This window comes from Pseudomonas sp. Leaf129 (genome assembly GCF_001423465.1).
Lineage (GTDB): Bacteria > Pseudomonadota > Gammaproteobacteria > Pseudomonadales > Pseudomonadaceae > Aquipseudomonas > Aquipseudomonas coleopterorum.
Map to the genome: position 1 here is coordinate 1,368,601 of NZ_LMOC01000001.1, position 57,028 is coordinate 1,425,628.

Consider the following 57,028-nt stretch of genomic DNA (forward strand, 5'->3'; position numbering starts at 1 on the left):
AACGCTGGCCATGGCCTCTTCCAGTGGCAGGCCCTGTGCGCAGACCTTGGCGGACAGGCCGAAGGTTCGGGCGAAGCGGTCGTCGGCACTGAAGTGGTCGGCTGCGACATCCCACACCCAGGTGCCCACGATCGCCCCGGTGTCGAGGGCCAGCTGCAAGCGCTCGGCCGTATCGGGAGCATTCGGCTCGTCAGGCGCGCAGGGATTGCGAGGGTGTTCGGGAGGCTGGGTCGGCATATCGGCTCACAGCGGAACGCAGGGTGCGCTGATGGTGACCTTGCCGTAGGGGTAATACAAGCCTGAGCAACGCAAAATCCCCGTAGCAGCGGCGCGAGCCGCGTCCGGCTGCGCCGCGGAGTTGTCAGGTACGCCGCCTGAGCAGATAACTGTCCATGATCCACCCATGCCGATGCCGCGCCTCCTGCCGCGCCTGAACGATGGTGTCGGCCATGTCATCGAGCCGTCCGCTCAGCAGCACTTCATCCTCGGTTCCCACATAAGCGCCCCAATAGATGTCCAGATCCTGCCCGAGCAAGGCCAGGAAGCCGTCCTTCGCATCGAGCATCACCACCACCGTATCGATCCCATCGGGCATCCCCCCCGCCAGACGCCGCCCTGTGGTGATCTGCACCGCGCCGGCAATGCTGTTGAGAGTGATCCGGTGCGCCGCCGTCAGCGCCTGAACGCTGGTCACGCCTGGAAACACTTCATAGTCCAGCGCCCGCGCCCCGTCGGCAGCAATCGCATCGACGATGCGCAATGTACTGTCGTACAGCGACGGATCGCCCCACACCAGCACCCCGGCGCACTCGCCATCGGCCACTTCGTCGTCCAGCAGTTGCTCGAAGACCGCGCGCTTGCGCGTGTTCAGAACATCCACCGACGCCCGATAATCCGAGCCGGCCGGACGCTTGGGCTGAAGCACCTCGACCACTCGATACGCGCCAGGCGCTGTGTGACGTTCCAGAATGTCGCGACGCAGGGCATTGAGCTTGCCCTTGTGCTCGCCCTTGTCCAACAGGAAGAACACATTGACTCGCGCCAGCGCACGGGCGGCCTGGACGGTGATGTGTTCGGGATGACCGGCACCGATGCCGATGATGAGGAGTGTTTTCACAGCAGCTCCATAAAGGACAAAGCCCTGAAGCGCCAGGGCAGTGACGACGCCGCACGCACCGCCACTACCCAAGTGAGTCGCGCCTTACAGCGTCCACTTCACGGTGAAGACCGCATTGCGCGGATCGCCGTAATTCAAACTGCCAAAGCCCACACCGCTGTAATAGCTGCGGTCAAAGACATTGTTGAAGTTTATGCGGGTATCCACATTTTCGCTGACCTTGTAGCCCACCATCAGGTCGACCAGCGCATAGCTGTCCTGCTCGAAGTTCGAATAGCCCTCGGGATGGGTTTCGGTCTGCGCCGTCAACGTACCGCCCACTCGCCACTTCTCGAACTGCGGCAGGCGATAGGTGGTGTTGAGCTTGAGCAGGTGCCGAGGCATTTCCGGCGAGAAGCGGTTGCCTTGGTTGACGTCGTCCTTCTTGTAGATCACGTGGGTGTAGGTGTAACCGGCACTGGCATTCCAGTTGTCGGTGATCGCACCACTGACGTCCAGGTCGATACCCTTGCTTTGCACTTCACCCGAGGCACGTGAACAGTAGATGGACGTCGGCGCGCTGGGGCAAGGGCTGGGGCCGCTCAGATCGTTGGTCGCGCGGTTTTCCTGATTGACCAGGAACAGCGCCGCACCGGCATTGAGTCGGCCGTCCAGGTACGCGCCCTTCACACCGATCTCGTAGTTCTTGCCAACGATGGGCGCGATGACCGATCCGCCTGCATCCAGTGCACTCTGCGGTTTGAAGATGTCGGTGAAACTGGTGTACACCGAGTAGGTATCGTCGATGTCGTAGACCAGCCCCGCGTAGCGGGTCACATGACGGGTAACCTTGTAGTCGCTCTTGGCGCCGCCGGTGCTTTCGATGTCGGCGTCGTACCAGTCCAGACGTCCACCCAGGATCAGCTTGAGATCGTCCGCCAGGTTCCAGCGAGTGGTCACGTAAGTGCCCACTTGAGAGTTGTCGGTCTTGAGCGTCCAGCCTTGCAGATCATAGTTGGGCTTCTGCTCGGTGACATCGCCATAGCCGCCGTGACCGTCGAACAACTCTTCACGGTAACCGGTGCCCACCACCAGTTCATGCTCGCGCCCGAACAGCTGGAAAGGTCCTGAGGCGTAGAGGTCATAGGAGCTGTGGTCGTCGGTATAGATATAATTGCCGCCACCGAACGAGAGTTCATCACCGCTGTAATAGCTGTAGGCGCCGAGCATGTGGATGCGCGCCCACATCTTGTTCATCGCCAGGTTGATCTTCCAGCCGTTATCGAAGGCGTGCTGCAGGTTGGCGAACGCCTGGGTGTTGTCGGTATCCCAATAGGCCCACTTGGGGCCGACGTAGGTCGAGCGCGACAGGTGCAGATCGGTGCCGGCGGCGCTGAGCGGCAGGCCCGTCCAGTTGTTGGCCTTGTTGTCATCCTGATGAGAGGCGCCCAGTGTCAGCATGGTCGCATCGGTCACGTCAGCTTCGAGCACTCCGTAGAAAACACCGCGTTCGCGCTCGACGTAATCCTGGAAGCTATTGCCATCCTGGTAGGCGCTGACCAGACGTCCTCGCACACTGCCCTGCTGGTTCAGCGGGCCGGACACATCGACTTCGGTCCGGTAGCGGTCCCAGGTACCGGCGCTCGCGGTGACGCTGGCCTGCAGATCTGCGGTGGGCTTCTTGCGCACCATGTTGATGGCCGCCGCCGGGTTGCCCGCGCCTTGCATCAAGCCGGTCGCGCCACGGACCACTTCCACGCGATCGAACATCGCCGAATCGGCGCCGGTCACCACGTCCTGGGTGTAGGTGGACACATCGGTCGGCAGACCGTCATACATCAGATTGTCGACGCTGAAACCCCGCGCCACGTAGCTGACTCGTTCCGGACCATAGGACTGCACGATCACACCTGTGGTGTTCTTCACCACGTCGTTGAGGTCGGTCATGTTCTGATCGTCCATGCGTTGACGCGTGACGACCGTGACCGACTGCGGTGTTTCGCGAATCGACAGCGGCAGCTTGGTCGCAGTGTTCATGCTGCCGGTGGTGTAGGAACCGGTACCCTCGGTCGTCGCGATCCCTTCCAGAGCATTGCCCTGCGCCGAGACTGCGGTTGCGCCGAGCTCCACGGCACCGGCCGAAGCGGCCGTTGGAGCAGTCACGCTGACCACATTGCCCTGCACACTGCCCACCAACCCACTGCCCGCCAGCAAGCGCTGCAGCGCCACGCCTGGCTCCATCTGGCCCGCCACCTGCGGAGCCGTCTTGCCCGTTACGGCAGCCGGCTCGTAGACCACCTGCAGGCCACTGGCTCGGCCAAGGGTTTGCAGGGAGTCGCCCAGCGGCTGCGCAGGTAGATTGATGGCAACCGGCGCCGCCTGTGCCAGGCCGACGATGAACAGCGAAACGCATAGCGCAAGTGAGCGCTGAGGGAAATGAGTCATGGATATCGATGCCCTAGGAATGGATCGCAAGGCGGCCCGCCCATCCTGGGCAGCGACTCGCCGCGGCATGGCACGGCGGCGAACTTGCGGACATGACCGCTCGGCTGCGGTCGCGGCACACGGTAATTAAATGTGAAATTTTTGTAAATGATTATTTATGTCGTTTGGGAACCGAATGCAGCCGTGAATGTCTGCACGGCTTGAACAAAGCAGGCGCATTGCACGCCTGCCCGATTGATCACCGTCTCAGAGCGACCATTTCAATGAGAGCATGACGTTGCGCGGGTCGCCATAAGTGCCACTGCCCGTGGCCGTGGGGATGCCCTGCCAATACCTTTCATCCAGCACGTTGTTGAAGTTCACCCGAGCGTCCCAGTGTTCGTCGAAGCGGTAACCGGCCATCAGACCCAAGACCGCATAGGCGTCCTGTTCGGCATGCCCGGTACCCACACGGCCATAGGTAGCGCTTTGCGCGAGCACATCGGCGCCGATACGGAGCTTGTCCAGTGCGCCTTCGAACTCATAGGTCGTCGCAGCCTTGAACAGATGCTTGGGCTGGTTCGGGGCAAACAGATTGCCTTTCTCATACGTGCGGTCTTTCACGTACTGGCTGAGTACGAGGGTGTAGGCCGCCGAAAATTGCCAGTTGGGCAAGAAGGCGCCACTGATCTCGGTGTCAAGCCCGCGACTGCGTACCTCTCCAGCCGCCTCGTAACAGGTGCGGTTGGTCGCCCGACAGCTGGCCGGCTGATCGGCAATCGCGTAGGCACGGTTCTGCTGAGTCATGTCGAACGCGGCCACCGACGCATTCAGGCCGCCGTCGAAGTACTCACCCTTGATACCGATTTCGTAGCTTTCACCGGTCATCGGGTCCAACACCGAGCCACCGACATCCTGTTGCGTCTGCGGCTTGAAGATCTCGGTATAGCTGGCGTAGACCGAGTAGGTGTCGTTCAGGTCATAGATCACACCGGCGTAGGGGGTGACTTCCTGAGTGACCTTGTAGTCGCCAATCGCCGAGCGGTTATCGTAGTCGTACCAACTGACCCGGCTACCGACGATGATATGCAGCGGGTCCAGAGGGTTGAAGCGCGCCGCGGCGTAGATGCCCTTTTCCGTCGCCGTGTTCTTGCTTTCATAGAGGCGATAGTCGCTGCGAGTGCGCGACGGCTTGGCAATGACGCCGGGATCGAAATTGTAGATGTCGATGGGCGTGGAGTTGTTCCAGTAGCCACCGGTCTGGTCGAACTTCTCCTGACGGCGGCTCGCACCGACGGTCAATTGATGCTCCCGGCCGAAGAGTTGGAAGGGGCCAGCCAGGGAAGCATCCACATTGGTCTGCACGTCGGTGGTGTCGTAGGCACCCGTAGCCTGCCCGTAGACGCCATTGCGTGGTGCCGTCAGGTAGCTGGAAAAGGTGTTGGACTCCGCCCAGATCTTCGCAGCGGCAGCCTTGGCCGTCCAACCGTTGTCGAAGCGATGGGTGACGTCGGTGAATACGCTGACGTTGTCCCGATCCCAATACGCCCAGTCGTTGCTCAGGAACGTGGAGCGAGACAGGTGCAGGTCTTCGCCATTCGGACCGGACGGCAGACTGCCCCAGTCCGAAGTCGCATCGTCACGCTGCTTGGAAGCGCCCAGGGTCCAGGTCGTGGCATCGCTCAGGTCGGCCTCGAAGACCCCATAGAACGTCTGACGCTGCTTCTCGCGCTCATCGATGTAGCTGTTGCCGTCTTCGTAGGCAGCCACAACGCGGCCACGCAGGGTGCCGGATGCGTTGAGCCGGTTCGACGCATCCACCTGAGTTCGGTAGCGATCCCATGTACCAGCGCTGGTGGTGATGCTGACCTGAGGCGTAGCAGTGGGACGCTTGCGCACCAGGTTCAGGGTCGCCGAAGGGCTACCAGCCCCGGTCATCAGGCCGGTGGCGCCGCGCACCACTTCGACCCGGTCATACAGGGCCAGGTCTGCCCCCGCGATGGTATCCAGAGTGAACTGGCCAATGCTGGTTGGCAGACCGTCGTACATGATGTTGTCGATGGAGAAACCGCGCGCCTGGAACGCCTGACGATCGCCGCCGAACTTGCGCAACGTGATACCCGGCGCGTACTTGACCACATCATTGAGGTCATTCATGCCCTGGTCATCCATGCGTTGGCGCGTGATGACGCTGACCGACTGGGGCGTTTCACGGATCGACAGCGGCAGCTTGGTCGCGGTGCTCATGCTGCCCGTGGTGTAGGAACCGGAGTGCTCAGTGGTGCTCATGCCGGCAATGGAACTGGTGGTGGCAGACACGGCTGTCGCGCCCAGCTCGATCGCTGCGCCACTGGACACTGTGTCTGTCGACGCCCCGCCCACAGGTTGTGCCGATGAACCTTCAGGCATCGGAGCAGCGTGGGCCAGGCCGGCGATGGACAAAGAAATGCAGAGCGCAATCGGGCGCAACGGAAATTGATTCATGGCATGACCTCAGGAATCCACACAAGGCGGTCCGCCCCCCCCGGGCGAAAACTCGAATGCGGGCTGCAGGAAACCTCGCAAACTTGTGTGCGAAACCGCGTTGAATGCGGAAGCGCGGCAAGGCTATGCAAATGTAAAAAATATGTAAACGATAATTAATCACGCCTGACAGGTATTCGCGCTTGACATACGCGATCGTTTGAAGCCTTTGACTCGCGCTTGCAGTGGACGCAGGTGTGGGAATCGGTAGAGCGATCGCAGACACATAGCCTGAAAGGCACAGCGGGGGCGGGTTGTGGTGGGAGGAGAGAAAATCAAGGGGACTTGCGACAGCAAACGCCCCGCCCTGGCACGCACCAAGGTCGGGGAATTATGTCTGGATGTTTCTAACTTCTGAGGTGTAGCGCTCAGCCGCGCGCAGGAAGCTTCCAGTTCGGCCGTATGAAATGACAGGTGTAGCCGTTGGGAATACGCTCCAGGTAGTCCTGATGCTCGGGCTCGGCTTCCCAGAACTCACCCGCCGGCGCCAGTTCGGTCACGACCTTGCCGGGCCACAGATCCGAGGCGTCGACATCGGCGATGGTCTCCAGCGCCACACGCTGCTGTTCTTCACTGGTGTAGAAGATTGCCGAACGGTAGCTCAGGCCCACATCGTTGCCTTGGCGGTTGGCAGTGGACGGGTCATGGATCTGGAAGAAAAACTCGAGGATCTGGCGGTAGCTGATCACGCTGGGATCGAAAACGATCTCGATGGCTTCAGCGTGAGTGCCATGGTTGCGGTAGGTGGCGTTGGGCACATCGCCCCCGCTGTACCCGACCCGCGTCTTCAGGACGCCTGGATAACGACGAATCAGGTCCTGCATGCCCCAGAAGCAGCCACCCGCCAGCAGAGCGGTTTCGGTCTGGACTGTCATATCGATTACCTTCGCTGAATGAACGTCGCCCATTCTAATACAACCGTTGCGAAGGCGCCGTACAGGCCGTCAGAGGTTAGTGAAACGAGCGACCGCCTCCACCACCTTTTTTGCCCCATCCTGGATTTCGACGATCACATCACCGGCCTGTCCGGCCAGTTGTACGCCCTGCTCGGCCTGCAGCCTGCTGTTGGCCATGTCGCGTACCGTGCCATCGACCAGCGCCTGATTCTGTTGCACCACTGCGGCGATCTCGTCGGTGGCGGTGCTGGTGCGCCCCGCCAACTGCCGGACCTCATCGGCCACCACGGCAAACCCACGTCCCTGCTCGCCGGCACGGGCCGCTTCGATGGCAGCGTTCAAGGCCAGCAGGTTGGTCTGCTGCGCGATGCTGCTGATGGTCTGGATGATCGAGCTGATCAGCAGCGACTGCTTGCCCAGCGCCTCCACACCGCTTGCCGCCGACTGCATGTCGTCGGCGATCTTGCGCATGGTCTGCACCGTATCGGTCACCACCACCGCGCCCCGCTGTGCGCTGGTGTCGGTACTGCGCGAGATATCGTAGGCGGTCTGCGCCGCCTGGTTGACTTCGGCCTCGCGCTCGACCTGATCGGTGACCACGGTGGCAAATTTGACCACCTTGTAGAGCTTGCCCTCGGTGTCGTAGACCGGGTTGTAGGTCGCTTCCAGCCAGATGGTGCGACCCATGCTGTCCAGGCGCTTGAAGCGTCCGGCCATGAACTCGCCGCGGTTTAGGCTCGCCCAGAACTCGCCGTAGCTCGGGGAGTTGGTATCCTCGCTGTGACAGAACATGCGATGGTGTTTGCCTTGCACCTGCGCCAGGTTATAGCCCATGCCGCGCATGAACTGATCGTTGGCCGACAGCACGTTGCCTTTCAGATCGAATTCGATCACCGCCGTGGAGCGCAGCAAGGCGTCGATGAACGAGGCGTTTTCCGCGGCCTTCTCCATGCTCTGGGTGACATCGGTTGCAAAGCACTTGATGTGCATGAGCACACCCGCCGCGTTTCTGATCGGTTTCCAGTGGGCGTTGATCCAGACCAGGCTGCCATCGGCCTTGAGGTAGCGATAGTTGTCGGACACCGACGTACCCGCTGCTACCGCCGAGCGGAAGTTGCTGTAGCAAGGCAGCTTGGTCACGTAGCTGGGAACCAGCTCGGTCATCAACCGGCCCACCAGCTGCGCCTCGGTATAGCCCAGGGTGGTGGCGAACAATTCATTGCAGGCGATGATGCGCAGCGACGTATCGATGTCGAGGCTGAGCATTTCATTCGTCATGCCGGCGACCAGTTGGCGCAGCTCCACCAATTCGTCGGCCTGGGCGCTGAGTTGCTGTTTGAGTTTATTGTTGAACATAGGGCACCGGCATCAGGGTCATGTGCACGTTATCGGCGGTATCTCGCCAGGGTTTAGGCGTTCACGGCAAATGTTGTTGCTTCAGGGCGAGCTGATCCCGAGCTAGAGCGGGCCGTCGGGACAATCCACAGAAGCTGTGGATAAGTCAGTGGACAACACCCCCCCGCCCCTCGCAAACCCGTATGGAATGGGGCCTGAAGTCAAACTGTCGATTTTTTCACCAACTCGAAAAGACGTTTTTTTTCATTGACTTAAGCGACTGATAACGAGTAGCCATGATCCATGAGCGATTGGCAGGCCCTGTAGACACATCTTCGTACACAGGCGGCCCTCAACGCTTCGTTTGCATCTGCATCGGTGCCATAGTGCATTTTTTTGCAAAAGAGCTTGCGTACTCTGCGCCGGCTGCGATAGTCTTCGACCCGTTAGTACCAAGCTGAAAGTCAATTCAGGTCGACCACCCTGTTCACACGGGATCGACCAACATGATGGTCTCCAGGTAACGCCCCCCGACTTGCGAACAAGTCCGGCATCAAGCGAATTACTCTGCCCCGACCAACCTACGATTGATCAGGATCTGCTTCCAGGGCCATGAACCTCAGCCCGGAATGTTGCCTGCCCTCCTAAGTACCTACCAGTCAGTCCAACAGCCATATCAAAGCGGCGCTGTTCACTGGCTGTCTTGTTCCAGACAGGTTCTTCGCCCGGCCAAAAGGCCCGCGTCACTGGAACGTTTTTATCGATCACGGCTCCAAGTCGTGACCATTGCAGGAACACACAACAACATGACTCATATCCAGACCCAGGATGCTATCCGCACCCTCACCCACGCCTTCGCTCCGATGAACTGCCTGATCATGGCTGCGCGCAAAGGCTGCTTCAGCTTCACCATCGTCAACGAGCACGGCATTGCCCGTCACAGCGAGCGTCTGTACCCGGAACAGTATTCCAGTGCAGAACCGCTGCAGGCCGTGATCGAACGCACGCGTCAGGCACTGGTTGCCTGATCGCTGCGGCGACGCACGAAAAGCCCCGACATCCGGGGCTTTTTCTTGCCTGCGATTTGACCTTCGACGCATGGCATTGCGGCCATTTGTGACGACCAACTGTAAACGCAAGTTACCGCACAGCTGTCTTGTATTGAACCCTTTCTGGAATTTAAGGTCGGGTACGGCGTAATTCTGACGTCAGTTCTTTTTCCCTCAGTACAACCCCAAGTGACCGGTCTAGACGGCTCGACCTGACCTGCCAGAAGCCCGTTCGTGCCCGCAGCACGGGCACCATGGGTACAGACGGCATCCAGAATGTATTTGAACACTTACGAAATCTGGTCGGATTGTCCTACAAAACCGCTCTAGCCGGAGTGTTTCAGGCTATAGCGTTGCGATCAAAATGTTGGTAGCTTGCGCCTCAGTGCCCCCCTAGAGTTAAAACAATGAAAAGACTAATGCTCAAGACCACTCTCGGCCTCGCTGTCACTCTGGCATCCGGCCAACTCTTCGCTGCCGGCTTTGCCCTCAACGAACAAAGCATCAGCGGCATGGGCACCGGCTTCGCCGGGCGCTCGTCGTCCGCCGAAGACGCCAGCACCGTCTATGGCAACCCGGCCGGCATGTCGCGTATCAAACGTGAACAGGTCAGCGTCGGCGCCGCAGCCATCGTCGCCAAGACCGACCTCAGCGGGCGCGGGACCTTCGGCGGCAGCAACGACGGCGACATGGTGCCGTTCGTTGGCGTTCCGATGGGCTACTACGTCAAGCCGCTGGATGACAACTGGACGGTCGGTTTGGGCCTCTACGCCCCGTTCGGCCTGGTCACCGACTATGAAAGCGGGTTCGCTGGCCGGTACTGGGCTGACAAGAGCCATGTGGCCGTCGTCACCCTGCAGCCCACCATCAGCTATGCCTTCAACGACCGCGTTTCGATCGGCTTCGGCCCGACCATCAACCGCCTCGAAGGCGAGCTGACATCGGCCACGCTGAACCGTGCCACACCCGGCCGCAACGACGGTGAAGTCAAGATCAAGGGCGACGACACCGCCGTGGGCTTCAACGTCGGCGTGCTCGTGCAGGCCACTGACGACACCCGCCTGGGCCTGACCTACCACTCCAAGGTCAAGTACAAGCTCGATGGCCATACCAAGGTCGAGGGTTCGGGTTTCGGGCCGTTCAACGGCAGCAAGTACGACGCCTCGCTGGACATCGACACGCCTGAGTCGGTGGACTTCTCGGTCACCCACGAGCTCAACCAGGACTGGACCCTGTACGCAGGCAGCACCTGGACCCGCTGGAGCCGCTTGAAGGAAATTTCGGTCGAGAACGACGGCGTGCCTGCGCTGCTGCGTCCCTCGATCGGCACCATCACCGAGGAGCAGAACTGGCATGACACCTGGTCCCATGCCGTGGGCGCCGCCTACAAGCTGAACAAGCAGTGGACGTTGCGCACAGGATTCTCGGTCGACCAGTCGCCGACCAACAACACCAACCGCTCGCCACGCATCCCGACGGGTGACCGCGCCATTCTCAGCTTTGGTGCTGGATGGAGCCCGACCGACGACCTGACCTTCGACTTCGCCTATTCCTACCTGAAGGAAGAAGACACGAAGATCAATCTGGTCAGCGCCACCAAGGGTGCCTACCAGGCCAAGTACGAGAACAGCGCACATGGCTTCGGCACTTCCGTGACCTATCGCTTCTGACCGATCGGTTCACAGCAAAAGCCCCGACACGTTCGGGGCTTTTTCATGTTCAGGCTCAGCACAGGCTCATGTTCAACTGCAGCAAGGCCAGGCCGCCCTGCTGCCATCCCCACCACGCCAGCCCCAACAGCCCCAGCAGCACAGCCGCCAAAGCCAGTGGCAGACTTCGCCACCTGTTCATGCTGTCGCACCCTGCGCTTGCAGCCGTGCAACAGGCCGCTCGCGCACCGGCCAATTGAGCGCTCCTGCAAGCAGGCTCAGGGCAATCGACAATTGCCAGACCAGGTCATAGCTGCCGGTCTGGTCGTACACCAGACCGCCCAGCCAGCCGCCGAGAAACGCCCCCAACTGGTGAAAGAGAAACACGATCCCACCGAGCATCGACAGGTTGCGCACGCCGAACAGGGTCGCCACCGTGCCATTGGTCAAGGGAACCGTGGACAGCCAGAGCAAGCCCATCGCCATGCCGAACAGGCAGGCGCTGAAGGTGGTCACCGGGAACCACAGAAACAGCACGATCACCACGGCACGCAGCAGATACAACGCGGTGAGCAAGCGCGGTTTGGACATGCGACCGCCCAGCCAGCCGGCGGTGTAGGTGCCGACAATGTTGAACAGGCCGATGAGCGCGAGCACGGTGGTGCCCACGCTCGCGGGAAGGTGCTGATCGACCAGATAGGAAGGCAGGTGCACGCCGATGAACACCACCTGAAAACCACAGACGAAAAAGCCCAGCGCCAACAGCCAGAAGCCCGAGTGACTGCAGGCTTCGCGCAGCGCCTGGCCCAGGGTCTGCTCAGGACCCTGGCTCGGCAGTGGTCGGTCCTTGAGCAAGCGTACCAGCGGCACGATGAACGCTACCAGCACGCCCATCACCAGCAAGGCTGCGGACCAGCCCAGCCAACTGATGAGGCCGAGGGTGCCTGGCAGCATCGCGAACTGGCCAAACGAGCCGGCCGCGCTGGCGATGCCCATGCCCATGCTGCGGTGCTCGGCTGGCAGGGCTCGCCCGACCACCCCCAGGATCACCGAGAAGGACGTGCCGGAAAGCCCCAGACCGATCAGCAGACCTGCGCTGAGGGTCAGGCTCAGCTCGGAATTGGCCAGGCCCATGCAGCCCAGGCCGACCGCATAGAGCACACCACCCAGCGCCACCACTCGCCCGGCGCCGAAGCGGTCAGCCAAGGCGCCGGCGAAGGGCTGGGCCAGTCCCCAGATCAGGTTCTGCAGGGCAATGGCGAGGGCGAACACGCCTCGCCCCCAACCGAATTCTGCGCTCATGGGCGCCAGAAACAAGCCGAAGCCGTGACGAATGCCCAAGGACAGGGCGAGGATCAACGCTGCGCCGAGCAGCACCCAGCCGCTGGTACGCCATACCGATGTCATTATTGTGTGCTCCGGGCAGGAAGGGACAGGCTGCCCGATTGTATGCCTGTTCAGCGCTGACAGGCAGCATCCCGTGCACGGCCATGGAGGGTGATGTCTACAGCGCGGCGACGAGCAGCACCAGCAGTTCAAGCAATTCGAGCATGGCACCGGCGGTGTCACCCGTGGTGCCACCCAGGCGCCGGATCATCTGGCGCCGCAATGCCCAAAAGCCCACCAGCACCAACAGACTGATCCAGCCCCCACAGAACCCTAGACTGGCGAGCGCGACAGCGCCCAATACCCAACGCCCGGCACGGCGTGGCAAGTGGTCGGCCAACGCCTGGCCCAGCCCACCGGCACGCACGTACGATGTGCTCATGAACAGGCCGAGCATGGCGGCTCGCGCCAGCACCGGAGCCAGGACCAGAGCGGCCTGCTGGCCCTGTTCGAGCAAGGCCAGCAGCGCGCAGAACTTGAGCAGCAGCACCAGCACCAGGGTGACCACGGCCATGGGTCCGCTGCGCGGGTCCTTCATGATCAGCAAGGTGCGTTCGCGGTCGCCGAATCCACCCAGCCAGGCATCGGCGCTGTCCGCCAGCCCGTCCAGATGCAACCCGCCGCTGAGCACCACCCACAGCGTCAGCAGCAACGCCGCATGCAGAAGTATCGGCGTTCCAGCGAGCAGAGCGTTGGCAACCCACAAGAGTGCGCCAAACAGCAACCCCACGGCCGGATAGAACAACAGCGAACGGCCCGACGCCTGGGCACTGGGCATGCCAGGCAAGCGCACTGGCAGACTGCTTAGAAACTGCAGGGCGATCCAGAAGGGCAGCATGCTCAGGACCGCTCGCTCAAGCGGCCGTCGGCCGCCATCGTCACGCTGAACAAGGCACCGTGGCCGACCTCGACCTGAAGCAGCTGTTCGCGTGGCAGGCCGCGCGCTTCGGCCAGCAGCAGGCGCATGACCCCACCGTGCACCACCAGCAGCAACCGCTCGCCCGGATACTGCAGGTGCAGCCTGCTCAACGCGGCATGGATGCGCGCGGAGAAATCCAGCATGGGCTCGCCGTCGGGCGGCGTGAACGCATAGGGATCGTTCCAGAACAGGCCCAGACCGGCTTCATCGGTCTGCATCAACTGCGCGGCGCTCAGCCCTTCCCAGGCACCGAAGTGCAGCTCTTGCAAACCGGCGTCGACGCTCAGCGGCAGCCCGCGTTGTTCGGCCAGCACCTGGGCAAAGCGTGCACAGCGCTGCAGTGGCGAGCTGACGATCCGGTCCCAGCCGGAGCGCTCGGCGACTGCCGCATGCAACTGCGACCAGCCGCGTTCGGTCAGGGCATCGTCGAGGCTGCCGCGAAAGCCGCCGATCTCGGTTTCGCCATGGCGCAGCAGGTCCAGGTGCAGGGTCATGCCGGGCGGTCCGCCACGGCGGCTTCGGCGAAGGTCGCCATCTGCCCGTGCAGGTCGCACGCCAGGCGCAACAGCGGCACCGCCAGTGCCGCACCGCTGCCCTCACCCAGACGCAAGCCAAGCTGCAACAACGGTTGCCCGTCGAGCGCCGCAAGTACGTGACGATGGCCCGGCTCGGCGCCGTTGTGCGCGAACAGCAGCCAAGGCCGAATGGACGGATTCAACTGCACCGCCACCAGCGCAGCGACGCTGCAGATGAAGCCGTCGACCAGCACCGCAATGCCCTCCTGAGCACAGGCCAGGTAGGCGCCGACCAGCGCGGCGACTTCGAAGCCGCCGAAGCAGAACAAGCGTTGCAAAGGCTCATCGGGCAGGTCGGCGTGAACCTGCAAGGCCCGCTCGATGACCCGTACCTTGTGCGCCACACCGGCAGCGTCCAGGCCCGTGCCCGGCCCTGCCAGATCGGCCACCTCGCACGCCAGGGACGCACAGGCCAGGGCGGTGGCGGACGTCGTGTTGCCGATGCCCATTTCACCGCCGATGAACAGTTCGCTGCCGCCGGCCTTGGCTCGCAACACGCTGTCGCGACCGGCCTGCAGTGCCTGCAGGCCTTGCTCGAAGCTCATCGCTGGAGCCTCGATGAAATTGCGCGTACCGGCGGCGATGCGTACATGCTGCACGCCGGGCAAGTCGTTGAGTGGCGTGGCGGTTCCCAGGTCCACGACCTCCAGGCGCGCCGCCAGGCGACGGGCCAATACGCTGATGGCCGCCCCGCCGTTGACGAAGTTGTGCACCATCTGCGCGGTGACTTCCTGCGGATAGGGTGAGACACCCTCGGCGACGATGCCGTGATCTGCAGCGAACACCGTGATCCAGACCTGTTCGACCGAAGGTTTGAGTCGACCTTGCAGCGCCGCCAGTTGCACGGCGGTCTGCTCGAGCGCGCCCAGCGAGCCGGCTGGCTTGGTCAACTGCTGCTGACGCTCCAGCGCCTGACGATGAACGTTCGCATCGGGTGCACGGGCAGTTTGCAGCCACCAGGCTGAGTTCATAACGCAGGTCCTTTCAGTATCATGGGGAGGCCGGCCACGGTGAACACCACCCGCTCGCAACGTTCGGCCAATGCCTGGTGCAGCAGGCCGGCCTCGTCGACGAAGCGCCGGGTCAGCTCGCCCAAAGGCACCACGCCCAAGCCGGTTTCGTTGCTCACGAAGAGGATCTCACCTGGCAGGCTGGATAAGGTTTCAAGCAGCGCCTCGCGCTCTGCGCTCAGACGCTGTGCATCGTCGAGCATGAGCAGGTTGGTCAACCACAGGGTCAGGCAATCGACCAGCAGACAGCGATCCGCCCGCGCCTGGCTGCGCAGCACCTGCGCCAGGGCCAAGGGCTCTTCCACCAGCCCCCAGTGGTCGGGACGACGCGCACGGTGCAAAGCCACACGCTGGTCGAACTCGCCGTCCAGCGGTTGGCTGGTCGCAATGTAGATCACCTCGAGCTGGCTGTCGGCGGCCAGTCGTTCGGCCAGGCGGCTCTTGCCCGAGCGGGCGCCACCCAGAATCAGTTGCAGCATGTCAAACACTCCCGCCAGGCAGGCTACACAGTTCACGCAGGCGAGCGGTGTCCAGATGCCGCTCGACCAGATCGGCCAGGCGTTCGATGTCCGCTTCACGCAGGGCGTGGTAGTCCACCGATTGCACGTCGGCGAGCCCCGCCCAGCGCAGCAGTGCCACGGACGACTGCGGCGCTTCGAACAGCCCATGCAGGTACGTGCCCAGGATCTGCCCGTCCGCGCTGATCGCGCCGTCGCGCCGACCATCACTGAGCTGCACGGCCGGACTCTCGAGCGCCGCGCCGACGGTGACGCCGGCGTGAATCTCGTAGCCGCTGACAGCGGCCTGTTCGAGGCTCAATTGGCCAGTGACGTTGCGCAACTGTTTTTCCGCATGCAATTGGGTGGTGAACTCCAGCAGGCCCAGGCCTGCACTGGAACCGGCGGCGCCTTCGAGTCCCAAGGGGTCATCGATGCGCGTGCCGAGCATTTGCAGGCCGCCGCAGATCCCCAGCACCTTGCCGCCGTAACGCAGGTGGCGGTTGATCGCCTCTTCCCAACCCTGGGCCCTCAGGTGGGCCAGATCGGCGCGCACGCTCTTGGAGCCGGGCAGGATGATCAGGTCAGCCGGGGGGATATCGTCACCTGCGCCGATGAACTGCAGGTCGACCTGCGGGTGCAGGCGCAGCGGATCGAAATCGGTGTGGTTGCTGATGCGTGGCAGCACCGGCACGATCACCTTGAGCACGGTGTCGGCCTTGCCCGACTGACGCCGATCCAGGCCGTCTTCGGCTTCCAGGTGCAAGTCCATGACGTAGGGCAGCACACCGATCACCGGCTTGCCGGTGCGGGCTTCCAGCCAATCCAGGCCAGGTTGGAGCAAGGCGATGTCGCCGCGAAAGCGATTGATGATGAAGCCCTGCACTCGCGCCTGCTCAGTGGGCGAGAGCAATTCCAGGGTGCCGACCAGATGGGCGAAGACGCCGCCACGGTTGATGTCGGCGATCAGCAGCACCGGGCAGTCGACCGTTTCGGCGAAGCCCATGTTGGCGATGTCGCCGGCGCGCAGGTTGATCTCGGCCGGCGACCCGGCGCCTTCGACCATCACCACATCGTACGTGTCGTTCAAACGCTGGTGCGACGCCAGTACCGCCTGCATGGCGATGGCCTTGTAGTCGTGATAGGCGACCGCGTTCATGGTGGTCACGGCACGGCCGTGAATGATCACCTGGGCACCGGTGTCGCTGTTGGGCTTGAGCAACACCGGGTTCATGTCGGTGTGCGGCTCAAGGTACGCGGCCTGGGCCTGCACGGCCTGGGCGCGACCGATCTCGCCGCCGTCGGCGGTCACCGCGCTGTTGAGGGCCATGTTCTGCGGCTTGAACGGCACCACGGCGACACCCTGGCGGGTCAGCCAGCGGCACAGCGCGGTGACCAGCGTGCTTTTGCCGGCATCGGACGTCGTGCCCTGGACCATCAATGTGCTCATGCCAAGTGCTCCCGATAGTCGCTCAGGGCAGCGTCGAGTCGCGCCCAGTCACCCTCGTCGGCCGGCAGGCCGAAGCGCAGGCGGCTGTCCTGTTTGAACAGCCTCACCAGGATGCCATGCCGGGCCAGAAACCCCTGCAGGTGCTCGGCCTGCGCGCACGATACCGACTGGAAGAGCGCGCAGCCGCCCTGAGGCGCCAGACCGTGATGCTGCAGGCACCGCAGCAGGCGCTCACTGGCCTGCGCGCAGCGGGCAATCTGGGCACGCTGTGCAGCCTCGTCGAGCAGGCACGCCTGGCCCAATCGTCGTGTCGGACCGCTGACGGCCCAGGGCCCGATCAGCTCGGCCAGCGACCGCAGCAGGCGCGGCTCGCCCAGGACGAAGCCCAGGCGCACGCCTGCCAGGCCGAAGAACTTGCCGAACGAGCGCAGCACGATCAGTCCGGGCTGAACACCGTGCCTTGCCAGACTGCCCTGCGGCGTGTTGTCCATGAAGGCCTCGTCGACCACCAGCCACCCGCCGCGACCGTTCAACCGGGCGTTCCAGGCCAACAGCCGCTCGGTGGACAGCAACCGCCCGGTCGGGTTGTTCGGGTTGACCACAACCAGCACGTCGAGGCTGTCGATGAAGTGCTCGACTTCCTCTTCGTTGAGTTCCCGCACCACATGCCCGGCCTGGCGCCAGCCTTCGGCGTGTTCGGCGTAACACGGCGACAGCACCCCTACCCGACCGCTGCGACGCAGGCGTGGCAGTGTCTGGATCGCCGCCTGCGAACCCGGCACCGGCAGTACATGCTGGAAACCGTAATAGCCGCGTGCAGCGTCTTCCAGGCCGTCGTCGTTTTCCGGCAGCCGGGCCCAGGCACGGGGCGCGATGTCGGGAATGGGGAACGCCCAAGGGGCGATACCGGTGGACAGGTCGACCCAGTCCGCTTCGGCAATGCCGTAATCGAGCACTGCCTGGCGCAAGCGCCCTCCGTGTTCAAGCATCGATCAAGCCTCCCAGGCACAGTACCAGCAGCCATAGCCAGACGCCGTGCCGGACCAGGTTCCAACCGCGCTCGATGGCGTCGGCATCGGCCGGCACGCCTTCGCCCAGCACGGCGCGCTCATGCAGTTCGCCGTGGTAGATCGCCGGGCCACCGAGTTGCACACCGAGCGCGCCGGCGCCCGCCGCCATCACCGGGCCGGCGTTGGGGCTGTCCCACTGCGGTGCCTGTTGGCGCCAGCAACGCAGGGCCGGGCGGGTCTTGCCCAGGACCGCGTAGGTGAGCGCGACCAGGCGCGCCGGAATGTAGTTGAGCACGTCGTCGATTCGCGCCGCGGCCCAGCCAAAGCGTTCGAAACGTTCGTTGCGATAGCCCCACATGGCGTCCAGCGTATTGCTCAGCCGGTAGAGAACGACCCCAGGGGCGCCGGCCACGACGAACCAGAAGATGGCCGCGAACACGGCGTCACTGCCGTTTTCCAGCACCGATTCGGTACCGGCGCGGGCCACCGCTTCGGCGTCGAGCGCTTCGGTCTGTCGGCTGACCAGGTAGCCGACCCGCTGACGCGCAGCGTCCAGGTCGTCGCTGCGCAGCGCCTGGGCCACGGGCATCACGTGCTCACCCAGGCTACGCATGCCCAGCGCCAGGTACAGCGCGAAAATCTCGACCAGCCAGCCCACCAGCGGCAGCCAGGACAGCACCGTGGCCAGCAGGGTCAAGGGCACCACAGCCAGGAACCAGGCGGTGACGCCGTGGCTGCGCCAGCCACGCCCGGCGCGGTTGAAGCGTGTTTCGATGCGATTGGCCAGACGGCCGAAAGCCACCAGCGGATGGTGCTTGCGCGGCTCGCCCAAAAGGGCATCGAGCGCCACCCCGGCGACCGTCATCAACGCAATACTCACAACGATGTTCCCCACTGGTTTTCGTACAGCATCTGTTCGAGTGGCTGGCCTGCTGCCCAGCCCTGCAGTTCCAGCATGGGCGCTTCGTAGAATTGCTCGACCGGCCCCAGGCACAGCACCGCCACCGGCTTGGCCCCGGCGGGCATGCCCAGCACCTGGGCCAGGGCCTGGGGATCGAACAGCGATACCCAACCCATGCCCAGGCCTTCGGCGCGTGCGGCCAGCCACAGGTTCTGGATGGCGCAGGAGACCGAGGCCAGGTCCATTTCCGGCAAGGTCCGGCGGCCGAACACATGGCGCTCGCGATCGTCCATCAGCGCGGCCACCAGCACCTCGGCGCAGTCATTGATGCCCTCGACCTTGAGTTGCATGAACTGGTCGGAGCGCTCGCCCATGGCCTGCGCGGTGCGAAGCCGCTCCTCCTCGACCAGGGCCTGGATGCGGCCGCGCAAGGCCCGGTCGCTGATACGGACAAAGCGCCACGGTTGCATCAGCCCGACACTGGGCCCTTGATGGGCAGCCGCCAGTAAGCGGGCGAGCAGCGCGGGAGGCACGCTGCCGCCGATGAAGTGGCGCATGTCGCGGCGTTCGGCAATGACACGGTAGATGGCGGCGCGCTCGCTGTCGCTGTACGGCTCACTCATGAGTCGGCCCGTTCGCCTGTGCGTCGAGGTGAAGATCGGGCGCGAACAGCGCCGCCACTGCCGCAGGATTTGAAGGGAAATAGAAATGCACGTAGGAGGCCGTCATCCGCCCCTGGCGGTAAACCGCCTCGGCGCCACGACCGCCATTGGGGCTCACGCCACGCGCGATCGGCTGCAGTTCGGTACTGGTCAGCGAATGGTGGTAGGTGTGCCCGCGCAGGACGCCCTCAGGCAGCTCGACCGCCTGCAAAGCGAGGGCGGCCAGGCGTTTCTGCATGACCGCCTCGCCCGGCAGCAACCCCAGCAGCTCGGCGCGGGCGCCGTCGACATCGGTCAGCGCGTCGAGCAGGTAGAGCATGCCGCCGCATTCGGCCAACAGCGGTTTGTCCGCTGCGTGATGGGCACGAATGTCGGCGAGCATCGAAGTATTGGCGGCGAGCGCCAGGTGATGCAGCTCCGGGTAGCCGCCGGGCAGGTAAAGGCTGTCGCACGCGGGCAGGTGCGCATCGTGCAGCGGCGAGAAGAACACCAGCTCGGCGCCCATGCCGCGTAGTACATCGAGGCTGGCGTCATAGACGAAGGCGAAAGCGGCATCGCGGGCCACGGCGATGCGCACGCCGTCGAGGAGGCGCGCAACTGGGTGTTCGACCGGGACGGCGAACGTGACCGCGGGCGGCAAGGCCACCTCGCACGTCTGCGCAAGGGCCGCAGCCGCGGCATCCAGACGGGTGTCCAGATCGTTGAGCTCGCTGGCCTGCACCAACCCCAGATGGCGGCTGGGCAATTCGATCCCGGTTTCCCGGGACAAGGCCCCGTACCAGCGCAGCCCCTGGGTCAGGCTGCCTTCGAGCAACTGCGCATGGCGCACGGTGCCGACACGGTTGGCCAGGACGCCGGCAAACGGCAGGTCGGGCTGGTAACAGGCCAGACCCAGCGCCAGGGCGCCGAAAGTCTGCGCCATGGCCGTGCCGTCGATCACCGCCAGCACGGGAACACCGAAATGGCGCGCCAGGTCAGCGCTCGAGGGTGTACCGTCGAACAGCCCCATGACGCCCTCGATGAGGATGATGTCGGCTTCCTCGGCCGCTTCCCACAGCAGCCGCCGGCTGTCCTGCTCGCCGACCATCCACATGTCCAATTGATAGACCGGAGCGCCGCTGGCCCTGGCCAGGATCATCGGATCGAGAAAATCCGGGCCGCACTTGAACACCCGCACGCGGCGGCCCTGATTGCGATGCAGGCGCGCCAGAGCGGCGGTGACGGTGGTCTTGCCCTGCCCGGAGGCCGGCGCGGCGATCAGCACCGCCGGGCACTGGCGCGGTTCGGTCATAGCTCGATGCCCTTCTGGGCACGGATGCCGGCCTGGAAAGCGTGCTTGATCATGCCCATTTCGGTCACCGTGTCGGCCAGCTCGATCAGCTCGGGCTTGGCGCCACGGCCGGTGACGATCACATGCTGCATGGGGGGACGCGCCTGCAGATCGCTCAGCACCGTGTCCAGATCGAGATACCCGTGCTTGAGCGCGATATTGAGTTCGTCGAGCACTACCAGGCCAATGCCGGGATCGCGCAGCAGTTGCCTGGAGACTTCCCAGGCCGCTTCGGCGGCCGCGATGTCACGCTGGCGATCCTGGGTTTCCCAGGTGAAACCTTCGCCCATCACGTGGTAGCGCACCTGCTCGGGAAAGCGCCGGAAGAACAGCTCCTCGCCGGTGCTGTTGCGCCCCTTGATGAACTGCACCACGCCGCACTGCAAGTCGTGGCCCATGGCCCGCGCGAGCATGCCGAAGGCCGAGCTGCTCTTGCCCTTGCCGTTACCGCTGAGCACCAGCAGCAAGCCACATTGGTTGGGGGAGTTGGCGATGCGTTCGTCGATCACGGCTTTCTTGCGCAGCATACGCGCCAGGTGACGGGCGTCGCGCTCGGCTGTTTCGTTCATGGTGGCTCTCCGCTACACCTGCGCGCAGGCGGCATCGACGCGACACCGTGGCCGACTGGCCGGACAGTGAACGTCAATGCCGCTCTCCCCGCGCGACAGAAGATGGATCAGGGCACGCCCCAGGCCCACGCCATCGTGGGATGAACGCAGGTTCTGCAACGAGCCGTAAAAAGTGCACCAGGCCGGTCTCCGGGCTCACGAGCGGGGTCTGTACACCCAGGCGACACGCCTTCCCGAATCGCTTCAGTGGCATCGTGTGCAGCCTTGACTCGTCTACCGTTGCGGGGGCAGCGCCGGCATTGCGCGTAAACGCTGCGCACCGGCTTCCCTGTTTCACCCGGGTCGATCGCCTGATCGCCGAGCACCTGGAACAGCCGCGCAGGTTAGAGGGTTGCGCCCGGAGCGTCAATTGATCCACCACCGCTGCTGACGGACAACGCGGTTGAACCTTGCTCAGGCCCGGTGCCTCTACCCTGTGTGAACAAAACCTCAGAGAGCCCGACCATGCACAAGACCCGCCTCGCAACATTGATCCTGCTGGCCGCCGGCCTCGCCGCCTGTGGTGAAACGTCATCGTTGCAGGTCAGCGACGGGACCGGGCCCTCGCCCAAACTGCCCGAGCCCAACAAGACCCTGATCCCCACCGTCAACATCGCACCGGCCGTAGGCTGGGCCGAAGGGGGCAAGCCCACGGCGGCGCCCGGTACTCAAGTGGCCGCCTTCGCCGCGGACCTGGACCACCCACGCTGGCTGTACGTGCTGCCCAACGGGGACGTGTTGGTGGCTGAAACCAACTCCCCGGCCAAGCCGGACGACAGCAAAGGCATACGTGGCTTCGTCATGGAGAAGGTGATGAGCCGCGCCGGCGCGGGCGTGCCCAGCGCCAACCGGATTTCGCTGTTGCGCGACAAGGACGGTGACGGTGTGGCCGAAACCCGCACGGTCTTCATCGCCAACCTCAACTCGCCCTTCGGCATGACCCTGGTCGGCAACGATTTCTATGTGGCGGACACCGACAAGCTGCTGCGCTTCAAGTACACCGACGGCGCCACCTCGATCAGCAGCGCGGGCGAGAAAGTCGTCGACCTGCCGGGCGGCACGCTCAACCACCACTGGACCAAGAACGTCATCGCCAGCCCCGACGGCAAGAAGCTCTACGTCACCGTCGGCTCGAACAGCAACGTTGGCGAAAACGGCATGGACCAGGAACAGGGTCGTGCAGCGATCTGGGAAGTGGACGCTGCCACCGGCCAGCACCGCATCTTCGCCTCGGGTTTGCGCAACCCCAACGGCATGGCCTGGGAACCGAAGACCGGCAAGCTGTGGACAGCCGTGAACGAACGTGACGAAATCGGCAGCGACCTGGTGCCCGACTACATCACTTCGGTCAAGGACGGTGGCTTCTATGGCTGGCCCTACAGTTACTACGGTCAGCACGTAGACGTGCGTGTCGAACCGCAGAATCCTGAGCTGGTGGCCAAGGCCATTGCTCCCGATTACGCAGTCGGCCCGCACACCGCTTCGCTGGGCCTGAGTTTCGCCGACGGCAGTGGCTTGCCCGCACCTTTCACCACCGGCGCCCTGATCGGCCAGCATGGTTCCTGGAACCGCAAGCCGCACAGTGGTTACAAGGTGGTGTTCGTACCGTTTGTGGACGGCAAGCCGAGCGGTCAGCCGATCGATCTGCTGAGCGGTTTTCTCAATTCAGACGAGAAGGCCATGGGTCGCCCGGTCGCGGTATTGCCCGATCACAAGGGTGGAGTGCTGGTTGCGGACGATGTGGGCAACAAGATCTGGCGAGTCACTGCCGCCAAGTGATATGGCTTGAACAGGGCGAGGACACTCGCCCTGTTGCCGTCACGGGTTGCGGGCCAACTGGCCGGGTTGCAGCACCCGCTTGGCGTTGAGGTAGGCTTTCTGCCAATAGGGCTTGTTCAGGTAATCGAGCTTGACCGTACCGCCACTCGACGGTGCGTGCACGAAACGTCCCTCACCCACATAGATCCCCGCGTGGCTGACCTGCGAGCCGCCGCTGGTGGCGAAGAACACCAAGTCACCGGACTGCAGGTGGGACTGGTCGACATCGGGGGAGCGCATGACGATCATTTCCCGAGTCGAGCGCGGCAACGCGATACCGGCGGCGTCGCGGTAGACGAAGCTGATCAGGCCGCTGCAGTCGAAGCCCGAGTCGGGTGTATTACCTCCCCAGCGGTACGGTGTACCTACCAATCCCAATGCCCGAAACAGCACGTCGTCGGCAGCGCCGACCATGTCGTTGTTCGGGTTCTTGACGATCGGGTTGATGACCTTGGGCCTCACCACCTTGGCCGGAGGCGCGCTGGCGCACCCGGCGAGGATGGCGGCCATTGCGATTGAAGCGAACACGCGTGCCTGGGTAGACATGTACCGAACCATCCTGAGCCAACTGCCGTAATAGACTAGATTCATTACCCGAAAACACAAACGGCGCTGAGGTTTTCACCTCACCGCCGCTTTGTTGCGCTGCGTCTGTTATTTGCTGGAGATCATCGTGGCAGGCGCCATGGCCAAGGCCCGCTTGGCCTCGATGAAGGTCTTGCTCCAGTAGCTGTCGCCCAGGCTGTCGACTCGTACACCACCGCTGCGGCGGCTGCTGGAGTGAATGAACTGGTCATCGCCCAGGTAGATGCCGGCATGGCTGACACGACCGCGGCCGTTGGTGCTGAAGAACAGCAGATCACCCGGCTTGAGCTTGTTGCGTGCGACCAGAGGCGCCTTGACGTTGATCATTTCGCGAGTCGATCGCGGCAGGTTCATGCCCGCCTCTTCGCGAAACAGATAACCGATGAAACCGCTGCAATCGAAACCCGACGCCTTGTCGGTGCCACCGAAACGGTAGCGGGTGCCGATCAGGGATTTGCCACGTTCCAGAATGCTGTCGGCCAGGATCGGCAGGCTGTAGGCCTTGCTGCCGTCGAACTGGGCCAGTTCGTCTTCGGTGGCGATTTCGTCTTCGAAAACCAGCGAGGCCTTCGAGGGGGATTGATGCGGCTGGACGGCGGTGACCGGGTCCAGGACCTGCTGCTGGGAGACCGGGGCTTGCGCCGCGCAACCGACCAGAAGGGTCAACAGTGCGATGGGCACGAGGGGTGCTAAGCGATTGAGCATGGGCACGACCGTGACAAGGAATAGTTGAGAAGTGGCGACTATACCCGTCTGGCGATTATTTGCAAATTCAATCGAACGAAATGTGACTCCGGAGAATTATGCTGACATCTAACGCCCCGTTTTGCAGCCCTGCGGATGGGCTTTTGCACGGTAATAGCCCAAAATCCCCGGAATCATTGGGCGATAAATGGTCGCACATAGCCATCACCGGGACTGGACAGGTATACAGATAAACCGGGTGTGCAAGTTCCGTTAGAACCGAATGGAACATCCATGAAACAGGTCATAGAGCGGTTGAATCGAGTCGCTCGACTACCAGCCCAGCGTTTCCTTGAGGAAGGGGATGGTCAGCTTGCGCTGCGCCTGCAGCGAGGCCTGGTCGAGACGCTCCAGGAGGTCAAACAGCGCGCTCATGCTGCGCGTGCCACGGGTGAGAATGAAATGCCCGACCTCGTCGGTCAGGTGCAGACCGCGACGCGACGCACGCAATTGCAGGGCGCGCAGTTTGTCCTCGTCGGACAGCGGACGCATCTGGAAGATCAGGGCCAGGGTCAGGCGAGATTTGAGGTCGGCGAGCTTCACGGGCAGTTCGCGAGGCGAGTGGGAGGCGGCGATCAGCAAGCGGCGGCCGCTGTCGCGCAGGCGGTTGAACAGGTGGAACAGGGCCTCTTCCCATTCCGGCTTGCCGGCCACCACTTGCAGGTCATCCAGGCAAACCAGCTCGTACTGGGCCAGGTCATCGAGAATGCCCACGCCGCGATCGAGCAGCTCGGCCAGGGGCAGGTAGACCGCTGGTTCGCCCAACTGCTCGAACCGAAGGCAGGCAGCGTGCAACAAATGGGTGCGCCCTACCCCATGCTTGCCCCACAGGTAGATCAGGCTTTCGGTCCACCCGGCCTCGGCTTCGCACAGGCGCTCGACGTAGCCGAGTGCCGCGGCATTGGCGCCTGGGTAGTAATTGATGAAGGTCGCGTCATCCCGCAGACGCACACCTAGGGGCAGCTGAATCGGTTTCATGCTGGCTGAACAGCTCTGGGATCGAGCTGCAACGGGCCTCAATGTGAAGTGTGCAAAGTCTATACCTGCCCGAGCAGCCGCACAATGCGCAACACTGCTTGATAAATCAACGGTTTACCGGGGCCTCTGAAGGCCCCGGCGGCCGGTCGCGTTCAGAGGTCTGGATCCTCGGAACCGGCATAGATGTCCGAGTCCTTGTACAGGTCGTGCATATGCCGTACCAGCACCATGATCACTGCCGCCACTGGCAAAGCCAGCAGTACACCGGTGAAACCGAACAGCTCGCCGCCGGCCAGGATGGCGAAGATCACCGCCACCGGATGCAGGCCGATGCGATCACCCACCAGCAGGGGCGTCAGCACCATGCCTTCGAGCGCCTGGCCGATCATGAACACGGCGACGATGGCAATCATGTGGAAGGGATCCAGACCGAACTGGAACAGCCCGGCGATGATCGCAGAACCGATGCCGATGACGAAGCCCATGTACGGCACGATGGCCGCGAGTCCCGCCACGACGCCGATCAACAGGCCCAGTTGCAGACCTACCAGCATCAACCCGGTGGCATAGATCACGCCCAAGGCCAACATCACCAGCAACTGCCCGCGCACGAACGCCCCGAGCACCTCGTGACACTCGCCAGCCAGGCGTACGATCTGCCCTTCGCGCTGGCGCGGGAGCAGGCTGCGGATCTTCGCCATCATCAGGTCCCAGTCGCGCAGCAGGTAGAACGCCACCACCGGAATCAACACGAAGTTGGCCAGCCAGGCCATCAGCGCCAGCCCCGAGGCGGTGGCCTGGGACAGGATCACTCCGACCATGTCGGTGGTCTGCCCCATGTGGCTGCTGATGGCAGCCTTGATCTGGTCGAACTTCCAGAAGCCTTCGGCCAGACCCAGTCGAGTTTGCACCCACGGCAGCGCTGTGTGCTGCAGCCAGTCGAGCATCTGCGGAGCCATCTGGTACAGGCTGACGAGCTGTTTGGCGAGCATGGGGATCAGCACCAGCAGCGCAAGGACCAACAGCAGCGTGAACAGGGCGAACACCACCACCACGCCCCAGGTGCGCGACAACTTCCATTTCTCCAGCTTGTCGACCAGTGGATCTGCCAGATAGGCCAGCAGGATACCCACCAGGAACGGCGAGAGAATCGGGTGCAGCACATAAAGAAAGACGCAGAGCAGCAGCACTGCCCCCAGCCAGAACCAACGGCGCATATCAGTCATCAGGCAGCTCAGCTATATATAGAAGAGATTGAAAGCGGATTCAGTCAGCGAGAAACGAATGCGCCACGTGAGCGGCGGCGCATTTTCTCGACCACTTACCAGCGGAAATTCAGGTCCGGGGCGGGTTGCACCGCCGGTGCCGGTGCGCCGGGAGCGGCCTGGGCATCGACCGGCACGACCGGCGCCTGGTACGGCACTTCCTGCAATTTGGCCAGACCCAGCTGGGCGCGCAGTTGTTCGGCGCTGCCGGTCACGCGATAGACCACCTTGTCGCCGTCCACGGTACGCACTCGCGCACCGTAGGATTCAAGCAGGCGACCCATCTGCGCGTAACGCTCCAGATTCATGCCTTCAACCGCCAGGGTCATTTCGGTGCTGGCGCCAGGTTTGGCGACGAAGCGCGTGGCCAACCGCTGGCTGACGGCCAGGAGCACGGCATCGGCAAGGGCCGCTTGATCCGCGCCCTCGGCCTTGCCCTGCTCACGCTGGTTGCCCAGCCACAGGCGCCAGGTGCCCGACCATTTGCCCTCTTCTTCACGGGCATGTACGGCCAGCAGAGCATCGGCGCCGTAGCGCTCGGAAGCGCTGCGCAATGCGGCTGGATCGCTGGCCTCGATGTTCTGCGCGGTGCCGACGCCCTGCTCGCCGAGATCGGCCAGGGGCAGGCGCAACGGCAGGCCACGGTGCTGAGCCGCACGGCGCAGCGGCTCGGCGGCCGATTGCCCGTCGCCGACCAGGCTGCTGCCCTCGACGCTGTCGCTCAACCACCAGCCCAGGATCGAAGGGCGGTTGCTGCCCCATGTCGGCAGGCCGGCCGAGCGCAGGGCATTATCGGTACTGGCAATGTCGAAATCGACCTGCAGCGACTCCGGTGGGCCGGCATCGTAGCCGTACTGGCTGATGATCTGCTGCGGATCCTGGCGCACGCTGGCCAGGCCGGGGTTGGCAATCGCCTTGGCATCGCCGGTCAGGCGCAGCACCAGGGTCTCCAACGCTCGCTGGGTAGCCTGGGTACGTTCCTCGGGCGTCTGGCTGGCCACGGGCTCGCGTACCTGATACAGGTTGCTGATGGTTTCGGCGTGAAGCGGCACGCTCGACAAGGTGATGCAGGTGGCTAGCAGGTAGTGGCGCAGACGCATGGACGTTTCCCGACGGTGATAGCGGATTGAGGCTGTGACCGTACAATCGGCAAAAAGCTCAGTGGTCAATCTCGGCGTCCAATGTAGCATGACCACGCAACCCTTGGCTGCGGCCGACCTGGCGCTGGTATGCGGACAACCATCGAACCGCGCTGGTGACGTTCGGGCAAGCCTGATAAAATCGCGCGCCTTCGTGGATCGACGACGGTCGACTCCCCCGACTCCCTCCTTTAAAGGCCTGGATCATGAGCAATAAACCCTCCGTGAGCTACAAGGACGCCGGTGTAGACATCGACGCCGGTGAAGCATTGGTCGAACGCATCAAAGGCGTCGCCAAGCGCACCGCGCGCCCGGAGGTCATGGGCGGCCTGGGCGGTTTTGGTGCCTTGTGCGAAATCCCGGCCGGCTACAAGCAGCCCGTCCTGGTGTCGGGCACCGACGGCGTGGGCACCAAGCTGCGTCTGGCGCTGAACCTCGACCGCCATGAAAGCATCGGCATCGACCTGGTCGCCATGTGCGTCAACGACCTGGTGGTGTGCGGCGCCGAGCCGTTGTTCTTCCTCGACTACTACGCCACCGGCAAGCTCAACGTCGACACCGCTGCCACCGTGGTCACCGGTATCGGCGCCGGTTGCGAACTGGCCGGCTGCTCCCTGGTGGGCGGCGAGACGGCCGAAATGCCGGGCATGTACGAAGGCGAAGACTACGACCTGGCCGGCTTCTGCGTAGGCGTGGTCGAGAAGGCCGACATCATCGACGGCAGCAAGGTCGCCAACGGCGACGCGCTGATCGCCCTGCCCTCCTCGGGCCCGCACTCCAACGGCTATTCGCTGATCCGCAAGATCATCGAAGTCGCCGGTGCCGACATCGAGAACGTCCAGCTCGACGGCAAACCGCTGACCGACCTGCTGATGGCACCCACCCGCATCTACGTCAAGCCGCTGCTGCAACTGATCAAGGACACCGGCGCCGTCAAGGCCATGGCCCACATCACCGGTGGCGGCCTGCTCGACAACATCCCGCGCGTTCTGCCAAAAGGTGCCCAGGCCGTGGTCGACGTCGCCAGCTGGCAGCGTCCCGCCGTGTTCGACTGGCTGCAGCAGCAGGGCAATGTCGATGAGCACGAAATGCACCGCGTGCTGAACTGCGGTGTCGGCATGGTCATCTGCGTGGCTCAGGCCGACGTCGAGAAGACCTTGTCTTCCCTGCGCAGTGCCGGTGAGCAGCCGTGGGTCATCGGTGAAATCGCCCAGGCCGCCGAAGGCGCCGCTCAGGTCGAACTGAAGAACCTCAAGGCTCACTGATGCCTTCGACCTGTAACGTAGTGGTGCTGCTGTCGGGCACCGGCAGTAATCTGCAGGCGTTGCTGGACAGTATGCAGGCGGACCACCCCGCCCGCATCGCCGCGGTGATTTCCAATCGCGCCGATGCGCTCGGCCTGCAGCGCGCCCGCGATGCAGGCATCGAGGCACGGGTGCTGGAGCATCAGGGTTTCGCTGATCGCGAAGCCTTCGATGCGGCGCTGATCGATCTCATCGATCAGTACCAGCCGCACCTGGTGGTCCTGGCCGGCTTCATGCGCATCCTCAGCCCGTCCTTCGTGCGCCACTACCATGGCCGCCTGCTCAACATCCATCCCTCCCTGCTGCCGCGCTACAAAGGCCTGCATACCCACCGTCGCGCCCTCGAGGCAGGTGATGCCGAGCACGGCTGCAGTGTGCACTTCGTCACCGAGGAACTCGATGGCGGACCACTGGTCGTACAGGCAGTGATTCCGGTACAGTCGACCGACACGCCAGAGACCCTGGCGCACCGGGTGCATGCCCAGGAACACCAGATCTACCCGCTAGCAGTGCGTTGGTTCGCCGAAGGCCGTGTGCGCCTCGACGAACACGGTGCACTGCTCGATGGCCAGCCCCTGCCGGCTTGTGGCCATTTGATTCGACCCTAGGAGTTTATATGCGTCGCGCCCTGCTCTTCGCCGCTGCCCTGCTGGCCCTTCCGGTCCATGCCGCAGAGCTCAAGCCTTTTTCCGCCAGCTACACCGCCGACTGGAAGCAGTTGCCCATGAGCGGCACTGCCGAGCGCAGCCTGAGCAAGAACGCCAATGGCGACTGGACCCTGGCGTTCAAGGCCTCGATGATGATCGCCAGCCTGACCGAAGTCAGCACCCTGCGTGTCGATAAAGAGGCCATGCTGCCGGAAACCTACACCTTCGAACGTGGCGGCCTGGGCAAGGCCCGCAAGGTCGACCTGGACTTCGACTGGGCAGCCAAGAAAGTCACCGGTACCGACCGCGGCGATCCGATCAACCTGCCGCTCAACAACGGCGTACTGGACAAGTCCACTTACCAGCTGGCCCTGCAACACGACGTGGCCGCCGGCAAGAAGAGCATGAGCTATCAGGTGGTCGATGGGGACGAGATCGACACCTACGATTTCCGCGTGCTGGGCACCGAAAAGGTCGAGACCAAGGCTGGTCAGGTCGACGCGATCAAGGTCGAGCGGGTGCGTGACCCCACGCAGAGCAAGCGCATCACCGTGCTCTGGTTCGCCAAGGACTGGGACTACCTGCTGGTGCGCCTGCAACAGGTGGAAACCGATGGCAAGGAATACAACATCATGCTGCTGGACGGCACGGTGGACGGAAAATCAGTGAAAGGCAGCTGACCAGCTGCATAGCACTGAAACGAAAAGGGCCCTGTGGGGCCCTTTTTTGTGGGCGGATATCCGCCATGCACAGGCCTTTCAGGGGCGACTGGGGCGGATTCCCGCCACTTGTACAGCTATGTGACGACAACCATACCCCTGCCTAGGCCGCAGCCACTCGCGCTATGGCCATCAGTACGCAACTATGGCACGGCACCTGCAATACAGTCGGCAGAGGCCTGCCAATGCGCAACTCGCCCACAACAAATCCCTCCAGACAGGAGGGTTCGTGCTTTAGGTGTCGCGACCACTCCGGAACGGGTGCCAGGCGATACACTTGAGGAACTTGCAAATGACGACTCGTCAGCCACTGTACAAATCGCTGTATTTCCAGGTGATCGTCGCGATCATCATCGGTATCCTGATCGGCCACTTCTACCCTCAGTTCGCGGTCAAGCTCAAGCCTTTCGGCGACGGCTTCATCAAGCTGATCAAGATGGTCATCGCCCCTATCATCTTCTGCACCGTGGTCAGTGGTATCGCCGGTATGCAGAGCATGAAATCGGTCGGCAAGACCGGTGGCTACGCCCTTCTGTACTTCGAAATCGTCTCGACCCTGGCACTGATCATCGGCCTGGTCGTGGTCAACGTGGTCAAGCCGGGTGCCGGCATGCACGTCGACGTATCGACCCTGGATGCCAGCAAGATCGCCAGCTATGTCTCGGCAGGCGCTGACCAGAGCATCGTCGGCTTCATCCTCAACGTGATCCCGAACACCATCGTCGGCGCCTTCGCCAACGGCGATATCCTTCAGGTGCTGATGTTCTCGGTGATCTTCGGCTTCGCCCTGCATCGCCTGGGTGCCTACGGCAAGCCGCTGCTGGACCTGATCGATCGCTTCGCGCACGCCATGTTCAACATCATCAACATGATCATGAAGCTGGCCCCGCTCGGTGCGTTCGGTGCCATGGCCTTCACCATCGGTGCCTACGGCGTGGGTTCGCTGGTGCAGTTGGGCCAGTTGATGATCTGCTTCTATGTCACCTGCGTACTGTTCGTGCTGCTGGTGCTGGGCGCCATCTGCCGCGCCCACGGCTTCAGCGTGATCAAGGTGATCCGCTACATCCGTGAAGAGCTGATGATCGTTCTGGGCACTTCCTCCTCGGAATCGGCACTGCCACGCATGCTGATCAAGATGGAACGCCTGGGTGCACAGAAATCCGTGGTAGGCCTGGTGATCCCGACCGGCTATTCGTTCAACCTGGACGGTACCTCGATCTACCTGACCATGGCCGCCGTGTTCATCGCTCAGGCGACCGACACCACCATGGACATCACCCATCAGATCACCCTGCTGCTGGTACTGCTGCTGTCCTCCAAAGGCGCCGCCGGCGTCACCGGTTCGGGCTTCATCGTGCTGGCCGCCACCCTGTCGGCCGTAGGCCAACTGCCGGTGGCCGGCCTGGCGCTGATCCTGGGTATCGACCGCTTCATGTCCGAAGCACGTGCACTGACCAACCTGGTCGGTAACGCTGTCGCCACCCTGGTGGTTGCCAAGTGGGTAGGCGAGCTGGACGAGAAAGTCCTGCAGACCGAACTGGCTTCCGGTGGCCGTGGCATCGTCGATGGTCGTCCGGAAGATGATCTGGGCGTGGCCGAAGGCCGCGATCCGGTTCAGGACACCACGACTCAGGGCACTACCCTGCGCTGATCGGCTGTCGAACTGAAAAAACCCATCTTCGGATGGGTTTTTTATTGGATGAAATTTGTTTCACCGCCGTGAACTCGCTGCGACAATCCGCCGCAGGGCACGTCGTGCGGGCGTTTGCGGATTGTCTCTAGTTCGGTAAAAAACTGTTGCAGAAATCGTCTGTTTACTTAGCAAGCTACTCAAATCTATAACAAAGACCTGCACACGCCACGTGCAGATATTCGAGGCAGCTATTCGAGACAGGAGCTTTCCCATGACAGTAAAAGTGACCGAACGCGACGAAGCCCACATGTCCCACGAAGGCGTGGCGGCAGGCATCCAGATCTGGGATGTCTATCAACAGGACTTGTTGGTGGGGATGTTCCACAACGAGAATGACGCTCAGAGCTACAAGAACGAACTGGAAACACTCGAAAGCCAACGCGCTTCGAATTGACCGTTCGCCGCGCAAGAAAAACCCCGCTCAGGCGGGGTTTGTCGTTTCAGTGGGTTACCACATCAAGTCGTCCGGAATCTTGTAGGCAGCGTACGGATCTTCTGCCGAGTCGACTTCTTCGGTCGCCACGTTGAGCATGACGATGCGCTGCGGCGCGCGTTCCTGCACCTTGAGCGCAGCCTCGCGCGGGATCACCTCATAGCCACCCCCGTGCTGGACGATGGCCAGCGAACCGTTGCTCAGCTTGCTGCGCATCAGGTTGTTGACCGACAGGCGCTTGACCTTCTTGTCGTCGACGAAGTTGTAGTAGTCCTCGGTGGTCAGCTTGGGCAGGCGAGTCGCTTCGATCAGTTGCTTGACTTGGGCGGCGCGTGCCTTCTCCTCAACCTTCTCCTGCTGCTGGCGATTGAGCTCCTGGTCGCGGCGCGCCTTCTCGGCCATGGCTTCCTGGGCGATGCGCTTCTGCGTGTCGTCGATTTCGACCTGGCCCTTGTTCTCCAGGCGCTTCTGTTTCTGCTTGTCCTTACTGACTTGCTTGACCTGCTTCTGGTTGACCAGTCCAGCTTTCAACAATTGGTCGCGGAGGGAAAGGCTCATGGTGTTCTGCTCACTTATAAAACGGCTCAGCCACAGCTGGGCAGATTCTGTTCCTGACGTTTGGCCTCGCCCCACAGGGCGTCCATGTCTTCCAGGGTGCAATCTTCGATGTTGCGGTGGGTGTCGCGCAATGCCTGCTCGATGAAACGGAAGCGCCGGTCGAACTTGACGTTGGCGCCGCGCAGGGCGTTCTCCGGATCCACCTTGAGGTGGCGAGCCAGATTGACCACGCTGAACAGCAGGTCACCGATTTCCTCGGCCACTGCCGGTGCATCGTCTGCGGCCATGGCCTGAAGCACTTCGTCCAATTCTTCGCGGACCTTGTCCAGCACCGGCAGCGGCCCTGGCCAGTCGAAGCCGACCATCGCTGCGCGCTTCTGCAGCTTGGCTGCGCGCGCGAGAGCGGGCAGCGCGGCAGGTACGTCATCGAGCAGGGACAACTGCTCACCTACCCCGCCTTTTTCCGCGCGTTCCTGGGCCTTGATCTCTTCCCAGCGCTGCTTGACCTGGTGTTCGTCCAGGCGCGGAGTGTCCAGCGCGGCGTACAGATCGCCGGTGGGAAACACGTGGGGGTGGCGTCGAATCAGCTTACGGGTGATACCGTCAACCACGCCGTCGAATTCGAAGCGCCCCTCCTCGCGCGCCAGTTGGCTGTAATAGACCACCTGGAACAATAGATCGCCGAGCTCACCCTTGAGGTGCTCGAAGTCTTCGCGCTCGATGGCATCGGCCACTTCGTAGGCTTCTTCCAGGGTGAACGGGACAATGCTGGCGTAGGTTTGCTTCACATCCCACGGGCAACCGTGCTGCGGGTCACGCAGCCGGGCCATGAGGTTGAGCAGGTCTTGCAGTGTGTACATGCTCGGACTCGTTGCAGAGGTGTCGGGATCCACGATTTCACGGCGTGCGGTTACGCCGTGTCTCGATGATGTTCGGCAGCTGCGAGATCCTGCCGAGCAGGCGCCCGAGGGCGTCCAGGCCGGGGATCTCGATGGTCAGCGACATCAGCGCGGTGTTGTCTTCCTTGTTCGAGCGGGTGTTGACCGCCAGCACGTTGATCCGCTCGTTGAGCAGGATCTGCGAGACGTCGCGCAGCAGGCCCGAGCGGTCGTAGGCGCGAATGATGATGTCGACCGGATAGGTCAGCACCGGCACCGGCCCCCAGCTGACCTGGATGATGCGCTCCGGCTCGCGACCGCCAAGCTGCAGGACCGAGGCGCAATCCTGGCGGTGGATGCTCACACCGCGCCCCTGAGTGATGTAGCCGACGATGGCATCGCCGGGCAGCGGCTGGCAGCAGCCGGCCATCTGCGTCATCAGGTTGCCCACGCCCTGGATCTGGATATCGCCGCGCTTGCCCGGCTTGTAGCCGGTGGCCTTGCGCGTGACCAGTTCCACCGGCTCGTTGCCGCGCTCGGGCTCGACCAGTTGCTGTGCCGAATTGACCAGATGGGCCAGGCGCAGATCGCCTGCACCCAGGGCGGCGAACATGTCTTCGGCGCCTTTGTGGTTGGCTTTTTCGGCAAGCTGGTCGAAGTCCACTTGGGGCAGGCCCAGGCGGCTGAGTTCGCGCTCCAGCAGCGACTTGCCGGCGGCGACGTTCTGGTCGCGTGCCTGCAGCTTGAACCAGTGGACGATCTTGGCCCGCGCCCGGGACGTGGTGACGTAGCCGAGGTTGGAGTTGAGCCAGTCGCGGCTGGGCGTGCCGTGCTTGCTGGTGATGATCTCGACCTGCTCGCCGGTGTTCAGGCTGTAGTTGAGCGGGACGATGCGGCCGTTGATCTTGGCGCCACGGCAGTTGTGGCCGATCTCGGTGTGCACGCGGTAGGCGAAGTCCAGCGGGGTCGCGCCCTTGGGCAGGTCGATGGCGTGGCCGTCGGGGGTGAACACGTAGACCCGGTCAGGCTCGATGTCGACCCGCAACTGGTCGGCCAGGCCGCCGATATCGCCCAGCTCCTCGTGCCATTCCAGGACCTGGCGCAACCAGGAGATCTTTTCTTCGTACTGGTTGGAGGTGGACTTGACGTCGGTGCCCTTGTAGCGCCAGTGAGCGCAAACGCCCAGCTCGGCCTCCTCGTGCATGGCGTGGGTGCGGATCTGCACTTCCAGCACCTTGCCCTCGGGACCGATCACCGCCGTGTGCAGCGAGCGATAGCCGTTTTCCTTGGGGTTGGCGATGTAGTCGTCGAACTCCTTGGGAATGTGCCGCCACAGGGTGTGGACGATCCCCAGCGCGGTATAGCAGTCGCGCATTTCCGGGACCAGCACGCGCACTGCGCGCACATCGTAGATCTGGCTGAATTCCAGGCCCTTACGCTGCATCTTGCGCCAGATGGAATAGATGTGTTTCGCCCGCCCGCTGATGTCGGCCTTGACCCCGGTCTCGAGCAGCTCGTTGTGCAACTGGCTCATCACCTCGGTGATGAAACGCTCGCGATCCAGCCTGCGTTCGTGCAGCAGCTTGGCGATCTGCTTGTACTGATCGGGCTCCAGGTAGCGAAACGAGAGGTCTTCGAGCTCCCACTTGATGTGGCCGATGCCCAAGCGATGCGCCAGTGGCGCGTAGATGTCGAACACCTCGCGCGCGACCCGGTTGCGTTTTTCATCGTCGGCGCCTTTCACCGCGCGGATCGCGCAGGTGCGCTCGGCGAGCTTGATCAATGCGACGCGAACATCGTCGACCATGGCCACGAGCATCTTGCGCAGGTTTTCGACCTGCACCTGCGAGCCCAGCACCATGGATTGGCGCGGGCTGAGGCTGGCGCTGATGGCGGCCATGCGCAGCACGCCGTCGATGAGCTTGGACACGGTGCTGCCGAAGCGTCGGCCGACGTCTTCAAGGCTGGCCTTGCCCTCGCGGACGGCCCGGTAGATCACCGCGGCCATCAATGAATCCTGGTCGAGCTTGAGATCGGCGAGGATCTCGGCGATCTCCAGACCCGCCTGGAAACAGGAGGTGCCGTCGGCCCAGGAGTGCTGGGCCGGGTTGCCCTGCAGCTCGGCGGCCTGGGCGAATTCACAGGCCTGCTTCAGGGCTTCGCGATCCAGCACCAGATCGACGCTGACGATATGATCCAGCCATGCATCGAGATTGATACTGCCGTCCGTATTGATCGGCTGGTGTGCTCTCACCTGTACCATGTTGCTTACCTTTCCCTACAACACGCCGAAGCGCATCAACAGTCGCTGGCTATGACCGATGCTGGGCCGGCATCGATCAGGCGTTTCGCGCGCCAGTCGGATTGGACGGGCCGTCCTGGCCCGCTTCAAATAACGCCATGGCCTCGACATGCGCGGTCTGCGGAAACATGTCGAGGATCCCGGCTCGTTTTAGCCTGTAGCCCTGCCTCAACAATTCGACCGTGTCGCGGGCCAAAGTTGCCGGGTTACAGGAGACATACACCAAGCGTTGCGCACCCAGTGCACGGATCGTGCGCACCACCTCGAACGCGCCATCTCGGGGTGGATCCAAGAGTACCGCAGAAAAACCCTCGCGGGCCCACTCGGCGGCGTCCAGAGGCTGCGACAGGTCGCTCTGGTAAAAGTCAGTGTTATGCAAATTGTTGCTGGCGGCGTTGTCGGCAGCCCGCTGCACCATGGCCGCGACCCCTTCGACAGCCACCACCTCACGCGAGCGCTGGGCCAGCGGCAAGGCGAAGTTGCCCAGCCCGCAGAACAGGTCAAGGACCCGCTCCTGGGGGGTGGGCGSGAGCCAGTCCAGGGCCTGCGCGATCATCGCATCGTTGACCGCCGCATTGACCTGGACGAAGTCGCCCGGCCGGTAGGCCAGCTCAAGGTTCCAGGGCGCCAGGGCGAAACCCAGCGAGGCGTCCGCCTGCACGGGCGCTGGCTTGCCTTCGCCCTGCAGCCACAGTTGCAGGTTCGCGGCGGCGCAGAAAGCCTGCAGCGCTTGCAAGTCAGTATCAGCCAGTGCCGCAGTGTGGCGAAGCAGCAGCGCCAGTGAAGTACCTGCGTACAGCTCGACGTGGCCGAGCACCTGGGGCTTGGCAAAACTGCGCAGCAGCGTCGGCAGCTGTTCGACGACCGGTTGCAGGGCAGGCACCAGCACCTGGCATTGGGTGATGTCGACGATGTCCTGGCTCGCCGCCGCGCGGAATCCCACCGCCAGGTGACGGGCCTTGGGGTCCCAGCGCACGGCCAGCCGAGCACGACGGCGATAGCCCAGCTCGGGCCCGCTCAGCGGCGCAGCCCACTCCTGCGGCTCGATGCCGGCCACGCGCGACAGCTGCTCGGCGAGCAGGCGCTGCTTGAGGGCCAACTGCTGATCATGGGGCAGGTGCTGAAGGCTGCAGCCACCACAGGTGCCGAAATGCGGACACGGCGCCGGGCGGCGCAGCTCGCTGGCGACCAGCACGCGCTCGCAACGCGCTTCGACGATCTTGCCGTGGGCATTGAGCACCCGGGCCTCGACCTGCTCACCGGCCAGGGCGCCGCTGACGAACCAGGTGCGCCCTTCGAAAAAGGCGATCCCGCGTCCGTCGCTGGCCAGGCGCTCGATCGGCAGGCGCTGTTTCTTGCCGGTCGGCACTTGCGGCGCACGGGTTCCGCCTGTCGGCTGGAAGCGCAGGCCCGGTTTGGTTCTGGCCATCAGTTGGGTGCGTCGAAGATGCCGCTGGACAGGTAGCGATCACCGCGATCGCAGATGATCGCGACGATGACCGCATTGCTCACTTCCCGCGACAGGCGCAGCATGCCCGCCACCGCGCCGCCGGACGACACGCCGCAGAAGATGCCTTCTTCACGGGCCAGGCGGCGGGTCATGTCTTCGGCTTCCTGTTGCGCCATGTCGATGATCCGGTCGACCCGGTCGGCCTGATAGATGCGTGGCAGGTACTGTTCCGGCCAGCGGCGGATACCTGGAATGGCAGCGCCTTCCATGGGTTGGAGGCCGACGATCTGCACCGCAGGGTTCTGCTCCTTGAGATAGCGCGAAGTGCCCATGATGGTGCCGGTGGTGCCCATTGAACTGACGAAATGGGTCACGGTGCCCGCGGTCTGCTGCCAGATCTCGGGGCCGGTGCTGCGATAGTGCGCCTCGGGGTTGTCGCCGTTGGCGAACTGGTCGAGGAGCTTGCCGCGCCCTTCGCTCTGCATGCGTTCGGCCAGATCGCGCGCGCCTTCCATGCCTTGCTCGCGGGTGACCAGGATCAGCTCGGCGCCATAGGCGGTCATCGCGGCCTTGCGTTCGGCCGTGGAGTTGTCGGGCATGATCAGGATCATCTTGTAGCCCTTGATCGCTGCGGCCATGGCCAGCGCGATGCCGGTATTGCCGGAGGTCGCTTCGATCAGGGTATCGCCGGGCTGGATCTGCCCACGTTCTTCGGCGCGGCTGATCATCGACAGCGCCGGGCGGTCCTTCACGGAGCCGGCCGGGTTGTTGCCTTCCAGCTTGAGCAGCAAGGTGTTGCTGGTCTCGCCGGCCAGGCGCTGCAGGCGCACCAGCGGCGTGTTGCCGACGCAGTCGGCGATCGTTAGGTACTGCGGGGTCATGGCGTATTCGCAATCCGGACTGCGGGGGTCGCCTATCATACCGGCAAACGCCGGATACCCATATCACGCAAAGTGCGCACCTTATAGCGTGAAAGCATAAGCAGCCGGCAAGCGCATGTTCAGCCGCAGGCCACGCGCGGTATTCTGCGCCCACAATGCACCGCCCTGGCGGGTCAGGGCATTGCGCGCAATGCTCAGCCCGAGGCCGAACCCCCCGTCGCCGGGCCGCGATCCGTCGAGGCGCGTGAAGGGATCGAAGATTCTCTGCAGGTCCGCCTCGGCGACACCACCGCCCTCGTCTTCCAGCCACAACAGCCAGTGATCGCCATCACGTTGACCACTCAAGGTCACGCGACCGGCGCTGGGCGAGTGACGAATGGCATTGCGCAAGCCGTTTTCCAGCGCCTGGGCCAGGCTGTCGAGATTGCCCTGCACCCAGCAATCGGCGTCGACTTCGCAGTGCAGTTGGCGGGCCGGCCACTGGCTTTCGAAGCAGGCATTCTCCGCCAGCATGTCCCACAGCGCCTGCACCTGAATCGCTTCGCTGGCCAGCGGCGCACGCTCGGCATCCAGCCAGGCCAGTTGCAGGGTATCTTCGACCAGACGCTGCATGCCGTCGATCTCGCGACTCAGCCGTTCGCGCAGGCGCTGCTCGTCGAGCTCACCTTCGCAGGCCACGCGCAGGCGGCTCAAGGGTGTGCGCAGCTCGTGGGACAGGTCCCGCAGGATCTGCTGCTGCAGGGCGACCGTGCCTTGCAGGCGCTCGGCCATGTGGTCGAAGGCGCGCCCCAGCTCACCGAGCTCATCGCTGCGCGCGGTGGTATTCGCGCTCAGGCGGGCGTTGAGCTGATCGGCACGCCAGGCGTTGGCCTGCTCACGCAGTTGGTTCAGCGGCACGATGAGCATTCGGTACAGCCCGATGCACAACAACAGGGTGAACACGCCGGGAACCAGCGCGTTGGTCAGCAACGCCCATAACCAGGCGTGCCGACCGGGTGTGAAGCGCTCGGGCAGGGCCATTACCAGGCTGCCCTGCTCCGGATGCTCGATGAAAGGGATCTGCATCCAGGGCGCGCCCCGCGAACGGCGACTCATGGGCATCTCCAGATGGCGCAGGAACGTCAGGCGCTGCTGTTGTGCGGCGTCCAGTGGTCGACTGCTCAAGGAAGTGAGATCAGACCCCACCACGGCGATGAAACCAGGCTCGCTCGCCGACATCCGCGCAAGCCAGGCATCGACCCCCGCCCGTCCACCTTGCCCGTGGGCCTGCTCGGCCGCTGACGCGTACTGGCGCAAGGCATGGCGTGCGTCGGCGCTCAGGTAGGCGTTGCGCTCCTGCAGGTACTGGCCCCAGTACCAGCTCAGCCAGATCATCAGCAGGCAGAACGCGACCAGCAGTATCGACAGCTTCCAGAACACCGAATGGCGATGGGGCAGCTTCATGCCTCGCCGCCGCCGAACAGGTAGCCCTTGCCCCACACCGTGCGCAGTTGCTGGCGCTGGTAGCCCAGCGCCTTGAGCTTGCGGCGTATCTGGCTGACATGCATGTCCAGGCTGCGATCGTGCTGCGAATAGCCGCGCTGCAGCACATGCTGATAAAGAAAGGGTTTGCTCAGCACTTCCTCGCGCTGACGGTGCAGGGTATCGAGCAGACGGTATTCGCTGGGCGTCAGCCCCGCCGGCTGGCCGTTGACCGACACATCGGCACTGCGCTCGCAGAAATGCAGCTCGCCCTGTTGCACCACGTCCTCTCGCGGCTGCACGCGCAGACGCTCCATCTCTACCCGGCGCAGGATGGCTTCCACGCGCACCTGCAGCTCGGCCATGCTGAAGGGTTTGGGCAGATAGTCGTCGGCACCGCGACGGAAGCCGCTGATGCGATCGGCCTCGGCGCCCAGCGCCGACATCAGAATCACCGGGGTGGCCGAGCTGCGGCGCAGGGCGTACAGCACATCCAGGCCGTTCATGCCCGGCAGCAGGATGTCCATCAGCACCACGTCGAACTGGTTTCGCTCGGCCAGTGCCAGCCCTTCGCGGCCGTTCTGGCACCAGGTCACTTGAAAGCCGCAGCGCCCGAGCTGCTCATGAACGTAGCTGCCCAATACCTGGTCGTCTTCGATGGCCAGGATGGTATGGGCGCCTGCTTGGACGGGATTCATTTTCGCCTGCTAGTGGGTGTCATTCTCAAGTGCGGATTATTGGAGATCACGCCGCGGCAGGCAACCTTTGCTGATCGCTGTTCGCCCACTGACCGCGTCGCACTGCCCTCTGGGGTCCGCCGTCGGTGCGCGTGACTGGCGCATCGTCCCGCCCCCCTGTATTTTCCCCCTATTGCTCAGTCAGAAAGGCGCCTGCGGCGTGTTGAAGAAACTCGGTATCAAAAGCCGCGTGCTGTTACTTGCGCTCACGCCGGCCACTTGCATGGCGCTGATTCTGGGCGGCTATTTCACCTGGATGCAGCAGTCCGACCTGCAGCGCCAGTTGCTGCAACGCGGCGACATGATCTCCGAACAGCTGGCGCCGCTGGCGGCACCGGCGCTGGTGGCCAAGGACCGCGAGCGGCTGGAACGCATCGCCGCGCAATCCCTGGAGCTGACCGACGTGCGCTCGGTGACCTTCCTGGGCGCAGACCGGACCCTGCTCGCCCACGCCGGGCCCATGATGCTCAACGCCGTGCCCATCGGTAACAGCACCCACTCGCTGCAACGCAGTGGCTTCGATGCGACGCGCTACCTGATGCCGGTGTTCGGCCGCCACCGCGACCTGGCCAGTGACGAGGTGCCTGCCGAGGTCGACCATCTGCTGGGCTGGGTCGAGCTGGAACTGTCCCACGATGGCACCCTGCTGCGTGGTTACCGCAGCCTGTTCGCCAGCCTGCTGCTGATTCTGACCGGTCTGAGCATCACCGCGTTGCTGGCGGCGCACATGAGCCGCAGCATCAGTGCGCCGATTCGGCAGATCAAGGACACCGTGACCCAGATCAAGGACGGCAACCTGGAAAGTCGCGTGCCGGCCATGGGCAGCCACGAGATGGACGCCCTCGCGGCTGGCATCAACCGCATGGCCGAAACCCTGCAGGACGCCCAGGAAGAACTGCAGCACAGCATCGACCAGGCTACCGAAGACGTCCGGCAGAACCTGGAAACCATCGAAATCCAGAACATCGAGCTGGACCTGGCGCGCAAGGAAGCGCTGGAAGCGAGCCGGATCAAGTCCGAATTCCTCGCCAACATGAGTCACGAGATCAGGACGCCACTGAACGGCATCCTGGGCTTCACTCACCTGCTGCAGAAAAGCGAGTTGACCCCGCGCCAGCTGGATTACCTGGGCACCATCGAAAAATCCGCAGACAGTTTGCTGGGCATCATCAACGAGATTCTCGATTTCTCGAAGATCGAGGCCGGCAAGCTGGTGCTCGACAACATTCCCTTCAATCTGCGCGATCTGCTGCAGGACACCCTGACCATCCTGGCGCCGGCCGCCCATGCCAAGCAGCTCGAACTGGTCAGCCTGGTCTATCGCGATACGCCACTGTCGCTGATCGGCGACCCGCTGCGGCTCAAGCAGATCCTGACCAATCTGGTGAGCAACGCCATCAAGTTCACCCGCGAGGGCACGATCGTCGCCCGCGCCATGATGGAAGACGAGAGCGAAGACGGTGTGCAGTTGCGCATCAGTGTGCAGGACACCGGCATCGGCCTGTCCGGCCAGGACGTGCGGGCGTTGTTCCAGGCATTCAGCCAGGCCGACAACTCACTGTCGCGGCAGCCTGGCGGCACGGGCCTGGGGCTGGTGATCTCCAAGCGGCTGGTCGAGCAGATGGGTGGCGAGATCGGGGTCGACAGTGCTCCGGGCGAAGGTTCGGAGTTCTGGATCAGCCTCAACCTGCCCAAGGCTCGCGACGACGCCGAGGACTTGCCGTCTGCGCCCCTGCTCGGCCGGCGCATCGCCATTGTCGATGGCCATGAGCTGGCGCGGCAGGCCTTGCAACACCAGCTCGAAGACTGCGGTCTGGACGTGACCGACTTCAAGTCGCTGGACAAACTGGTGCTCGCCACCCATGCCGCACGGCAGGCGGGCCAGCCGCTGGACCTTGCGGTGCTGGGCATCACTGCCCACGAGATTTCGCCGGAACGTCTGGCCGTGCAGATCCGCGAGATCGAACAAAGTGGCTGTCAGGTGCTGGTGCTGTGCCCCACCACCGAGCAGGCCCTGTTCCATGCCGCGGTCCCCAACGCCGACCGCCAGCTGCAGGCCAAACCCAGCTGCACGCGCAGGTTGCGTCGCGCGCTGGCCGACCTGATCAACCCCAAGCAGCTGCGCTACGAAAGTCCCGAGAACAGCGGCGAGCGAGCGCCGCGAGTACTGTGCGTGGATGACAATCCGGCCAACCTGCTGCTGGTGCAGACCCTGCTCGAAGATTTGGGTGCCGAAGTGCGCGCGGTGGACAACGGCGCGGCGGCGATCAAGGCGGTACAGGAAGGCGGGCTGGACCTGGTGCTGATGGACGTGCAGATGCCGGAAATGGACGGCCGCGAAACCACCGAGCGCATTCGCGTATGGGAGAGCGCCCAGCTCGGCGCCGCGTTGCCCATCGTGGCGCTGACCGCCCACGCCATGGCCAATGAGAAGCGCGCTTTGCTGCAGAGCGGCATGGACGACTACCTGACCAAACCCATAAGCGAACGGCAGTTGGCGCAGGTCGTGCTGAAATGGACGGGAATGGCGTTGAACCCGCAGGCGTTGGACAAAACGGCTGAGCAGCCGTTGGATACCAATACCTTGCAGGTGCTCGATGCCGCCGAGGGTCTGCGGTTGGCGGCCGGCAAGGCCGACCTGGCTGCCGACATGCTGGCGATGCTGCTGGCCTCGCTGCAGGCCGATCGCGAGGCCATCCAGTTGGCGCGAATCAACGCCGATCAGAATGCCATGATCGAGCGCGTGCATCGGCTGCACGGTGCGACCCGCTATTGCGGCGTACCGCAGTTGCGCGCGGCGTGCCTGCGCAGTGAGACGCTGCTCAAGCAGAACGATCCGGCGGCCCTGTCTGCGCTCGACGAACTGGACGAGGCCATCGTGCGGCTCGAGGAGCAGGCCCGGGCGATGGCCTGAGGCCGCACCATGACCGGCGTGCTAGCATGTCGCGTCTATTTGGAGGACCCATGGTCGAACACGATTTCCGCTTCAGCTTGCTCAACCCCCAGCACACCCTGATCGAGTGCCGCGCGCTGATGCCCGGCCGCTACCAGGTCACCGGCAACGGCGGCTCGATCCACAACGGCGACACCCTGCTGGTGACCCTCAAGGGCAGCAAGGACCTGTCCATGCGTTTGGTGGTGGAAAAGGTCCGTCACCTGATCAATCCGCCCGGCCAATGGGTGGCCGTGGCCACCGGCCCGGTGTTCGGCGAGCTGGCGATCCATCAATGGAAGGTCAACTGCGACAGCTGCGGCAAGGTGCTCGACTTCGAGTTCGCGGTGGATGCCAAGCTCGGCACCAAGGCGCAGAAACCGGCGGCGGAAGCCCGTATTGCCGAGCTGGGTTGGAGCACTGCCAACGGCAAGCACCTGTGCCGTCAGTGCAAGGTGGCTTGAGCGGGTTGATGGTGTTTGCCTGATTCAACGCGATGGGCCTGGATCCGGATTGCGCTGTACCTGATCGATTGCGGTGCGGCCCGACGCGGCTTGCGCATACCCTGTAGCAGCGGCGCGAGCCGCGTCATCGGTGCTTGCGGTGTATCTGGATGAACGCGGTGCAGCCGGACGCGGCTTGCGCCGCTGCTACAGGGGCGCGGTGTCGCTGGGGGTGGCGGGCATCGATGCTTGCGGTGTATCGGGATAAATGCGGTGCAGCCGGACGTGACAGAAATCGCAGGCACAAAAAAATCGACCCTAAGGTCGCTTCTCTTGTGCTTCAGATAGTTCAAGGGCTCTGAAGCGGAATTAATGGCGCAGCGGACGGGACTCGAACCCGCGACCCCCGGCGTGACAGGCCGGTATTCTAACCGACTGAACTACCGCTGCGCGTAACACTGAGAGAGATTGGTGGGTGATGACGGGATCGAACCGCCGACCCTCTGCTTGTAAGGCAGATGCTCTCCCGGCTGAGCTAATCACCCTTTGTCTCTCGGTGTGGCGCGCATTCTACGGAGCGACCCAAACTCTGGCAAGCACTTTTTCAAAAAAATTTTCGAGCGCTTCCAAACACTTAGCACAGGGATGGCGTCAGCTCCGCACACGGAGAATAATGCCCCCCTAATGTTGAGGAGTGCTTCACCCCATGTGGTTCAAAAACCTGCTTGTCTATCGTCTTACCCAGGATATCCCTTTCGACGCCGAGGCTTTGGAAACCGCACTGGCCAGCAAACCGGCACGCCCCTGCGCCAGCCAGGAACTGACCACCTACGGTTTCGTCGCGCCGTTCGGCAAGGGTGAGGATGCGCCGTTCGTTCATGTCAGCCAGGACTTCATGCTGATCGCCGCACGCAAGGAAGAGCGCATCCTGCCGGGTAGCGTGGTGCGCGACGCGGTCAAGGAAAAGGTCGAGGAGATCGAGGCCGAGCAGATGCGCAAGGTCTACAAGAAGGAACGCGACCAGATCAAGGACGAGATCATCCAGGCCTTCCTGCCCCGCGCCTTCATCCGCCGCTCGTCGACCTTCGCCGCCATCGCGCCCAAGCAAGGGCTGATCCTGGTCAACTCGGCCAGCCCCAAGCGCGCCGAAGACCTGCTGTCGACCCTGCGCGAAGTGATCGGTACCCTGCCAGTGCGTCCGCTGACCGTGAAGATTGCGCCGACCGCGACCATGACCGAGTGGGTCAAGACCCAGAAAGCCGCCGACGACTTCTATGTGCTGGATGAATGCGAGCTGCGCGATACCCATGAAGACGGCGGCATCGTGCGCTGCAAGCGTCAGGACCTGACCAGCGAGGAAATCCAGCTGCACCTGAGCACTGGCAAGCAGGTCACCCAGCTGTCGCTGGCCTGGCAGGACAAGTTGTCGTTCGTGCTGGACGACAAGATGGTGGTCAAGCGTCTGAAGTTCGAGGAACTGCTGCAGGACCAGGCCGAAGAGGACGGTGGCGAGGAAGCGTTGGGGCAGTTGGACGCCAGCTTCACTCTGATGATGCTGACCTTTGGCGAATTCCTGCCGGCCTTGTTCGAGGCCTTGGGTGGCGAAGAGTTGCCGCAGGGGATTTGATCGGTTACGCCTGTTTTGCATGTCTTTCGTGGGAGTGGTGTTGGATCCCGAAACGGGGTTTGCGGTGTATCAGGTATACCGCGGTGCGGCTTTCGCGGGCAGAGCCCGCTCCCACAAGCGGGGCTGCATGCAACAGGGTTTTGGCACAGGGGTCTCCCACAGGGTTCGTTGGGATCCTGTGGATGTCGACATGATCAATCCATATAAGAAGGAACTACACCATGCGCGCCTTGGCCGCTTTGAGTCGCTTTGTCGGCAATACCTTTGCCTATTGGGTGTTGTTGTTCGCCGTCCTGGCGTTTCTGGTGCCTGAATGGTTCATCGGTCTCAAGCCGTTGATCGTGCCGCTGTTGGGCCTGGTCATGTTCGGCATGGGGCTGACCCTCAAGCTGGACGATTTTGCCGAGGTCGGTCGCCATCCATGGCGCGTGGCCCTGGGTGTGGTGGCGCATTTCGTGATCATGCCGGGCGTCGCCTGGCTGCTGTGTCAGGCGTTTCACCTGCCGCCGGAAATCGCCGTCGGGGTGATTCTGGTCGGGTGCTGCCCGAGCGGCACGTCGTCCAATGTGATGACCTGGCTGGCCAAGGGCGATCTGGCCCTGTCCGTGGCAATTGCAGCGGTGACCACCCTCCTCGCTCCGTTGCTCACCCCGGCGCTGATCTGGCTGCTGGCTTCGGCGTGGTTGCCGGTCTCGTTCATGGAGATGTTCTGGTCGATCCTGCAACTGGTGATGCTGCCGATCGTGCTCGGCGTGCTCGCGCAGAAACTGCTGGGCGCACGGGTGCAGGTGGCCGTCGATGTGCTGCCGCTGGTGTCGGTGGTCAGCATCGTGCTGATCGTCTGCGCGGTGGTCGCGGCCAGCCAGGCGCGCATCGCCGAGTCGGGATTGCTGATCATGGCGGTGGTGATTCTGCACAACAGCTTCGGCTTTGTGCTGGGTTACTTCACCGGCAAGGTGTTCAAGTTGCCACTGGCGCAGCGCAAGTCTCTGGCACTGGAAGTGGGCATGCAGAACTCCGGCCTGGGTGCGGCGCTGGCCAGCGCGCACTTCTCGCCGCTGGCAGCGGTGCCCAGCGCGTTGTTCAGTGTCTGGCACAACATTTCCGGGGCGCTGCTCTCGACTTATTTCCGCCGCATGGAAGGGACCGAGCCTGGTGGATTGAAGACCGACCCTTGATCCGCTGCACTTGATCCATCGCCCAAGGATGGGCAACATAGTGTTCGGCGCCGGGACGACCCGGCGCTCTCTTTCCTGCAAACGGGGACGACCCCATCTTCGATGAGGGTTTTTCCATGTCCTGGTTTCTGTTGTTTCTCGCCGGTCTTTTCGAGGTGTGCTGGGCCATTGGCCTGAAGTACACCGACGGCTTCACTCGTCCCCTTCCCACTGTGTTAACCGTGGCCGCCATGGCGGCAAGCCTGGGCCTGCTCGGTCTGGCCATGCGCGAGCTGCCGCTGGGTACGGCCTATGCCATTTGGACCGGTGTGGGTGCGGTGGGGACGGTGATCGCCGGAATCGTGCTGTTTGGCGAGTCGATGGCGTTGATGCGGATGATCAGTGTGGGTCTGATCATCCTGGGGCTGGTTGGTTTGAAGGTCAGCACCTGACCTTGTAGCCGCGGCGCGAGCCGCGTCGGAAGTCGCCGAGSCCTCTGCGCGGGCAGAGGGCTCGCCGCCCGCCCCGCTCCCACAGGATCTGCTTCCACAGGGCCTGCTATCACAAAGCCCCCACAAGGTCCTCCCCCACAATGAATGCATGTACACCGCTTCATTGTGGGAGCGGGGCGGGCGGCGAGCCCTCTGCCCGCGAAAAGGCCACACGGATCAACCCCTCAAGCCAGGCTTTTGCTGACCACTTCGTAGACGTCGCTGGACAGCGGGCCTGAGGCCAGGATTCGCTCCAGCTCGGCTTTCATCAAGGCCTGACGTTTGCTGTCGTACTTTCTCCAGCGGGTCAGCGGCGACAGCTGGCGCGAAGCGATCTGCGGGTTGAGGGCGTTGAGTTCGATCACCAGATCGGCGAGGAAACGGTAGCCCGAGCCATCGGCGGCATGGAAGTTGATCAGGTTCTGGCCAGCGAACGCGCCGATCAGCGCACGCACCTTGTTCGGGTTCTTCAGGGTGAACGCAGGGTGCTGCATCAGCGCCTTGACCCGCGCCAGCCCGCCCGGCAAACCACTGGCCGCCTGGACGCTGAACCACTGGTCCATGACCAGCGGGTTGTCCTTGAAGTGCTCGGCGAACGCTTGCAACGCGCGGGCCTTTTCCGCTTCGAACGGCGAGTTGACCAATACCGCCAGTGCCGTCAGGCGTTCGGTCATGTTGTCGCAGGCATCGTATTGTTCGAGGCTGGCGGCCAGTACTTCCGGGCGCTGACTGAGCATCAGGTACGACAGCGCGATGTTCTGCAGCGCACGGCGGGCGAAATGTTCCTTCTCGGCCACGTAGGCCGTGCTCCGGGACACGTCGCGGTTGGCCTGATAGCGCGCCCACAACCCATCGAACAGGCCATCGGCCAACTGCTTGCGGGCGAACTCGCGGGCGGCGTGGATCGCATCGACGTCGGCGACCTCGCTGATTTCGGCCAGGTATGCCTCGCTGGGCAGCGAGAGCATCTCGGCCACCATGGCCGGGTCCAGCTCGGTGTTGTCCAGCACGCTGGCCAAGGCCGTCAACAGACGCGAATCCATCACCAGCGACTCGCCGCGCTGGTACTGGCCGATCATTTCCTGCAGCACCTGCACAGACAGTTGCTGGCCCGCATCCCAACGGTTGAAGCCGTCAGTGTCGTGCTGCATGAGGAACATCAGCTGGTCACGGCTGTACGGGAAGCTCAGCTTGACCGGCGCGCTGAAGCCGCGCAGCAGCGACGGCAGCGGTTGCCCGGCGATGTCGACGAAGGTGAAGGTCTGCTCGGCTTCGGTCACCGCCAGTACCCGGTTGGTGCCGGCGGCCGTGGCTTCGTCGGCCAGACGCAGCGGCAGCTCCTGACCGCTGGCGTCGAGCAGGCCCAGCGCAACCGGGATCACGAACGGCAGCTTCTCGACCTTGTCCGGGGTCTCTGGGCAGCTCTGGCGCAGGGTCAGGCTGTAAGTGCGCGCCTGGGCATCGAAATGCTCGCTGACCTGCAGGCGTGGCGTGCCGGCCTGGCTGTACCAGCGTTTGAACTGGTTCAGCTCGACACCGTTGGCGTCTTCCATGGCGCGGATGAAATCATCGCAGGTCACGGCTTGGCCGTCGTGACGCTCGAAGTACAGGTCGCTGCCCTTGCGGAAGCCTTCGTCGCCCAGCAGGGTGTGCAGCATGCCGACCACTTCCGAGCCCTTTTCGTACACGGTCAGGGTGTAGAAGTTGGAGATTTCGATGAAGCTGTCCGGGCGCACGGCGTGGGCCATGGGGCCTGCATCTTCGGCGAACTGATGGGTGCGCAGGTAGGCGACGTCCTGGATGCGCTTGACGGTCGGCGAATGCATGTCGGCGCTGAAGCCTGCATCGCGGTAAACGGTGAAGCCTTCCTTGAGCGACAGCTGGAACCAGTCGCGGCAGGTCACGCGGTTGCCCGACCAGTTGTGGAAATACTCGTGGGCGACGATCGCCTCGACGCGCTGGTGGGCGGCATCGGTGGCGGTTTCGGCGCGAGCCAGCACGGCGCTGGAGTTGAAGATGTTCAGGCCCTTGTTTTCCATGGCGCCCATGTTGAAGTCGTTGACCGCGACGATCATGAAGATGTCCAGGTCGTACTCGCGGCCGTAGGCCTCTTCGTCCCAGCGCATGGATTTCTTCAGGCTGGTCATGGCGTGGGCGCACTTGTCGATGTTTTCCGGCTCGACATAGATGCGCAGCGCCACATCGCGACCGCTCTGGGTGGTGAAGCTGTCTTCGACGCACCACAGGTCGCCCGCCACCAGAGCGAACAGGTAGGCCGGTTTCTTGAACGGGTCCTCCCAGGTCGCCCAATGCCGTCCGTCTTCCTGGGGGCCGTTGCCGACCGGATTGCCGTTGGAGAGCAGGATCGGGTACTGCTGCTGGTCGGCGATCAACGTGGTGGTGAAGCGGCTCATCACGTCGGGGCGGTCGAGGTAATAGGTGATCTTGCGAAAGCCTTCGGCTTCGCACTGGGTGCAGAACATGCCGGTGGACTTGTACAGGCCCTCCAGCGCGGTGTTGGTTTCGGGGTGGATGCGCACGCTGGTGTCGACGGTGAAGACATCGCTGCGCGGTTGCAGGGTCAGACTGTCCGCAGCCAGCTGGTACTGATCGGCCGTCAGGTCAGTGTCGTCGAGCTTGACGCCGAGCAGCTCCATCAACTCGCCGTCGAGCACCAGCGGCGGCAGACCGGCCCCGCGTTCCGGGTTGCGGCGCATGACCAGTTGCGCATGGACCAGGCTGTGATCGTCGAACAACTCGAAGGTCAGGTGGGTCTCGTCGATCAGATAATCGGGCGCCTGATAGTCTTTCAGGTAGATCATTTTCGGTTGTTCGGTACGCATGCCAAAACCCTTCTACTGATGCACGGCCAGTTGGTAAGCCGTGTATTTGCGAATATTGATGACGCCGGAATCGAATATCAGGTATTGACCCTTGATGCCCAGCAACGTGCCTTCGGCGACGGGGTTCTTGTCCAGGTTGAAGCTGGCGATCTTGCTTGGGTAAGTGTGCACCGGATAGCGGATCTCGATCGGCTCGACATCGTTCAGTGCCTGGATCGCCTGCAGACCGAAGCGGTCCTGGAGCATATGAATACCAGCCGCGCAGCTCTCGAACAATTGTTCGCGGATCGCCACCAGATCCACCGCCGGGGCGTCACCCTTGAGCAGCGCGCGCCAGTTGGTGCGGTCCGCCACCTGGGAGCGGAACAGGTCTTCGACCAGGCCCGATTGCTGTCGGGTCGCCACGCGCATGATCGGCAGCGCCTGGCTGGCGCCCTGGTCGAGCCAGCGGGTGGGCACCTGGCTGGCCCGAGTGATACCGACCTTGACCCCCGAAGAGTTGGCCAGGTAGACCACATGATCGGTCATGCAGAACTGCTCGCCCCAGGACGGATCGCGGCAGGTGCCGGCGTCGTAGTGGCATTTTTCCGGAGCCATGATGCACACGTCGCACTGCGCCAGCTTGGTCATGCATGGGTAGCAGTAACCCTGGCTGAAACTGGTCTTGGTCTTGCGACCGCAATTGACGCAGTGAATGGCGCCGAGAAATTCCAGGCGTATCCGCGTGCCGATCAGGGGGTTGGCGGCTATCTGGGTTTCGCCCAGACGCAGCTGGTATTGCACCACCGGCGCTTCGAGGCGCGCGGACATCTTGCTGGCCGAACCGCGGCCAAGCTCTTGCAGGGTGTCTTGCGTGAAGAGATCGCTGGTCAATGGATCGAGTCCGACTTGAACAGGATGTTCTCGATCGGCGCGGATTTCGAGGCGCATTCCTGCGGGCCCATGTAACCGGTGCGCTGGTCTTCGGGCAGGTTCTTGGCTTCCCAGGCGATGATCGCCTGCAGGGCCAGTTCCTTTTGCTCGGCGGTCAGCTTGCGGCCGTCGGACCATTTGCCGATCTCGACCGCCAGCTTCAGGCTTTCGTAGATATCAGGGGTGATGTTTTCGATCATGTGGGCGAATGACGACATGCGGAAGCCTCCAATGGATGCTGGCATTTTAAACGCTGTGCCGGGTGCGTAAAGGGAAATCCCGGCGGCCCTTCACCCAACCGTGCCTGCCGGGGTCAGCCGGGCGGTGAGGAACTCCAGCAGGGCATGCACCTTGGGCAGGCCTTCGCGGCTTTTCAGCCACACCAGGTTCATCGCCAGGCCATCGGTGGCCAGTGGCGCCAAGACCTCGACCAGGGCGCCGCTGTCCAGATGGCGCTGTACCAGCCAGGTCGGCAGTTGGGCGATACCCTGCCCGGCCAGCACCGCCATGACCTGCCCTTCGCCATCGCCGACCGCCATGTGGGGATGGATGATCCGCCGCTCCATGTCGCCGGCCTGGCGACCCTTGAAGTACCAGGGATAGACCGAGCCATCGGTTTGCCCATAGCCGACGCAGCGGTGCTGTTCCAATTCTCGCTCGCCCTGGGGCGTGCCGTGTTCGCGCAGGTAGGCGGGCGCGGCGCAGAACACCAGGCGCTGGCGACCGAAGAAGCGCCGCCCGACGTTGCTCGGCCAGGCATCCGAGCCGCCGATGCGCACGACGATGTCGATGCCTTCCTGGGCGGGGTCGACGAAACGGTCCGAGAAGGATATGTGCGGCTGCAGCCGGGGGTGCTGGGCGGCGAACTCGAGGATCAGCGGCAGCACGTGCAGCCGACCGTAGGACGCCGGCAGGTCGATGCGTAGCCGACCATGGGGCTCATGCTGCTCGGCGCTCATCGCCAGCTCGACTTCTTCCAGGTCGGCGAGCACGCCGGTGCAGGTGCGGTAGAAGGTCTGCCCCGCTTCGGTCAACGCCAGCCGTCGCGTGGTGCGCTGGAACAGCCGCACGCCGAGCCGGGCTTCCAGGCGCGCCACGCCTTTGCTGACCGCCGAGTTGCTGAGGTTCAGGCGTTCGGCGGCGGCGGTGAAACTGCCCAGGTCCGCGACGCTGACGAAGACATCGATGCCCTTGAGGCGCTCCGAAGAGAACATAGCCGCTCCGATTGGTGAATTCAGTTCAATTCACAAGGTACCAGATGACCGCAATATGCCGGAGATTCTTCAATAGACTATTGCAAAATTCTTCCGGAGTTAAGTTCGATGCCTTCTTCCCCTATCGCCGGAGCCGTGCCCTCGGCTTCGGTCAACACCGCCTCGGGCATACAGATCCTGATCATGGCCGTGGCGGCGTTCATTATCGTGACCACGGAGTTTCTCATCGTTGGTCTGCTACCCAGCCTGGCGCGCGACCTGGACATTTCCATTGCGCTGGCAGGCCAGGTGGTGACCCTGTTCGCTTTTACCGTGATGCTGTTCGGACCCTACCTGACGGCGCGTCTGGCGCACGTCGAGCGCAAGAAGCTGTTCACCCTGATTTTGCTGGTGTTCGCTGCGTCCAACGTATTGGCGGCAGTGTCCACCAATATCTGGGTGCTGGCCATCGCGCGCTTCATCCCGGCCCTGGCGCTGCCAGTGTTCTGGGGCACCGCCAGTGAAACCGCAGGGCAACTGGCTGCGCCGGGGCAATCGGGCAAGGCGGTGGCCAAGGTCTATCTGGGCATTTCCGCAGCCCTGGTGTTCGGCGTTCCGCTGGGCACCGTGGCCGCCGACCTGATCGGCTGGCGCGGCAGCTTCTGGGTGCTGGCCGGGGTATCGTTGCTGATCGGCGTGCTGATGCACCTGGTGATGCCGAAGTTGCCAGGCTCGCCGGTCGCTGCGGCCGGCGAGAAGCAGACGGCGATCTTGCGTCAGCCGCGCTTTCTGGCCCATGTGCTGCTGTCGGTGCTGACCTTTACCGCCATGTTTACGGCTTACACCTATCTGGCGGATATCCTGGAACGTCTTGGCGGTGTGCCAGCGGGTCAGGTGGGCTGGTGGCTGATGGGCTTCGGTGCGGTGGGCATGCTGGGTAATCACCTGGGCGGCAGCATGGTGGACAAGCGTCCGCTGGGCGCCATGGTGGTGTTCCTGGTGGTACTGGGTGCGGGCATGACGGCGGCCGTAGCGTTCGCCGAGCAGCGTGCCTGGTTGATCGCTGCGCTGATCGCTTGGGGCATCGCGTACACCGCGCTGTTCCCGATCTGCCAGGTGCGGGTCATGCAGGCCGGTGCCAAGGCTCAGGCCCTGGCGGCTTCGCTGAACATCTCGGCGGCCAATGCGGGTATCGGTCTGGGCGCCATTCTGGGTGGCCTGGGCATCCGCCAGTTCGGCCTGGACTCCCTGGGTTTGCTGGCCACCGGCATGGCAGTCCTGGCGTTGATCGTGGCATTGCTGATGATCAAGCGCCCTGCCACCGCGAAGTAATTGCATCAGTGTAGCAGCGGCGCGAGCCGCGTCGGCGGGCAACACAGGGTGTCTGGATGAACGCGGTGAGGCCGGACGCGGCTTGCGCCGCTGCTACAGGGATCGCGGTGTCGGTGGGTACGGCGGTGTGTCTGTAGCAGCGGCGCGAGCCGCGTCGGCGGTGGATGCAGCAAAGTGAGGGGATGCATGGTCTGAACCCGCAAGGAGTTTTTCGCCATGCCCTCACGCCATACCGACATCGAATTGTTCTATAAGCCGCCCTTCGACTGGCAGCGTTTGCTCAGGTTTTACGGCGGTCGCTCCAGTGCGTTGGTCGAGACGGTCATCGACGGCGTGTATCTACGCACCGTCGAATGGCAGGGCGACGAAGGCTTGCTCAGTGTCCGGCAGGACGCGAGCCGTGACTGCCTGATCGCGCGAGTCGATGGGCCGGCCAGCGTTCACCTGCCTGCCCTGGTGCCGCGTCTGCGGAGAATGTTCGATCTGGATCTGGACCCGCAGCAGCTGCATGCCGCACTCGACGGCGATCCCTGGCTGGGCCGCCTGCTGCTGCAGACGCCGGGATTGCGCGTGCCAGGCACCTGGTCGACCTTCGAACTCATCGTGCGCACCATCGTCGGCCAGCAGGTCAGCGTCAAAGCGGCGACGACCATTGCCGGTCGCCTGGCCGAGCGCGCCGGGCGGGCCGTGGCGCATCCCCAGCACGCACAGGTGGCGTGGCATTTTCCGACCCCGGCCGCCCTGGCCGACGTCAATCTCGAGCGGATCGGCATGCCCAGCAAGCGGGTGGCGGCGTTGCAGAACTTTGCGGCGGCGGTGGCCAACGATCAGCTGCAGATCGAAGCCTTCGTCGATGAACACACCCATGCCGACCTTACACCCCTGCGCAAGGGCCTGCTGGCGCTGCCGGGGATCGGCCCCTGGACAGTCGAATACGTGGCCATGCGGGCCTGGCGCGACCGCGACGCCTGGCCAGGCAGCGACCTGGTGATCATGCAGGAGATCACCCGCGAGCATCCGGAGCTGCTGAAACTGGGGCACCAACGGCTGCGCAGCGAAGACTGGCGGCCGTGGCGCGCCTACGCCGTCATGTACATCTGGAACGAGCTCATGGACCGCACCGACGGCCAGCGCGGTGGCTGAAAACGGGGCGCCACAGACGCCACGTTTTCAGCCAGACGCTCAGCCCTGCAGCGGTGGCGTGCGCGGCGGGATCACCCGGCGCTGACCGGTGGCCTCGAAGGCTGCGGCCAGGCGCAACAGCTGCGTGTCGTCATAGGCGCAACCGGCAAAGGTCAGCCCCACCGGCATGCCGATGTCGGCCATCAGGCCCATGGGCACGGTGACGGTCGGCACGCCCAGATGGCGAATCGCCAGATTGCCGTTGGCCACCCACACCCCGTTGCTCCAGGCGATGTCCGCTGCCGCCGGATCGACATCAGCCTTGGCTGGAGCCACGTCGGCGACGGTGGGAAACACCACCGCATCCAGCTTCAGGGCCTGCATCCAGTCTTCCAGGTCGATCTTGCGGGTATGCTCCAACGCGCGCAGGCCGTCGGCCAGGGTGTCGATCTGGTCCCAGGGCGTAATGCCACGCTGCGCCATCTTCACGTATTCGTCCATGCCGGCGGCCAGGTCGCCCTCGCGATTGGGCAGCGTGCCGGGGTCATGGGGGAAGATCAGCGGGCCGTCGACATCCACCAGCCGATTCAGGGCTGGATCGCCGTTGGCGCGCAGAAAGTCGTCGAAGGCCCAGGCGGTCAGGTCCCACAATTCATGATGCAGGAACGCCGGGTCGACGATGCCGCGGTTGAACACGGTCGGCGCACCCGGTCGATCGCCTTCGCAGTTGGAGACCAGCGGGAAGTCCACTTCGACCACCTCGGCACCTGCCGCTTCAAGGGCATGGCGGGCCTGCTGCCAGAGGTCGATCACCGAAGCACGGGTGTGAATGCGCTGCCCGGTCGGGCCGCCAATGCCCGGCTGCTCGGCCGTGCCGGCCAGCGGGTCGGCATTGATGTACATGCGCGGCACACCGAAACGCTTGCCCGCCAGCGCCGCAGGCGACCCGGCCAGTTGCACATAGGACGCCGGGCGCACACTGGCCACCTTGGGTATCGGCACCCAGGGTTGCAGGCGCCACAGGTCGCCACGGGTGTCGGGGTCGTCGGCGACCACCACATCGAGGATTTCCAGCAGATCGGCCATGGTCCGCGCAAAGGGCACGACCACATCCATGGTCGGTGTCAGCGGCCAGTTGCCGCGTACCGAGATGATCCCGCGCGACGGCGTGTAGGCGCACAGGCCGTTATTGGACGCCGGGCCGCGTCCGCTCGACCAGGTTTCTTCGGCCAGCCCGAACGCGGCGAAGCTGGCTGCGGTCGCCGTGCCAGCACCATTGGAGGATCCGGAAGCAAACGGCGCGGTGAGGAACTCGGCGTTGTACGGACTTTCCGCACGGCCGTAGACGCCGCGCTGCATGCCGCCGTTGGCCATGGGCGGCATGTTGGTCTTGCCCAGGCAGATCGCGCCGGCAGCGCGCAGGCGCTCGACGGTGAACGCGTCGCGCTGGGCGACCAGCCCGGCAAAGGCCGGACTGCCGGAAGCCGCGGTCAGGCCCTTGACCAGGTAGCTGTCCTTGGCCGTGTAGGGAATGCCATCGAGCGGCCCCAGGGTCTGGCCGCTCGCGCGCCGTGCGTCGGCCGCCTCGGCTTCGGCCAGGGCCGAGGGATTGGGCACCACCACGGCGTTCAGCGCGGTGGCCGTGTCGGCGCCGTCATAGGCCGCGACGCGCTCCAGGTAAGCCTGGACCAGTTCGACCGCCGTGGTCTGCCCGCTCTCCAGAGCCGCGCGCAGTTGGGCGATGGAAACCTCGGTGACTTCGATCATGCTGCTCTCCTGCACGATCAGCCCTTGGCGGCCATGGCGGTGACTTCGACACGCATGCCGGGGGCGGCCAGCGCAGTGATACCCACGGCGGCACGCACCGGCCAGGGCTTGGCGAAGAAGCGCTGGTAGACCTCGTTGAAGGCCGGGCGGTCAGCCATGTCGGTCAGGTAGATGGTCAGGTGCAGGACGCGATCCAGCGAGCTGCCGGCCGCTTCCAGCGCCACTTTCAGCGCCTGCAGCGTGCATTCGCTCTGCTCGGTGATGCTGCCCAGTTCCAGGCTGCCGTCGGCGCGGGTC

51 protein-coding genes, 2 tRNA genes, 1 pseudogene and 1 riboswitch (2 of these 55 running past the window's edge) are annotated in these 57,028 nt (G+C 63.6%); of the genes and pseudogenes, 15 read left to right on the plus strand and 39 right to left on the minus strand.

Annotated elements, in window-relative coordinates:
• From ASF66_RS05965 to ASF66_RS23180, 7 genes and pseudogenes are all read right to left on the minus strand, one after another.
• Window positions 1-237, minus strand: the start of a protein-coding gene (locus ASF66_RS05965; protein ID WP_056843115.1) for a hybrid sensor histidine kinase/response regulator. It extends 1,824 nt beyond the left edge of the window; the window shows 237 of its 2,061 coding nt (coding positions 1-237); its start codon is at window positions 235-237; its stop codon lies beyond the left edge, outside the window.
• A gap of 124 nt (window positions 238-361) precedes the next feature.
• Window positions 362-1,117, minus strand: coding sequence for a precorrin-6A synthase (deacetylating) (gene cobF, locus ASF66_RS05970; RefSeq protein WP_056843116.1), 756 nt, complete (start codon window positions 1,115-1,117; stop codon window positions 362-364).
• Window positions 1,118-1,201: 84 nt separating this feature from the next.
• Window positions 1,202-3,541 carry a TonB-dependent siderophore receptor gene (locus ASF66_RS05975; protein WP_056843117.1) on the minus strand — a complete coding sequence of 780 codons (2,340 nt, stop codon included), beginning with the start codon at window positions 3,539-3,541 and terminating at the stop codon, window positions 1,202-1,204.
• A gap of 246 nt (window positions 3,542-3,787) precedes the next feature.
• Complete coding sequence (locus ASF66_RS05980) at window positions 3,788-6,004, minus strand: TonB-dependent siderophore receptor (RefSeq protein ID WP_056843118.1); 2,217 nt, start codon at window positions 6,002-6,004, stop codon at window positions 3,788-3,790.
• A 407-nt stretch (window positions 6,005-6,411) separates the two neighbouring features.
• Complete coding sequence (gene msrA / locus ASF66_RS05985; RefSeq protein ID WP_056843119.1) at window positions 6,412-6,918, minus strand: peptide-methionine (S)-S-oxide reductase MsrA; 507 nt, start codon at window positions 6,916-6,918, stop codon at window positions 6,412-6,414.
• 69 nt (window positions 6,919-6,987) lie between these two features.
• Window positions 6,988-7,539: a methyl-accepting chemotaxis protein gene (locus ASF66_RS23175; protein ID WP_269083344.1), complete on the minus strand. Its 552-nt coding sequence runs from the start codon at window positions 7,537-7,539 to the stop codon at window positions 6,988-6,990.
• Window positions 7,519-8,295 (minus strand): annotated as a pseudogene (locus tag ASF66_RS23180) (PAS domain-containing protein); the annotation flags it as partial. The pseudogene ASF66_RS23180 and the gene ASF66_RS23175, both read right to left, overlap by 21 nt.
• A 785-nt stretch (window positions 8,296-9,080) precedes the next feature.
• Here ASF66_RS23180 and ASF66_RS05995 point away from each other — a divergent pair.
• Entirely contained in the window at window positions 9,081-9,302 is a 222-nt protein-coding gene (locus ASF66_RS05995) for a hypothetical protein (RefSeq protein ID WP_049859078.1), read from the plus strand.
• Between the two features lie 428 nt (window positions 9,303-9,730).
• Complete coding sequence (locus ASF66_RS06000) at window positions 9,731-10,993, plus strand: OmpP1/FadL family transporter (RefSeq protein WP_056843121.1); 1,263 nt, start codon at window positions 9,731-9,733, stop codon at window positions 10,991-10,993.
• A 55-nt stretch (window positions 10,994-11,048) separates the two neighbouring features.
• On the opposite strand, the gene ASF66_RS23040 is transcribed toward ASF66_RS06000, so the two are convergent.
• From ASF66_RS23040 to cobO, 12 genes are all read right to left on the minus strand, one after another.
• On the minus strand, window positions 11,049-11,174 hold the full coding sequence (locus ASF66_RS23040; protein ID WP_269083340.1) for a hypothetical protein: 126 nt from the start codon (window positions 11,172-11,174) through the stop codon (window positions 11,049-11,051).
• Complete coding sequence (locus tag ASF66_RS06005; protein ID WP_056843122.1) at window positions 11,171-12,379, minus strand: MFS transporter; 1,209 nt, start codon at window positions 12,377-12,379, stop codon at window positions 11,171-11,173. Before ASF66_RS06005 ends, ASF66_RS23040 begins: the two co-directional genes overlap by 4 nt.
• Window positions 12,380-12,476: 97 nt before the next feature.
• Entirely contained in the window at window positions 12,477-13,196 is a 720-nt protein-coding gene (locus ASF66_RS06010; protein ID WP_056843123.1) for an adenosylcobinamide-GDP ribazoletransferase, read from the minus strand.
• Between the two features lie 2 nt (window positions 13,197-13,198).
• On the minus strand, window positions 13,199-13,771 hold the full coding sequence (gene cobC, locus ASF66_RS06015) for an alpha-ribazole phosphatase family protein (protein WP_056843124.1): 573 nt from the start codon (window positions 13,769-13,771) through the stop codon (window positions 13,199-13,201).
• Window positions 13,768-14,823, minus strand: a complete 1,056-nt coding sequence (gene cobT, locus ASF66_RS06020) for a nicotinate-nucleotide--dimethylbenzimidazole phosphoribosyltransferase (RefSeq protein WP_056843125.1) — start codon at window positions 14,821-14,823, stop codon at window positions 13,768-13,770. The genes cobC and cobT overlap by 4 nt, the downstream gene beginning before the upstream one ends.
• Window positions 14,820-15,341 carry a bifunctional adenosylcobinamide kinase/adenosylcobinamide-phosphate guanylyltransferase gene (gene cobU / locus ASF66_RS06025; protein WP_056843126.1) on the minus strand — a complete coding sequence of 174 codons (522 nt, stop codon included), beginning with the start codon at window positions 15,339-15,341 and terminating at the stop codon, window positions 14,820-14,822. The genes cobT and cobU overlap by 4 nt, the downstream gene beginning before the upstream one ends.
• Window position 15,342: 1 nt before the next feature.
• Window positions 15,343-16,809 carry a cobyric acid synthase gene (locus ASF66_RS06030; RefSeq protein ID WP_056843127.1) on the minus strand — a complete coding sequence of 489 codons (1,467 nt, stop codon included), beginning with the start codon at window positions 16,807-16,809 and terminating at the stop codon, window positions 15,343-15,345.
• Window positions 16,806-17,798, minus strand: coding sequence for a threonine-phosphate decarboxylase CobD (gene cobD / locus ASF66_RS06035; RefSeq protein ID WP_056843128.1), 993 nt, complete (start codon window positions 17,796-17,798; stop codon window positions 16,806-16,808). The genes ASF66_RS06030 and cobD overlap by 4 nt, the downstream gene beginning before the upstream one ends.
• Complete coding sequence (gene cbiB / locus ASF66_RS06040; protein ID WP_162240075.1) at window positions 17,791-18,684, minus strand: adenosylcobinamide-phosphate synthase CbiB; 894 nt, start codon at window positions 18,682-18,684, stop codon at window positions 17,791-17,793. The genes cobD and cbiB overlap by 8 nt, the downstream gene beginning before the upstream one ends.
• Window positions 18,685-18,695: 11 nt before the next feature.
• Window positions 18,696-19,343, minus strand: a complete 648-nt coding sequence (gene bluB / locus ASF66_RS06045) for a 5,6-dimethylbenzimidazole synthase (protein WP_056843130.1) — start codon at window positions 19,341-19,343, stop codon at window positions 18,696-18,698.
• A complete protein-coding gene (locus ASF66_RS06050; RefSeq protein WP_056843131.1) occupies window positions 19,336-20,673 on the minus strand; it encodes a cobyrinate a,c-diamide synthase in 1,338 nt (445 codons plus the stop codon). The genes bluB and ASF66_RS06050 overlap by 8 nt, the downstream gene beginning before the upstream one ends.
• The gene (gene cobO / locus ASF66_RS06055) at window positions 20,670-21,281 is read right to left on the minus strand and encodes a cob(I)yrinic acid a,c-diamide adenosyltransferase (RefSeq protein WP_056843132.1); all 612 of its coding nucleotides are present in this window, start codon (window positions 21,279-21,281) and stop codon (window positions 20,670-20,672) included. The genes ASF66_RS06050 and cobO overlap by 4 nt, the downstream gene beginning before the upstream one ends.
• A gap of 163 nt (window positions 21,282-21,444) precedes the next feature.
• Window positions 21,445-21,665: riboswitch (cobalamin riboswitch) on the minus strand.
• 120 nt (window positions 21,666-21,785) lie between these two features.
• On the opposite strand from cobO, the gene ASF66_RS06060 reads away from it, so the two are divergent.
• Entirely contained in the window at window positions 21,786-23,099 is a 1,314-nt protein-coding gene (locus ASF66_RS06060) for a PQQ-dependent sugar dehydrogenase (protein WP_056843133.1), read from the plus strand.
• A gap of 39 nt (window positions 23,100-23,138) precedes the next feature.
• Here ASF66_RS06060 and ASF66_RS06065 read toward each other — a convergent pair whose 3' ends face one another.
• From ASF66_RS06065 to ASF66_RS06085, 5 genes are all read right to left on the minus strand, one after another.
• Entirely contained in the window at window positions 23,139-23,684 is a 546-nt protein-coding gene (locus tag ASF66_RS06065; protein WP_049859064.1) for a C40 family peptidase, read from the minus strand.
• Between the two features lie 108 nt (window positions 23,685-23,792).
• Window positions 23,793-24,428: a C40 family peptidase gene (locus ASF66_RS06070; protein ID WP_049859063.1), complete on the minus strand. Its 636-nt coding sequence runs from the start codon at window positions 24,426-24,428 to the stop codon at window positions 23,793-23,795.
• Between the two features lie 312 nt (window positions 24,429-24,740).
• Window positions 24,741-25,445, minus strand: a complete 705-nt coding sequence (gene hda, locus ASF66_RS06075; RefSeq protein ID WP_049859062.1) for a DnaA regulatory inactivator Hda — start codon at window positions 25,443-25,445, stop codon at window positions 24,741-24,743.
• A 152-nt stretch (window positions 25,446-25,597) separates the two neighbouring features.
• Window positions 25,598-26,671 carry an AI-2E family transporter gene (locus ASF66_RS06080; protein WP_056843134.1) on the minus strand — a complete coding sequence of 358 codons (1,074 nt, stop codon included), beginning with the start codon at window positions 26,669-26,671 and terminating at the stop codon, window positions 25,598-25,600.
• A gap of 95 nt (window positions 26,672-26,766) precedes the next feature.
• Window positions 26,767-27,810, minus strand: coding sequence for a DUF2066 domain-containing protein (locus ASF66_RS06085; RefSeq protein ID WP_056843135.1), 1,044 nt, complete (start codon window positions 27,808-27,810; stop codon window positions 26,767-26,769).
• Between the two features lie 245 nt (window positions 27,811-28,055).
• Here ASF66_RS06085 and purM point away from each other — a divergent pair, with 245 nt between their 5' ends.
• The 5 genes from purM (at window position 28,056) to ASF66_RS06110 (ending at window position 32,606) form a co-directional block, all read left to right on the plus strand.
• Window positions 28,056-29,114 carry a phosphoribosylformylglycinamidine cyclo-ligase gene (purM, locus tag ASF66_RS06090; RefSeq protein WP_056843136.1) on the plus strand — a complete coding sequence of 353 codons (1,059 nt, stop codon included), beginning with the start codon at window positions 28,056-28,058 and terminating at the stop codon, window positions 29,112-29,114.
• On the plus strand, window positions 29,114-29,761 hold the full coding sequence (gene purN, locus ASF66_RS06095) for a phosphoribosylglycinamide formyltransferase (RefSeq protein WP_056843137.1): 648 nt from the start codon (window positions 29,114-29,116) through the stop codon (window positions 29,759-29,761). The genes purM and purN overlap by 1 nt, the downstream gene beginning before the upstream one ends.
• An 8-nt stretch (window positions 29,762-29,769) precedes the next feature.
• Window positions 29,770-30,480, plus strand: a complete 711-nt coding sequence (locus ASF66_RS06100) for a DUF3108 domain-containing protein (RefSeq protein WP_049859057.1) — start codon at window positions 29,770-29,772, stop codon at window positions 30,478-30,480.
• Between the two features lie 331 nt (window positions 30,481-30,811).
• A complete protein-coding gene (locus ASF66_RS06105) occupies window positions 30,812-32,170 on the plus strand; it encodes a dicarboxylate/amino acid:cation symporter (protein WP_049859056.1) in 1,359 nt (452 codons plus the stop codon).
• A gap of 253 nt (window positions 32,171-32,423) precedes the next feature.
• The gene (locus ASF66_RS06110) at window positions 32,424-32,606 is read left to right on the plus strand and encodes a hypothetical protein (RefSeq protein ID WP_049859055.1); all 183 of its coding nucleotides are present in this window, start codon (window positions 32,424-32,426) and stop codon (window positions 32,604-32,606) included.
• A gap of 54 nt (window positions 32,607-32,660) precedes the next feature.
• Here ASF66_RS06110 and ASF66_RS06115 read toward each other — a convergent pair whose 3' ends face one another.
• The 7 genes from ASF66_RS06115 to ASF66_RS06145 form a co-directional block, all read right to left on the minus strand.
• Window positions 32,661-33,203, minus strand: coding sequence for a DUF2058 domain-containing protein (locus tag ASF66_RS06115; protein ID WP_049859054.1), 543 nt, complete (start codon window positions 33,201-33,203; stop codon window positions 32,661-32,663).
• Window positions 33,204-33,229: 26 nt separating this feature from the next.
• Window positions 33,230-34,063, minus strand: coding sequence for a nucleoside triphosphate pyrophosphohydrolase (gene mazG, locus ASF66_RS06120; RefSeq protein ID WP_049859053.1), 834 nt, complete (start codon window positions 34,061-34,063; stop codon window positions 33,230-33,232).
• Between the two features lie 37 nt (window positions 34,064-34,100).
• Entirely contained in the window at window positions 34,101-36,344 is a 2,244-nt protein-coding gene (gene relA / locus ASF66_RS06125; RefSeq protein WP_049859052.1) for a GTP diphosphokinase, read from the minus strand.
• 76 nt (window positions 36,345-36,420) lie between these two features.
• Complete coding sequence (gene rlmD, locus ASF66_RS06130) at window positions 36,421-37,812, minus strand: 23S rRNA (uracil(1939)-C(5))-methyltransferase RlmD (protein ID WP_056843138.1); 1,392 nt, start codon at window positions 37,810-37,812, stop codon at window positions 36,421-36,423.
• The gene (cysM, locus tag ASF66_RS06135) at window positions 37,812-38,714 is read right to left on the minus strand and encodes a cysteine synthase CysM (protein WP_056843139.1); all 903 of its coding nucleotides are present in this window, start codon (window positions 38,712-38,714) and stop codon (window positions 37,812-37,814) included. Before cysM ends, rlmD begins: the two co-directional genes overlap by 1 nt.
• Before the next feature lie 81 nt (window positions 38,715-38,795).
• Complete coding sequence (locus ASF66_RS06140) at window positions 38,796-40,157, minus strand: sensor histidine kinase (RefSeq protein WP_056843140.1); 1,362 nt, start codon at window positions 40,155-40,157, stop codon at window positions 38,796-38,798.
• Window positions 40,154-40,873: a response regulator transcription factor gene (locus ASF66_RS06145; protein WP_056843141.1), complete on the minus strand. Its 720-nt coding sequence runs from the start codon at window positions 40,871-40,873 to the stop codon at window positions 40,154-40,156. The genes ASF66_RS06140 and ASF66_RS06145 overlap by 4 nt, the downstream gene beginning before the upstream one ends.
• A 199-nt stretch (window positions 40,874-41,072) precedes the next feature.
• On the opposite strand from ASF66_RS06145, the gene ASF66_RS06150 reads away from it, so the two are divergent.
• Both ASF66_RS06150 and ASF66_RS06155 read left to right on the plus strand, forming a co-directional pair.
• Window positions 41,073-43,826 carry a response regulator gene (locus ASF66_RS06150; protein WP_049859769.1) on the plus strand — a complete coding sequence of 918 codons (2,754 nt, stop codon included), beginning with the start codon at window positions 41,073-41,075 and terminating at the stop codon, window positions 43,824-43,826.
• 50 nt (window positions 43,827-43,876) lie between these two features.
• Window positions 43,877-44,308: a hypothetical protein gene (locus tag ASF66_RS06155; RefSeq protein WP_049859047.1), complete on the plus strand. Its 432-nt coding sequence runs from the start codon at window positions 43,877-43,879 to the stop codon at window positions 44,306-44,308.
• A gap of 352 nt (window positions 44,309-44,660) precedes the next feature.
• On the opposite strand, the gene ASF66_RS06160 is transcribed toward ASF66_RS06155, so the two are convergent.
• Both ASF66_RS06160 and ASF66_RS06165 read right to left on the minus strand, forming a co-directional pair.
• Window positions 44,661-44,737: transfer RNA gene (locus ASF66_RS06160), tRNA-Asp, on the minus strand.
• A gap of 19 nt (window positions 44,738-44,756) precedes the next feature.
• Window positions 44,757-44,832: transfer RNA gene (locus tag ASF66_RS06165), tRNA-Val, on the minus strand.
• Between the two features lie 161 nt (window positions 44,833-44,993).
• On the opposite strand from ASF66_RS06165, the gene rdgC reads away from it, so the two are divergent.
• From rdgC to sugE, 3 genes are all read left to right on the plus strand, one after another.
• Window positions 44,994-45,914 carry a recombination-associated protein RdgC gene (gene rdgC / locus ASF66_RS06170; protein WP_049859046.1) on the plus strand — a complete coding sequence of 307 codons (921 nt, stop codon included), beginning with the start codon at window positions 44,994-44,996 and terminating at the stop codon, window positions 45,912-45,914.
• 221 nt (window positions 45,915-46,135) lie between these two features.
• Window positions 46,136-47,092, plus strand: coding sequence for a bile acid:sodium symporter family protein (locus ASF66_RS06175; protein ID WP_056843142.1), 957 nt, complete (start codon window positions 46,136-46,138; stop codon window positions 47,090-47,092).
• 116 nt (window positions 47,093-47,208) lie between these two features.
• Complete coding sequence (gene sugE, locus ASF66_RS06180) at window positions 47,209-47,523, plus strand: quaternary ammonium compound efflux SMR transporter SugE (RefSeq protein ID WP_056843143.1); 315 nt, start codon at window positions 47,209-47,211, stop codon at window positions 47,521-47,523.
• A gap of 224 nt (window positions 47,524-47,747) precedes the next feature.
• Here sugE and pepN read toward each other — a convergent pair whose 3' ends face one another.
• From pepN to ASF66_RS06200, 4 genes are all read right to left on the minus strand, one after another.
• A complete protein-coding gene (gene pepN / locus ASF66_RS06185) occupies window positions 47,748-50,405 on the minus strand; it encodes an aminopeptidase N (RefSeq protein ID WP_056843144.1) in 2,658 nt (885 codons plus the stop codon).
• Window positions 50,406-50,417: 12 nt separating this feature from the next.
• Window positions 50,418-51,248 (minus strand): DUF2797 domain-containing protein, encoded by an 831-nt coding sequence (locus ASF66_RS06190; RefSeq protein ID WP_056843454.1) that lies wholly within the window; start codon window positions 51,246-51,248, stop codon window positions 50,418-50,420.
• Window positions 51,249-51,274: 26 nt separating this feature from the next.
• Complete coding sequence (locus tag ASF66_RS06195) at window positions 51,275-51,535, minus strand: YeaC family protein (RefSeq protein WP_056843145.1); 261 nt, start codon at window positions 51,533-51,535, stop codon at window positions 51,275-51,277.
• Between the two features lie 72 nt (window positions 51,536-51,607).
• Window positions 51,608-52,531 (minus strand): LysR family transcriptional regulator, encoded by a 924-nt coding sequence (locus tag ASF66_RS06200; RefSeq protein ID WP_056843146.1) that lies wholly within the window; start codon window positions 52,529-52,531, stop codon window positions 51,608-51,610.
• A gap of 108 nt (window positions 52,532-52,639) precedes the next feature.
• Here ASF66_RS06200 and ASF66_RS06205 point away from each other — a divergent pair, with 108 nt between their 5' ends.
• Window positions 52,640-53,842, plus strand: coding sequence for an MFS transporter (locus ASF66_RS06205; RefSeq protein ID WP_056843147.1), 1,203 nt, complete (start codon window positions 52,640-52,642; stop codon window positions 53,840-53,842).
• Window positions 53,843-54,058: 216 nt separating this feature from the next.
• Window positions 54,059-54,985, plus strand: coding sequence for a DNA-3-methyladenine glycosylase family protein (locus ASF66_RS06210; RefSeq protein ID WP_056843148.1), 927 nt, complete (start codon window positions 54,059-54,061; stop codon window positions 54,983-54,985).
• A 39-nt stretch (window positions 54,986-55,024) separates the two neighbouring features.
• On the opposite strand, the gene ASF66_RS06215 is transcribed toward ASF66_RS06210, so the two are convergent.
• Window positions 55,025-56,731, minus strand: a complete 1,707-nt coding sequence (locus tag ASF66_RS06215) for an amidase (protein WP_056843149.1) — start codon at window positions 56,729-56,731, stop codon at window positions 55,025-55,027.
• A 17-nt stretch (window positions 56,732-56,748) separates the two neighbouring features.
• Window positions 56,749-57,028: the 3' portion of a RidA family protein gene (locus ASF66_RS06220; protein WP_049859038.1), read on the minus strand. The gene runs 101 nt beyond the window's last position; 280 of the gene's 381 nt are visible here — the last part of the coding sequence; the start codon falls outside the window, past its right edge; the stop codon is at window positions 56,749-56,751.

Bases quoted from the DNA above. Each gene is read 5' to 3' on its own strand.
- ASF66_RS05975 (WP_056843117.1), bottom strand. From the start codon at position 3,541: ATGACTCATTTCCCTCAGCGCTCACTTGCGCTATGCGTTTCGCTGTTC.
- ASF66_RS05980 (WP_056843118.1), bottom strand. From the start codon at position 6,004: ATGAATCAATTTCCGTTGCGCCCGATTGCGCTCTGCATTTCTTTGTCC.
- msrA (WP_056843119.1), bottom strand. From the start codon at position 6,918: ATGACAGTCCAGACCGAAACCGCTCTGCTGGCGGGTGGCTGCTTCTGG.
- ASF66_RS05995 (WP_049859078.1), top strand. From the start codon at position 9,081: ATGACTCATATCCAGACCCAGGATGCTATCCGCACCCTCACCCACGCC.
- ASF66_RS06000 (WP_056843121.1), top strand. From the start codon at position 9,731: ATGAAAAGACTAATGCTCAAGACCACTCTCGGCCTCGCTGTCACTCTG.
- ASF66_RS23040 (WP_269083340.1), bottom strand. From the start codon at position 11,174: ATGAACAGGTGGCGAAGTCTGCCACTGGCTTTGGCGGCTGTGCTGCTG.
- ASF66_RS06005 (WP_056843122.1), bottom strand. From the start codon at position 12,379: ATGACATCGGTATGGCGTACCAGCGGCTGGGTGCTGCTCGGCGCAGCG.
- ASF66_RS06010 (WP_056843123.1), bottom strand. From the start codon at position 13,196: ATGCTGCCCTTCTGGATCGCCCTGCAGTTTCTAAGCAGTCTGCCAGTG.
- cobC (WP_056843124.1), bottom strand. From the start codon at position 13,771: ATGACCCTGCACCTGGACCTGCTGCGCCATGGCGAAACCGAGATCGGC.
- cobT (WP_056843125.1), bottom strand. From the start codon at position 14,823: ATGAACTCAGCCTGGTGGCTGCAAACTGCCCGTGCACCCGATGCGAAC.
- cobU (WP_056843126.1), bottom strand. From the start codon at position 15,341: ATGCTGCAACTGATTCTGGGTGGCGCCCGCTCGGGCAAGAGCCGCCTG.
- ASF66_RS06030 (WP_056843127.1), bottom strand. From the start codon at position 16,809: ATGAGCACATTGATGGTCCAGGGCACGACGTCCGATGCCGGCAAAAGC.
- cobD (WP_056843128.1), bottom strand. From the start codon at position 17,798: ATGCTTGAACACGGAGGGCGCTTGCGCCAGGCAGTGCTCGATTACGGC.
- cbiB (WP_162240075.1), bottom strand. From the start codon at position 18,684: ATGACGGTCGCCGGGGTGGCGCTCGATGCCCTTTTGGGCGAGCCGCGC.
- bluB (WP_056843130.1), bottom strand. From the start codon at position 19,343: ATGAGTGAGCCGTACAGCGACAGCGAGCGCGCCGCCATCTACCGTGTC.
- ASF66_RS06050 (WP_056843131.1), bottom strand. From the start codon at position 20,673: ATGACCGAACCGCGCCAGTGCCCGGCGGTGCTGATCGCCGCGCCGGCC.
- cobO (WP_056843132.1), bottom strand. From the start codon at position 21,281: ATGAACGAAACAGCCGAGCGCGACGCCCGTCACCTGGCGCGTATGCTG.
- ASF66_RS06060 (WP_056843133.1), top strand. From the start codon at position 21,786: ATGCACAAGACCCGCCTCGCAACATTGATCCTGCTGGCCGCCGGCCTC.
- ASF66_RS06065 (WP_049859064.1), bottom strand. From the start codon at position 23,684: ATGTCTACCCAGGCACGCGTGTTCGCTTCAATCGCAATGGCCGCCATC.
- ASF66_RS06070 (WP_049859063.1), bottom strand. From the start codon at position 24,428: ATGCTCAATCGCTTAGCACCCCTCGTGCCCATCGCACTGTTGACCCTT.
- hda (WP_049859062.1), bottom strand. From the start codon at position 25,445: ATGAAACCGATTCAGCTGCCCCTAGGTGTGCGTCTGCGGGATGACGCG.
- ASF66_RS06080 (WP_056843134.1), bottom strand. From the start codon at position 26,671: ATGACTGATATGCGCCGTTGGTTCTGGCTGGGGGCAGTGCTGCTGCTC.
- ASF66_RS06085 (WP_056843135.1), bottom strand. From the start codon at position 27,810: ATGCGTCTGCGCCACTACCTGCTAGCCACCTGCATCACCTTGTCGAGC.
- purM (WP_056843136.1), top strand. From the start codon at position 28,056: ATGAGCAATAAACCCTCCGTGAGCTACAAGGACGCCGGTGTAGACATC.
- purN (WP_056843137.1), top strand. From the start codon at position 29,114: ATGCCTTCGACCTGTAACGTAGTGGTGCTGCTGTCGGGCACCGGCAGT.
- ASF66_RS06100 (WP_049859057.1), top strand. From the start codon at position 29,770: ATGCGTCGCGCCCTGCTCTTCGCCGCTGCCCTGCTGGCCCTTCCGGTC.
- ASF66_RS06105 (WP_049859056.1), top strand. From the start codon at position 30,812: ATGACGACTCGTCAGCCACTGTACAAATCGCTGTATTTCCAGGTGATC.
- ASF66_RS06110 (WP_049859055.1), top strand. From the start codon at position 32,424: ATGACAGTAAAAGTGACCGAACGCGACGAAGCCCACATGTCCCACGAA.
- ASF66_RS06115 (WP_049859054.1), bottom strand. From the start codon at position 33,203: ATGAGCCTTTCCCTCCGCGACCAATTGTTGAAAGCTGGACTGGTCAAC.
- mazG (WP_049859053.1), bottom strand. From the start codon at position 34,063: ATGTACACACTGCAAGACCTGCTCAACCTCATGGCCCGGCTGCGTGAC.
- relA (WP_049859052.1), bottom strand. From the start codon at position 36,344: ATGGTACAGGTGAGAGCACACCAGCCGATCAATACGGACGGCAGTATC.
- cysM (WP_056843139.1), bottom strand. From the start codon at position 38,714: ATGACCCCGCAGTACCTAACGATCGCCGACTGCGTCGGCAACACGCCG.
- ASF66_RS06140 (WP_056843140.1), bottom strand. From the start codon at position 40,157: ATGAAGCTGCCCCATCGCCATTCGGTGTTCTGGAAGCTGTCGATACTG.
- ASF66_RS06145 (WP_056843141.1), bottom strand. From the start codon at position 40,873: ATGAATCCCGTCCAAGCAGGCGCCCATACCATCCTGGCCATCGAAGAC.
- ASF66_RS06155 (WP_049859047.1), top strand. From the start codon at position 43,877: ATGGTCGAACACGATTTCCGCTTCAGCTTGCTCAACCCCCAGCACACC.
- rdgC (WP_049859046.1), top strand. From the start codon at position 44,994: ATGTGGTTCAAAAACCTGCTTGTCTATCGTCTTACCCAGGATATCCCT.
- ASF66_RS06175 (WP_056843142.1), top strand. From the start codon at position 46,136: ATGCGCGCCTTGGCCGCTTTGAGTCGCTTTGTCGGCAATACCTTTGCC.
- sugE (WP_056843143.1), top strand. From the start codon at position 47,209: ATGTCCTGGTTTCTGTTGTTTCTCGCCGGTCTTTTCGAGGTGTGCTGG.
- pepN (WP_056843144.1), bottom strand. From the start codon at position 50,405: ATGCGTACCGAACAACCGAAAATGATCTACCTGAAAGACTATCAGGCG.
- ASF66_RS06195 (WP_056843145.1), bottom strand. From the start codon at position 51,535: ATGTCGTCATTCGCCCACATGATCGAAAACATCACCCCTGATATCTAC.
- ASF66_RS06200 (WP_056843146.1), bottom strand. From the start codon at position 52,531: ATGTTCTCTTCGGAGCGCCTCAAGGGCATCGATGTCTTCGTCAGCGTC.
- ASF66_RS06205 (WP_056843147.1), top strand. From the start codon at position 52,640: ATGCCTTCTTCCCCTATCGCCGGAGCCGTGCCCTCGGCTTCGGTCAAC.
- ASF66_RS06210 (WP_056843148.1), top strand. From the start codon at position 54,059: ATGCCCTCACGCCATACCGACATCGAATTGTTCTATAAGCCGCCCTTC.
- ASF66_RS06215 (WP_056843149.1), bottom strand. From the start codon at position 56,731: ATGATCGAAGTCACCGAGGTTTCCATCGCCCAACTGCGCGCGGCTCTG.